At 66.1% G+C, this 55519-nt stretch carries 55 protein-coding genes, 3 tRNA genes and 1 pseudogene (1 of these 59 running past the window's edge); 33 read left to right on the plus strand and 26 right to left on the minus strand.

Annotation, left to right across the window (positions count from 1 at the left end):
• Nucleotides 1-349: the 3' portion of a TIGR03086 family metal-binding protein gene (locus ACZYZ7_RS15975; RefSeq protein ID WP_450072503.1), read on the plus strand. Its footprint begins 197 nt before the window's first position; only the last 349 of its 546 coding nucleotides appear in the window; its start codon lies beyond the left edge, outside the window; the stop codon is at nt 347-349.
• Here the strand turns inward: ACZYZ7_RS15975 and ACZYZ7_RS15980 are convergent.
• Both ACZYZ7_RS15980 and hisC read right to left on the minus strand, forming a co-directional pair.
• Entirely contained in the window at nt 346-807 is a 462-nt protein-coding gene (locus ACZYZ7_RS15980; RefSeq protein WP_450072504.1) for a DUF4334 domain-containing protein, read from the minus strand. The genes ACZYZ7_RS15975 and ACZYZ7_RS15980 overlap by 4 nt on opposite strands.
• A complete protein-coding gene (hisC, locus tag ACZYZ7_RS15985) occupies nt 804-1889 on the minus strand; it encodes a histidinol-phosphate transaminase (RefSeq protein WP_463741319.1) in 1086 nt (361 codons plus the stop codon). The genes ACZYZ7_RS15980 and hisC overlap by 4 nt, the downstream gene beginning before the upstream one ends.
• An 88-nt stretch (nt 1890-1977) precedes the next feature.
• On the opposite strand from hisC, the gene ACZYZ7_RS15990 reads away from it, so the two are divergent.
• Together ACZYZ7_RS15990 and ACZYZ7_RS15995 are read left to right on the plus strand one after the other, a co-directional pair.
• Nucleotides 1978-2069, plus strand: a tRNA-Ser gene (locus ACZYZ7_RS15990).
• A gap of 37 nt (nt 2070-2106) precedes the next feature.
• A tRNA-Arg gene (locus tag ACZYZ7_RS15995) sits at nt 2107-2179 on the plus strand.
• A 145-nt stretch (nt 2180-2324) separates the two neighbouring features.
• On the opposite strand, the gene ACZYZ7_RS16000 is transcribed toward ACZYZ7_RS15995, so the two are convergent.
• Both ACZYZ7_RS16000 and ACZYZ7_RS16005 read right to left on the minus strand, forming a co-directional pair.
• The gene (locus ACZYZ7_RS16000) at nt 2325-2738 is read right to left on the minus strand and encodes a hypothetical protein (RefSeq protein ID WP_450072506.1); all 414 of its coding nucleotides are present in this window, start codon (nt 2736-2738) and stop codon (nt 2325-2327) included.
• A gap of 101 nt (nt 2739-2839) precedes the next feature.
• Nucleotides 2840-3196 (minus strand): Fe-S protein, encoded by a 357-nt coding sequence (locus ACZYZ7_RS16005; protein WP_463741320.1) that lies wholly within the window; start codon nt 3194-3196, stop codon nt 2840-2842.
• Between the two features lie 93 nt (nt 3197-3289).
• Between ACZYZ7_RS16005 and ACZYZ7_RS16010 the strand changes: the two genes are divergently transcribed.
• Nucleotides 3290-3790, plus strand: a complete 501-nt coding sequence (locus ACZYZ7_RS16010; RefSeq protein ID WP_135459379.1) for a metallophosphoesterase family protein — start codon at nt 3290-3292, stop codon at nt 3788-3790.
• Between the two features lie 13 nt (nt 3791-3803).
• Here ACZYZ7_RS16010 and ACZYZ7_RS16015 read toward each other — a convergent pair whose 3' ends face one another.
• Nucleotides 3804-4142: a winged helix-turn-helix transcriptional regulator gene (locus tag ACZYZ7_RS16015; protein WP_450072508.1), complete on the minus strand. Its 339-nt coding sequence runs from the start codon at nt 4140-4142 to the stop codon at nt 3804-3806.
• 103 nt (nt 4143-4245) lie between these two features.
• Between ACZYZ7_RS16015 and ACZYZ7_RS16020 the strand changes: the two genes are divergently transcribed.
• From ACZYZ7_RS16020 to ACZYZ7_RS16035, 4 genes are all read left to right on the plus strand, one after another.
• Nucleotides 4246-5121, plus strand: a complete 876-nt coding sequence (locus tag ACZYZ7_RS16020) for an NAD(P)-dependent oxidoreductase (protein ID WP_450072509.1) — start codon at nt 4246-4248, stop codon at nt 5119-5121.
• Complete coding sequence (locus ACZYZ7_RS16025) at nt 5118-5990, plus strand: NAD(P)-dependent oxidoreductase (RefSeq protein WP_450072510.1); 873 nt, start codon at nt 5118-5120, stop codon at nt 5988-5990. The genes ACZYZ7_RS16020 and ACZYZ7_RS16025 overlap by 4 nt, the downstream gene beginning before the upstream one ends.
• Before the next feature lie 18 nt (nt 5991-6008).
• Nucleotides 6009-7886 carry an alkyl/aryl-sulfatase gene (locus ACZYZ7_RS16030; protein ID WP_450072511.1) on the plus strand — a complete coding sequence of 626 codons (1878 nt, stop codon included), beginning with the start codon at nt 6009-6011 and terminating at the stop codon, nt 7884-7886.
• Between the two features lie 145 nt (nt 7887-8031).
• Nucleotides 8032-8874, plus strand: a complete 843-nt coding sequence (locus tag ACZYZ7_RS16035) for a PaaX family transcriptional regulator C-terminal domain-containing protein (RefSeq protein ID WP_450072592.1) — start codon at nt 8032-8034, stop codon at nt 8872-8874.
• Here the strand turns inward: ACZYZ7_RS16035 and ACZYZ7_RS16040 are convergent.
• Together ACZYZ7_RS16040 and ACZYZ7_RS16045 are read right to left on the minus strand one after the other, a co-directional pair.
• Nucleotides 8828-9274: a hypothetical protein gene (locus ACZYZ7_RS16040; protein WP_450072512.1), complete on the minus strand. Its 447-nt coding sequence runs from the start codon at nt 9272-9274 to the stop codon at nt 8828-8830. The two genes, ACZYZ7_RS16035 and ACZYZ7_RS16040, sit on opposite strands and share 47 nt — an antisense overlap.
• 28 nt (nt 9275-9302) lie before the next feature.
• Entirely contained in the window at nt 9303-10883 is a 1581-nt protein-coding gene (locus tag ACZYZ7_RS16045) for a flavin-containing monooxygenase (RefSeq protein ID WP_450072513.1), read from the minus strand.
• 110 nt (nt 10884-10993) lie between these two features.
• Here ACZYZ7_RS16045 and ACZYZ7_RS16050 point away from each other — a divergent pair, with 110 nt between their 5' ends.
• The 3 genes from ACZYZ7_RS16050 (at nt 10994) to ACZYZ7_RS16060 (ending at nt 13564) form a co-directional block, all read left to right on the plus strand.
• Entirely contained in the window at nt 10994-12190 is a 1197-nt protein-coding gene (locus ACZYZ7_RS16050) for a saccharopine dehydrogenase family protein (protein ID WP_450072514.1), read from the plus strand.
• Between the two features lie 38 nt (nt 12191-12228).
• Nucleotides 12229-12993 (plus strand): alpha/beta fold hydrolase, encoded by a 765-nt coding sequence (locus tag ACZYZ7_RS16055; protein WP_450072515.1) that lies wholly within the window; start codon nt 12229-12231, stop codon nt 12991-12993.
• Nucleotides 12994-13357: 364 nt separating this feature from the next.
• Entirely contained in the window at nt 13358-13564 is a 207-nt protein-coding gene (locus ACZYZ7_RS16060; protein WP_450072516.1) for a hypothetical protein, read from the plus strand.
• Between the two features lie 399 nt (nt 13565-13963).
• Here the strand turns inward: ACZYZ7_RS16060 and ACZYZ7_RS16065 are convergent, their stop codons facing one another.
• Nucleotides 13964-14719, minus strand: coding sequence for an SDR family NAD(P)-dependent oxidoreductase (locus ACZYZ7_RS16065; protein WP_450072593.1), 756 nt, complete (start codon nt 14717-14719; stop codon nt 13964-13966).
• 48 nt (nt 14720-14767) lie between these two features.
• Between ACZYZ7_RS16065 and ACZYZ7_RS16070 the strand changes: the two genes are divergently transcribed.
• Together ACZYZ7_RS16070 and ACZYZ7_RS16075 are read left to right on the plus strand one after the other, a co-directional pair.
• Nucleotides 14768-15376, plus strand: coding sequence for a histidine phosphatase family protein (locus ACZYZ7_RS16070; protein ID WP_135459371.1), 609 nt, complete (start codon nt 14768-14770; stop codon nt 15374-15376).
• Between the two features lie 9 nt (nt 15377-15385).
• Nucleotides 15386-16408 (plus strand): phosphotransferase family protein, encoded by a 1023-nt coding sequence (locus ACZYZ7_RS16075; RefSeq protein WP_135459370.1) that lies wholly within the window; start codon nt 15386-15388, stop codon nt 16406-16408.
• A gap of 3 nt (nt 16409-16411) precedes the next feature.
• Here the strand turns inward: ACZYZ7_RS16075 and ACZYZ7_RS16080 are convergent, their stop codons facing one another.
• A complete protein-coding gene (locus tag ACZYZ7_RS16080; RefSeq protein WP_135459369.1) occupies nt 16412-16816 on the minus strand; it encodes a LapA family protein in 405 nt (134 codons plus the stop codon).
• Between the two features lie 155 nt (nt 16817-16971).
• On the opposite strand from ACZYZ7_RS16080, the gene ACZYZ7_RS16085 reads away from it, so the two are divergent.
• From ACZYZ7_RS16085 to ACZYZ7_RS16105, 5 genes are read left to right on the plus strand one after another with little or no spacing between them, the layout of a single operon-like run.
• Nucleotides 16972-17886: an ABC transporter substrate-binding protein gene (locus ACZYZ7_RS16085; protein WP_135460322.1), complete on the plus strand. Its 915-nt coding sequence runs from the start codon at nt 16972-16974 to the stop codon at nt 17884-17886.
• A complete protein-coding gene (locus tag ACZYZ7_RS16090) occupies nt 17883-18989 on the plus strand; it encodes an ABC transporter ATP-binding protein (protein WP_450072517.1) in 1107 nt (368 codons plus the stop codon). Before ACZYZ7_RS16085 ends, ACZYZ7_RS16090 begins: the two co-directional genes overlap by 4 nt.
• A 3-nt stretch (nt 18990-18992) precedes the next feature.
• Nucleotides 18993-19658, plus strand: a complete 666-nt coding sequence (locus tag ACZYZ7_RS16095) for an ABC transporter permease (protein WP_450072518.1) — start codon at nt 18993-18995, stop codon at nt 19656-19658.
• Nucleotides 19655-20449 (plus strand): ABC transporter permease, encoded by a 795-nt coding sequence (locus ACZYZ7_RS16100; RefSeq protein ID WP_450072519.1) that lies wholly within the window; start codon nt 19655-19657, stop codon nt 20447-20449. The genes ACZYZ7_RS16095 and ACZYZ7_RS16100 overlap by 4 nt, the downstream gene beginning before the upstream one ends.
• Entirely contained in the window at nt 20446-21033 is a 588-nt protein-coding gene (locus tag ACZYZ7_RS16105) for a putative glycolipid-binding domain-containing protein (RefSeq protein WP_135459365.1), read from the plus strand. Before ACZYZ7_RS16100 ends, ACZYZ7_RS16105 begins: the two co-directional genes overlap by 4 nt.
• Here ACZYZ7_RS16105 and ACZYZ7_RS16110 read toward each other — a convergent pair.
• Nucleotides 20996-21940 carry a prephenate dehydrogenase gene (locus tag ACZYZ7_RS16110; RefSeq protein WP_450072594.1) on the minus strand — a complete coding sequence of 315 codons (945 nt, stop codon included), beginning with the start codon at nt 21938-21940 and terminating at the stop codon, nt 20996-20998. The genes ACZYZ7_RS16105 and ACZYZ7_RS16110 overlap by 38 nt on opposite strands.
• 98 nt (nt 21941-22038) lie before the next feature.
• Here ACZYZ7_RS16110 and ACZYZ7_RS16115 point away from each other — a divergent pair, with 98 nt between their 5' ends.
• The 3 genes from ACZYZ7_RS16115 to ACZYZ7_RS16125 all read left to right on the plus strand — a co-directional run bounded on the left by ACZYZ7_RS16115 (nt 22039) and on the right by ACZYZ7_RS16125 (nt 23250).
• Nucleotides 22039-22545, plus strand: a complete 507-nt coding sequence (locus ACZYZ7_RS16115; protein ID WP_135459364.1) for a tRNA adenosine deaminase-associated protein — start codon at nt 22039-22041, stop codon at nt 22543-22545.
• Nucleotides 22542-22997, plus strand: coding sequence for a nucleoside deaminase (locus tag ACZYZ7_RS16120; protein ID WP_135459363.1), 456 nt, complete (start codon nt 22542-22544; stop codon nt 22995-22997). Before ACZYZ7_RS16115 ends, ACZYZ7_RS16120 begins: the two co-directional genes overlap by 4 nt.
• A 162-nt stretch (nt 22998-23159) precedes the next feature.
• Nucleotides 23160-23250, plus strand: a tRNA-Ser gene (locus tag ACZYZ7_RS16125).
• Nucleotides 23251-23454: 204 nt separating this feature from the next.
• On the opposite strand, the gene ACZYZ7_RS16130 is transcribed toward ACZYZ7_RS16125, so the two are convergent.
• From ACZYZ7_RS16130 to ACZYZ7_RS16150, 5 genes are all read right to left on the minus strand, one after another.
• Nucleotides 23455-24309, minus strand: a complete 855-nt coding sequence (locus tag ACZYZ7_RS16130) for an HAD family hydrolase (RefSeq protein WP_463741321.1) — start codon at nt 24307-24309, stop codon at nt 23455-23457.
• A complete protein-coding gene (locus ACZYZ7_RS16135; protein WP_463741322.1) occupies nt 24306-25979 on the minus strand; it encodes a metallophosphoesterase family protein in 1674 nt (557 codons plus the stop codon). The genes ACZYZ7_RS16130 and ACZYZ7_RS16135 overlap by 4 nt, the downstream gene beginning before the upstream one ends.
• A 616-nt stretch (nt 25980-26595) precedes the next feature.
• Nucleotides 26596-27129 carry a nitroreductase family deazaflavin-dependent oxidoreductase gene (locus ACZYZ7_RS16140; protein ID WP_463741323.1) on the minus strand — a complete coding sequence of 178 codons (534 nt, stop codon included), beginning with the start codon at nt 27127-27129 and terminating at the stop codon, nt 26596-26598.
• A 9-nt stretch (nt 27130-27138) separates the two neighbouring features.
• On the minus strand, nt 27139-28947 hold the full coding sequence (locus ACZYZ7_RS16145; protein WP_463741324.1) for a peroxidase family protein: 1809 nt from the start codon (nt 28945-28947) through the stop codon (nt 27139-27141).
• A complete protein-coding gene (locus tag ACZYZ7_RS16150; RefSeq protein ID WP_463741325.1) occupies nt 28883-29317 on the minus strand; it encodes a hypothetical protein in 435 nt (144 codons plus the stop codon). Before ACZYZ7_RS16150 ends, ACZYZ7_RS16145 begins: the two co-directional genes overlap by 65 nt.
• A 168-nt stretch (nt 29318-29485) precedes the next feature.
• On the opposite strand from ACZYZ7_RS16150, the gene ACZYZ7_RS16155 reads away from it, so the two are divergent.
• From ACZYZ7_RS16155 to ACZYZ7_RS16165, 3 genes are read left to right on the plus strand one after another with little or no spacing between them, the layout of a single operon-like run.
• The gene (locus tag ACZYZ7_RS16155) at nt 29486-31705 is read left to right on the plus strand and encodes a propanediol/glycerol family dehydratase large subunit (protein WP_463741422.1); all 2220 of its coding nucleotides are present in this window, start codon (nt 29486-29488) and stop codon (nt 31703-31705) included.
• Complete coding sequence (locus tag ACZYZ7_RS16160; protein ID WP_135459359.1) at nt 31702-32046, plus strand: diol dehydratase small subunit; 345 nt, start codon at nt 31702-31704, stop codon at nt 32044-32046. Before ACZYZ7_RS16155 ends, ACZYZ7_RS16160 begins: the two co-directional genes overlap by 4 nt.
• The gene (locus tag ACZYZ7_RS16165; protein WP_463741326.1) at nt 32043-33749 is read left to right on the plus strand and encodes a diol dehydratase reactivase ATPase-like domain-containing protein; all 1707 of its coding nucleotides are present in this window, start codon (nt 32043-32045) and stop codon (nt 33747-33749) included. Before ACZYZ7_RS16160 ends, ACZYZ7_RS16165 begins: the two co-directional genes overlap by 4 nt.
• Here the strand turns inward: ACZYZ7_RS16165 and ACZYZ7_RS16170 are convergent.
• The 3 genes from ACZYZ7_RS16170 to ACZYZ7_RS16180 form a co-directional block, all read right to left on the minus strand.
• On the minus strand, nt 33746-35512 hold the full coding sequence (locus ACZYZ7_RS16170; RefSeq protein WP_463741327.1) for a penicillin-binding transpeptidase domain-containing protein: 1767 nt from the start codon (nt 35510-35512) through the stop codon (nt 33746-33748). The genes ACZYZ7_RS16165 and ACZYZ7_RS16170 overlap by 4 nt on opposite strands.
• Before the next feature lie 23 nt (nt 35513-35535).
• A complete protein-coding gene (locus ACZYZ7_RS16175; RefSeq protein WP_450072524.1) occupies nt 35536-36870 on the minus strand; it encodes a PE-PPE domain-containing protein in 1335 nt (444 codons plus the stop codon).
• 106 nt (nt 36871-36976) lie between these two features.
• Complete coding sequence (locus ACZYZ7_RS16180; protein WP_450072525.1) at nt 36977-37471, minus strand: lipoprotein LpqH; 495 nt, start codon at nt 37469-37471, stop codon at nt 36977-36979.
• Between the two features lie 137 nt (nt 37472-37608).
• Here ACZYZ7_RS16180 and ACZYZ7_RS16185 point away from each other — a divergent pair, with 137 nt between their 5' ends.
• Nucleotides 37609-38532 (plus strand): haloalkane dehalogenase, encoded by a 924-nt coding sequence (locus tag ACZYZ7_RS16185; protein WP_450072526.1) that lies wholly within the window; start codon nt 37609-37611, stop codon nt 38530-38532.
• On the opposite strand, the gene ACZYZ7_RS16190 is transcribed toward ACZYZ7_RS16185, so the two are convergent.
• Nucleotides 38519-38968: a lipoprotein LpqH gene (locus ACZYZ7_RS16190; RefSeq protein ID WP_135459352.1), complete on the minus strand. Its 450-nt coding sequence runs from the start codon at nt 38966-38968 to the stop codon at nt 38519-38521. The two genes, ACZYZ7_RS16185 and ACZYZ7_RS16190, sit on opposite strands and share 14 nt — an antisense overlap.
• A gap of 66 nt (nt 38969-39034) precedes the next feature.
• On the opposite strand from ACZYZ7_RS16190, the gene tgt reads away from it, so the two are divergent.
• The 3 genes from tgt to ACZYZ7_RS16205 all read left to right on the plus strand — a co-directional run bounded on the left by tgt (nt 39035) and on the right by ACZYZ7_RS16205 (nt 42834).
• Nucleotides 39035-40279: a tRNA guanosine(34) transglycosylase Tgt gene (gene tgt, locus ACZYZ7_RS16195; RefSeq protein WP_450072527.1), complete on the plus strand. Its 1245-nt coding sequence runs from the start codon at nt 39035-39037 to the stop codon at nt 40277-40279.
• A 34-nt stretch (nt 40280-40313) separates the two neighbouring features.
• Nucleotides 40314-41546 carry a cytochrome P450 gene (locus ACZYZ7_RS16200; protein WP_450072528.1) on the plus strand — a complete coding sequence of 411 codons (1233 nt, stop codon included), beginning with the start codon at nt 40314-40316 and terminating at the stop codon, nt 41544-41546.
• A 76-nt stretch (nt 41547-41622) separates the two neighbouring features.
• Nucleotides 41623-42834: a saccharopine dehydrogenase family protein gene (locus ACZYZ7_RS16205; RefSeq protein ID WP_450072529.1), complete on the plus strand. Its 1212-nt coding sequence runs from the start codon at nt 41623-41625 to the stop codon at nt 42832-42834.
• On the opposite strand, the gene ACZYZ7_RS16210 is transcribed toward ACZYZ7_RS16205, so the two are convergent.
• From ACZYZ7_RS16210 to ACZYZ7_RS16235, 6 genes are all read right to left on the minus strand, one after another.
• A complete protein-coding gene (locus ACZYZ7_RS16210; protein WP_450072530.1) occupies nt 42802-43947 on the minus strand; it encodes an MFS transporter in 1146 nt (381 codons plus the stop codon). The two genes, ACZYZ7_RS16205 and ACZYZ7_RS16210, sit on opposite strands and share 33 nt — an antisense overlap.
• 123 nt (nt 43948-44070) lie before the next feature.
• A complete protein-coding gene (locus ACZYZ7_RS16215) occupies nt 44071-44835 on the minus strand; it encodes an amino acid ABC transporter ATP-binding protein (RefSeq protein ID WP_450072531.1) in 765 nt (254 codons plus the stop codon).
• Entirely contained in the window at nt 44832-46304 is a 1473-nt protein-coding gene (locus tag ACZYZ7_RS16220; RefSeq protein ID WP_450072532.1) for an ABC transporter permease subunit, read from the minus strand. The genes ACZYZ7_RS16215 and ACZYZ7_RS16220 overlap by 4 nt, the downstream gene beginning before the upstream one ends.
• 44 nt (nt 46305-46348) lie before the next feature.
• Entirely contained in the window at nt 46349-47230 is an 882-nt protein-coding gene (gene gluQRS, locus ACZYZ7_RS16225; protein ID WP_450072533.1) for a tRNA glutamyl-Q(34) synthetase GluQRS, read from the minus strand.
• 51 nt (nt 47231-47281) lie between these two features.
• Nucleotides 47282-48274 (minus strand): ATP-grasp domain-containing protein, encoded by a 993-nt coding sequence (locus tag ACZYZ7_RS16230; RefSeq protein WP_450072534.1) that lies wholly within the window; start codon nt 48272-48274, stop codon nt 47282-47284.
• A complete protein-coding gene (locus tag ACZYZ7_RS16235; RefSeq protein WP_450072535.1) occupies nt 48271-49443 on the minus strand; it encodes a flavohemoglobin expression-modulating QEGLA motif protein in 1173 nt (390 codons plus the stop codon). Before ACZYZ7_RS16235 ends, ACZYZ7_RS16230 begins: the two co-directional genes overlap by 4 nt.
• Nucleotides 49444-49513: 70 nt before the next feature.
• Between ACZYZ7_RS16235 and ACZYZ7_RS16240 the strand changes: the two genes are divergently transcribed.
• From ACZYZ7_RS16240 to ACZYZ7_RS16250, 3 genes and pseudogenes are all read left to right on the plus strand, one after another.
• Nucleotides 49514-50815, plus strand: coding sequence for a carboxylesterase family protein (locus tag ACZYZ7_RS16240; protein ID WP_450072536.1), 1302 nt, complete (start codon nt 49514-49516; stop codon nt 50813-50815).
• Between the two features lie 230 nt (nt 50816-51045).
• Nucleotides 51046-51189 (plus strand): annotated as a pseudogene (locus ACZYZ7_RS16245) (helix-turn-helix domain-containing protein); the annotation flags it as partial.
• Between the two features lie 52 nt (nt 51190-51241).
• Nucleotides 51242-52096: a hypothetical protein gene (locus ACZYZ7_RS16250; protein ID WP_135459343.1), complete on the plus strand. Its 855-nt coding sequence runs from the start codon at nt 51242-51244 to the stop codon at nt 52094-52096.
• Here ACZYZ7_RS16250 and ACZYZ7_RS16255 read toward each other — a convergent pair.
• Nucleotides 52093-53166: an ATP-dependent DNA ligase gene (locus tag ACZYZ7_RS16255; RefSeq protein ID WP_450072537.1), complete on the minus strand. Its 1074-nt coding sequence runs from the start codon at nt 53164-53166 to the stop codon at nt 52093-52095. The two genes, ACZYZ7_RS16250 and ACZYZ7_RS16255, sit on opposite strands and share 4 nt — an antisense overlap.
• Nucleotides 53167-53396: 230 nt before the next feature.
• On the opposite strand from ACZYZ7_RS16255, the gene ACZYZ7_RS16260 reads away from it, so the two are divergent.
• On the plus strand, nt 53397-54455 hold the full coding sequence (locus ACZYZ7_RS16260; RefSeq protein WP_450072538.1) for an ATP-dependent DNA ligase: 1059 nt from the start codon (nt 53397-53399) through the stop codon (nt 54453-54455).
• A 1-nt stretch (nt 54456) separates the two neighbouring features.
• Complete coding sequence (gene ligD / locus ACZYZ7_RS16265) at nt 54457-55500, plus strand: non-homologous end-joining DNA ligase (RefSeq protein ID WP_450072539.1); 1044 nt, start codon at nt 54457-54459, stop codon at nt 55498-55500.
• Nucleotides 55501-55519: the final 19 nt, after the last annotated feature.

The raw sequence follows: 55519 nt of genomic DNA on the forward strand, positions 1-55519 counted from the left end.
CTCGGTGGAGGGTCAGGTGCTCAGTGCGGCGCGGCCTGCCGTGGCGGCTTGGCGCCGACGCGGGGTCGACGGCACGGTGCCGTTCGGGCAGGGCGAGGCGCCGGCACAGATGATGGCCCGGATCCTGTCGCTGGAATTCCTCGTGCACGCCTGGGATTACGCCGTGGCCACGGGGCAGACGGTCGACGTGCCGGATGAGCAACCGGAGTGCGTCCTGGGGTGGGCGCGGGAGATCATCACGCCCGACGGACGTGTGCGCGCTGGTTTCGACGATCCGGTCGAGATCGGCGCGGGCGCACAGTCGCTGGACCGGTTGCTGGCCTTCACCGGCCGCCGGCCGGCGGGCTAGACGCGCTGCAGGTAGAAGTACAGGTAACGGCCGTCAACCACGGCGGCCTTGCCGTTCATGATGCCGACCACGGTGTTGTCGTCGACCACCTTGAAGTGGTCGTGCACGGGGCGGCCGTCGTAGACCATGGTCGCGGTCACCTCGCCGCGGAACTCCTCCAGCCACAGGCTGGCCTCGCCGTTCATGGCCTCGGTGTTGGAGAACTTGTTGCCCTCGGCGTCCAGGCACACCAGCGGCTGGGCCTCGGCCGCCGAGTGGAACGTCTTGCCGAACCAGTTGAGCTTGTTCATGAATCCGTTGGCCTTGTGCCCGGTCTGGAACTCGCCGCCCTTCCACTCGCCGAGCATGAAGTCGATGCTGGCGGGCCGCAGCAGCGCCCAGAACGCGTCTAGTTCGGCGTCGGGGATCTGCCCCTCGCGGCTGACGAATCCGTCGAACGTGCCGCGTGCACCGTTCACTTCGTCTCCCCTGTCCGGGTCCCGGTGCCGCCGGGCGCATTCCAGCGCGTGGCGAATTCCAGGAAGGCGTCGTTTTCGTGCGGGGCCCCGATGGTGACCCGCACGCCGTCCTCACCGTACGGGCGCACGATGATGCGGTTGTCGGCGGCCCTGGCGACGAAGTCGAGAGTGCGTTCGGCCAGCGGCAGCCAGACGAAGTTCGCCTGCGTGGGCGGGAGCTCGTATCCGGCCTCGCGCAGCGCCGCGCTGACGCGGATGCGCTCGGCGACGACGGCGTCGGTGCGGGCCAGCAGTTCGTCGGCGGCCTCCAGGCTGGCGATGGCCGCCGCCTGGGACACGCTCGTCGCGCTGAAGGGCACGTAGACCTTGCCCAGTGCGGTGATGATCTCCGGGTCGGCCACGGCGTACCCGACGCGCAGGCCGGCCAGCCCGTAGGCCTTCGAGAAGGTGCGCAGCACAACGACGTTGCGGTGGGCCCGGACCAGCCCGAGGCTGTCGGGCACCAACCCGTCGCGGATGTACTCCACGTAGGCCTCGTCGAGCACGATCAGGATTTCCGAGGGCACCGCCGCCACGAACCGGGCGAGTGCCTCGGGCTCGACCACGGTGGAAGTCGGGTTGTTCGGGTTGCAGACGAAGATCAACCGGGTGCGGTCGGTGATCGCGGCGAGCATGGCGTCGAGATCGTGAGTCTCGTCACGTAACGGGACCGGCACACCCGTCGCGCCGGCGGTGCGGATCTGCAGCGGATAGATCTCGAAACTGCGCCATCCGAACACGACTTCGTCGCCGACAGCGGATGTGATTTGTATCAACTGCTGGCACAGGCTCACCGAACCGCAGCCGACGGCGATGTTCTCCGGCGCGAAGTTGACGTGCTTCGCCAGGTGTTCGCGCAGGTCAAGGTACCCGTTGTCGGGGTAGCGGTTGATGTTCTCGCTGGCTTGCAGGATCGCCTCACGCACGCTGGGAAGCGGCGGGAACACGGTTTCATTGCTCGCGATCTTGATTGCGCCCGGAACTGTTTTCCCTGGTGCGTACGCGGGAAGGTCAGCCATTTCGGGGCGCAAACGGATACTCATTTGGCCAGGATAGGGGAGTGTGTGTACTGTCTGCCCTCGGCGGTTTCGGGCGACAGGACGGAGTCCGGTACCCTCACAGAAGTTCAAAGGAGGCGTGCCAGAGCGGCCGAATGGGACTCACTGCTAATGAGTTGTCCCCCTTACAGGGGACCGGAGGTTCAAATCCTCTCGCCTCCGCCAAGGTTGACTCGTCAACCGCACAACTGAATAACGCTAGGCGCCCGTAGCTCAACGGATAGAGCATCTGACTACGGATCAGAAGGTTAGGGGTTCGAATCCCTTCGGGCGCACTCTAGAAAAATCGAGGCGCGGTCAGCAGACCGCGCCTCGATTTTTTTCGGTTGGGTTGATGCATCGAGATCGACACCAGGGCTGTGATTCGTGCGAAACAACGACCCAGGCGTCGATCTCGGCGTCGACTAAGTCCCCGAGGGGTCAGTCGGAAGCGACGGCTGTCGCGATGTCGATGGCCATCTCGCGCAGTACGTCGTCGGTCACGAACTGACGCGCGGTCTGGCGGTCCAGCCGCAGCACGGAGACCAGGAGCTCGATATGGCCGGCCACCTGGACCCGGGCCATGTCCGGCGAGAGGTGCAGCCCGTGCAGATCGGTCAGGAACCCGCGCAGCGCGGTGACGCGATCGTTCATCCACGGTGACCGGTCGGCCACCGTGGATGTCGAGGTCTTCAGCTGTCCGATGTAGCGGCGTCGCCGCGGCTGCTCGAACACGCCGTGGTGGGTTTGACGCGCGGAAACCGCAGGGCGCGTCCTCGCCCGTACGTGCATGTCACCGTGCGGTGAATCGCATCCGGTGAATGCCGCCGTGCGCATGACCTTGGCGGTTGCCATCGCGTGTCTGTGACTCATCGTTCCCGTACCTGCCGACAAAAGTTGTTTGCCAGTTAACTTTACGGGAACGTCTCAGGTTCAGCTCAGATTCGGCCTGGGCCTCAGGTCCACAGCACCGCGATTGCCGACGCGAGCAGGGGCAGCACGCCCGCGGCGATGAACAGGCCCATGACCGGTTGGCCGCCTGTGCGGCGCTGGCGCGCGGTGCCGATGCCCAGCACCGCTCCGAGCGCCACCAGGATGATCAGCTTGGTGCCGATCTTGGGGTAGTTCAGCACGATGCCGGCCGGCCAGGGCGCGGCCAGGGCCACGCCGGTGATGAGCGACAGCGTCATGCCGTAGGTCATCACGGGGGTGATCAGAAAGCGTCGGGCCGCGGCCTCGGCGACCCAGGCGCCGACCATGACTGCGAAACCGATGAGATGCGCATAAACAACTACGTTGCGTAGTAGATCCATGGTCGGAGTGTAAGCGGCGCGACAGCGTCGGACGCCCGAACCCGCCGAAGTGCTTCCAGGGGCCGCCGGCATCCGTCACGTAGGCTCGGCTGGATGCGGCTGCTGCTTATCGCCGATACCCACGTACCCAAGCGCGCCAAGGACCTCCCGGCACAGGTGTGGGACGAGGTGGACCAGGCCGATGTCGTTGTCCACGCCGGTGATTGGGTCGATCCCGCACTGCTCGACGCGCTCAGTTCACGCGCGGCGCATCTCGTCGGCTGTTGGGGCAACAACGATGGCGCCGAATTGCGCCGGAGGTTGCCCGAGCGCGCCGACGTGACACTGGACGGTCTGCGGTTCACTGTCGTCCACGAGACCGGTGCGGCCACCGGGCGGGAGGCCCGGATGGCCCGGGACTACCCGGGAACCGACGTCCTGGTCTTCGGGCACAGCCACATCCCGTGGGATACCACCGCGAAAACCGGTCTGCGCCTGCTGAATCCGGGGTCGCCGACCGACCGTCGGCGTCAGCCGTACTGCACGTACATGACGGCGCGCATCGCCGCGGGGGTGCTGTCCGACGTCAGCCTGCACACGCTGGACCGGCCATGAACGCCCTCGACGGCTAGCCTGCTTCACCCTCGCATATCAGACCGATGTGCTTGGTAGCCCAATCGCCGAGCGGTTCAAGGGATTCGAGCAACTCCTTGCCCGCGGGGGTCATGGAGTACTCCACGCGCGGCGGTACCTCGTGATAGCTCTCCCGGTGCACCACGCCATGACGCTGGAGCTCCTTGAGGTGCTGGGTCAGCATCTTCTGGGACACCCCGGGCAGGCTGCGGTGCAGGGCGTTGAACCGCTTCGGTCCGCCTTGAAGCTCCCAGAGGATGAGCGGTTTCCACTTTCCGTCCACCACGGCGAACGCCGCATCGAGTCCGCAGGTGTACTTTCCCAGCTGGGTCATGACCGAATCCTTGCAGTTCAGGGCCAATAGTTTCAAAAAGGTAAGTATCCCATTTTTTAGTGGGTACTTGTCGGATAGTCAGTGTCTCTCCAACGATGGTGGCATGACAACCACACGCCATTCGGTCAGTTTTCTCGGTCTGGGCGCGATGGGCGCGGCGCTGGCCCGCACAGCCCTCAAAGCGGGGCACCCGACCGTCGTCTGGAACCGCACCGCCGCCCGGGCCGCAGCGCTGGTCGATGAGGGCGCCACCGCCGCGGTCGATGCGGCTGGGGCTCTCGGCGCGGACCTCATCGTGGTCTGCCTGTTCGACCAGGCGTCGGTGCACGAGGTTCTCGACCCGGTGGCCCACCTGCTGGCCGGGCGCCGGCTGGTGAACCTGACCACGACGTCACCGGAGGGGGCGCGCGAGTTGGCCCGGTGGGCTGCCGGCCACGGGGCCGCCTATCTCGATGGCGGCATCATGGCGACGCCGGAGATGATCGCGACGCCGCAGTCGGCCATCCTCTACAGCGGCTCGGCCGTGTTGTTCGAGGATCATCGGACATTCTTCGAAATCTGGGGTGGCGCCGAGTACTTCGGCGACGATGCCGGCATGGCGTCGTTGTACGACCTGGCACTTCTGTCGGCCATGTACGTGATGTTCGCCGGCTTCTTCCACGGCGCCGCGATGGTCGGCGCGGCCGGAGTGCCCGCGAAGGAGTTCGCTGCCCGCACCGCCGCGTGGCTGCCGGCGCTGATGCCCGCGATCGCTGAGTACGCGACGGTCATCGACGGAGGGGACTACTCCGTCCCCGGCCAGCAGAGCCTGTTCTTCTCCGACATCAGTGACATCGTCAACGCCAGCCGGGACCAGGGCATCAGCACCGAAGTCGTCGACGTGGTGCAGCGGCTGATCCACCGGCAGATCGATGCGGGCCACGGCGACGACGGCTTCGCGCGGGTCATCGAGGGCATCAGGAACGGAGAGGCCGCGTGAGCACGACCGTGAGCGTGCTCGGCCTGGGACCGATGGGACAGGCCCTGGCCGGGGCATTGGTGGCGGCGAAACTTCCTACCACCGTGTGGAATCGGACACCTGCCAAGGCCGACCCGCTGCGCGCCCGCGGTGCGGTGTGGGCCGGTTCGCCCGCGGAGGCGGTGGCGGCCGGCGAACTCATCCTGGTCAACGTCGTCGATCAGGCGGCCGCGGACGCAGTGTTGGACGCCGCGGGCGATGCGATCGCCGGTCGGGTGGTCGTGGGGTTGTCCTCGGACATTCCCGATTCGGCGCGCCGTACGGAGGAGCTGGTGACCGCGCGTGGCGGACGGTACCTCGACGGGGCCATCATGACTCCGACCGACACCATCGGAACCCCTGGCGCCAGCATTCTTTTCGCCGGCCCGAAGGGCCTGTTCGGCGAACACCGGGCCGTGTTCGATGTGCTCGCGACGGTCAGCTGGGTCGGCGAGGACATCGGCCGCGCCGCGGCCTTCGACATGGCACTGCTCGATGTGTTCTGGACCTCGGTGAGTGGTTTCGTGCACGCACTCGCGATGGCCGGTGCCCACGGCATCGCTGCGACCGAGCTGTTGCCGCATGCGAGCAACATCGCCGCGATCCTGCCGCCGATCTTCGGCGAGATCGCCGAACGTACCGAAGCCGACCGTCACGGCGACCCCAGTGCCTCGGTGTCCTCGGTGGCCGCCTCGGTCCGGCATCTGATTGCGGCCTCGGGTTCGGTGGGTCTGGACGCGGGCGCCCTGGAAGCATTCCGGGGTTATGTGGACGCCGCGGTCGCCGCCGGGCACGGTGCCGACGAGATCAGCCGGATCACCCCGGCAAGCGTGACCCTGCCGTCACCCTGAGGTGGCAGGCTCTTCGGTATGGAGCAGAAGCCACCTACCGCAGTCATCGAGGCAGCCAACCGCGCGCATCTGAATAACCTGCCGTTCGAGGACGCCAGGGATTTCGAGGACGCTGACCGGGGCTTCATCGCCGCGCTCGAACCGTGTGTGGTGAAGGCCGCCGATGGCAGGGGGGTGTGGGACAACGATGCCTATGACTTCCTGAGAGGTGATGCGCCGACGTCGGTGCATCCCAGCCTGTGGCGCCAGTCGCAACTGTGCGCCAAGCAAGGCCTCTACGAGGTGGTCGAGGGCATCTATCAGGTGCGCGGCCTGGACCTGTCGAACATCAGCTTCATCGAGGGCGATACCGGCGTCATCGTCATCGATCCGCTGATCTCCACCGAGACCGCGGCCGCCGCGCTGGCGCTGTACCGGGCGCACCGGGGAGATCGTGAGGTGGTCGCGGTCATCTACACCCACAGCCACGCCGACCATTTCGGCGGCGTGCTGGGGGTGACCAACCAGGCCGACGTCGACGCGGGCAAGGTCGTCATCATCGCGCCGGAACACTTCACCGAGCACGCCGTGCAGGAGAACGTCTATGCCGGCACCGCGATGGCGCGCCGGGCCGGTTACATGTACGGCGCGGCGCTGGACCGTAGCCCGCAGGGCCAGGTCGGCTGTGGGCTGGGGCAGGTCGGCTCGACGGGCGAGGTGGCGCTGATCGTGCCGACCCTCGACATTCGCGAAACCGGGGAGACCCACACCATCGACGGTGTCGAGATCGAGTTTCAGATGGCGCCGGGTACCGAGGCGCCCGCCGAGATGCACTTCTACTTCCCGAAACTCCGGGCGCTGTGCATGGCCGAGAACGCCACCCACAATCTGCACAACCTGCTGACCCTGCGTGGTGCGTTGGTACGTGATCCGCACGGTTGGGCGGGTTATCTGACCGAGGCCATCGACACGTTCTCCGACCGCGCCGACGTGGTGTTCGCCTCGCACCACTGGCCCACCTGGGGTCGCGAACGGATTGTCGAATTCCTTTCGCTGCAACGGGATCTGTACGCCTACCTGCACGACCAGACGTTGCGTCAGCTCAACCAGGGTTACACCGGGGTCGAGATCGCGGAGGCCTTCCAGCTGCCGCCGGCCCTGGAGAAGGCCTGGCATGCCCACGGCTACTACGGTTCGGTGAGCCACAACGTCAAGGCGGTCTACCAGCGCTACATGGGCTGGTTCGACGGCAACCCGGCCCGGTTGTGGCCGCACCCGCCCGAGGCGCTCGGCCCCCGCTACGTCGAGGCCATGGGCGGTGCCGACCGCGTGGTCGAGCTGGCTCAGAAAGCCTTCGAGGACGGTGATTTCCGCTGGGCGGCAACGCTTCTCGACCACGTGATCTTCACCGATGAAAACCACGCGCGAGCCCGCGCACTCTACGCCGACGTGCTCGAGCAGCTGGCCTACGGCGCGGAGAACGCCACGTGGCGCAATTTCTTCCTGAGCGGTGCCACCGAACTGCGGGAGGGAAACTTCGGAACCCCGACCACCTCGGCGTCGCCCTCGCTGCTCGGGCAGCTCACCCCTGAGCAGATCTTCGACACCTTCGCGATCAACGTGAACGGTCCGCGGGCCTGGGATCTCGACCTGGCCATCGACGTGACGTTCCTCGATGTGGCGGTCAACTACCGGCTCACCGTGCGCAACGGGGTGCTGGTCTACCGCGAGGCCGATGCCGACGAGGCGAGTGCGCAGGCCACCGTGAAGCTTGCGAACAAGCTGCGGCTGCTGGCCTTCGCCGCGGGCGATACGACCTCACCTGGGTTGGAGGTCGCCGGTGACGCCGAGGCCCTGCCGTCGCTGTTGGCGGCGCTGGATCGGCCTGATCCGAACTTCGACATCGTGACGCCGTGACGCCATGACGCACAGATGGGTAACTATCGCGCAAAAACGATAGTGTTGGATCCTGGCCATTATTGCTACGCGTACAGAGAGGTGCCCCTTGGACGAGGCGTCCGATCATGTGGTCGAGGTGCCGACCCGCGTGCTTGTGGAGAGCATGGTGTGCGAGGACGGCACCATCGACGCCGGTGAACTCTATGCGGTGGCAAATGCTCTCGGGATGACCGATCAGCAAGTGCGCCTTTGTATTCGGCGGCTGGTATCGGACGGGCAATTCACGCAGTACGGCCGGGGTCGTCGCGCGGAATTGCGTGCGACAGCGAATGCGGACACCAATATCGTGCCCGACGCAGACTTCGTGCGCCTGATGTTCGCGCAGGACCGAGGCGAGGCTCCGTGGGACGGGATCTGGCACATTGTGGCATTCGCGATACCGGAGACGATGCGTCAGTCTCGAGATGCAATGCGGGACGGCATCATTTACCTCGGCGGCGCGCCGATCCAGGGAGGGTTGTACGTCGCAGCCAACTCGTGGGAGTCCCACATCGCCGATCTGGCGTCGAAACTCGGTGTCTCCGACCACTTCACCTGCTTCACGACGACGAACCTGAGGACGGGCGGTACCGATGATCCCAGGGAGATCGCCGCCCGCATGTGGCCGCTGGACACCATCGCGGAGGGGCATCTCCGCCTCGCCTCGGTCGCGCGCACCCGCCTCGCGCGGTTGCGCGGCGCCGAACGCCTGGACGAAGCGGAATTACTCACCATTGCAATCGAACTCGCGGCCGAGTTCACACGGGCCATGAAGCCCGATCCGCTGCTACCACCGGAACTGCTGCCGAGTCCGTGGCCCGGCACGGAAGCGCGGACCCTTGTCGCCGAATGCTGGTCGATCCTGCGGACCCTCGAACCGCAGACCGCCAGGCCCCGTCTGTTCCGTGCCTATGCCGATGTCATCTCCGATGCCCTCTCCGGATCTCACTTCGAACGAGAGCAATGAGCGACACGGTCGCCAGGACAGCGGTCACCACCGTGAACCCGAACCAGAACCGCACCCAGTTGGAGGGGATCGGGATGAGTAGAACGGGGCTGACCACGTACATCATCGCGACGACCCGCAGGCGCTTCTCGTCTGCGAGCTGGTCTTCGAAGCGGGATGCCCGCGCCAGAGCCTGGGAGCCGTAGGCGGCCAGCCCTCCGCTGACAACCTTGCACCACGTGTGCAGGTTCACCCCGAACACGGTGAGCAGCAGCACCAGCCCCAGCAGCTGCGTCCAGTCCGGAACGCGGTCGGCATCGAACTGCGTGAATGGCAGCGTCACCGCCGCGAATAGGATGGCGCCGGACGCCTCGATGGCGACCAGCCGGCGAGCCGGGCGGATCTGCAAGATATCGACCACGATCCGTGACCAACCCCGCGCCACGGATTCAGACGAGGGTCGAGACAGAGGGTCTTTCATCCACCGTCACCTCGTAGGCCTCCGGGTCGAACGTCGCGGTTCGGTCCCGGTACTCCCATGTCTGCCCGGGCCAGATCGTCGTGATGCGACCGGTTGCGTCCTTGTACCAACTGGAGCAACCGCCGCTCGCCCACACCGACGGGGCCAGCCGCCGCTGGAGTTCGTCGTTGTACCGCTGCTGGACGGACGCCGTGACCTCCACCGCTCGCACGCGGAGATCGCGCATGAACGTCAGGCAACTCAATAGGTAGCCGATCTGCGATTCGATCATGTAGATCAGACTGTTGTGTCCCAGGCCGGTGTTGGGCCCCGCCATCAAGAACAGGTTGGGGAACCCGGCGACGGTGGTCCCGAGGTAGGCGTTGGGGCTTCCGCCCCACACTTCATCGAGGGACCGTCCGTCGGCGCCGACCACGACGCGAGTGTGGGATCCATCGGTCACGCGGAATCCGGTGCTGAAGACAAGGACGTCGATGTCGTGGTCCATCTCGTCGCCGCTCGATGATGTGGTCCGCACCGAACGGGCACCGATGCTGTCCAATCGGTCGGTCACGACCGACACGTTCGGCTGGGTCAGCGCGGGATAGTAGTTGTCGGAGAGCAGCACCCGCTTGCATCCGAGGTCGTAGTCGGGGGTGAGCTTCGCGCGGAGCACGGGATCCTGGACTTGACGTTTGAGGTGTGACTCTGCCGACTGCTGTCCCACCTTGCGCAGCAACGAATTCCCCATCAGCGCCGGCACCGACACCTCGCGCGAAAGGTACTCCAGACTGCGCGAGATGCGCTGGAGCACCGGAAACCGGCGGAACAGCGACTTCCGCCAGTTCGGGACCGTCCAGTCATGGCGCGGTGTGATCCACGACGGGGTTCGCTGAAAGACCGTCAGATGAGCGGCATTTCGCTGAATCTCGGGAACGAACTGCACGGCGCTCGCTCCGGTGCCGATGACTCCGACTCGAAGTCCGGACAGGTCCAGCGAGTGGTCCCACCGTGCCGAGTGGAACGATTCCCCCTCGAACTGCTCCATTCCCGGTATCCGGGGTATCGCCGGTTCCGAGAGCGGACCCTGCGCCATGACCAGGATGTCGGCAGTGAGCGGTCCCCTACTGGTCCCGACCTGCCACAGCTGCCCGTCGGTGTCCCATCGCGCGCTGGTGAGTTCGCATCCCAACCGGAGCCGGGGTCGGACCCCGAATCGGTCCGCGCATCGACGGAGGTACTCCGCGATCTCGGATTGCGGGGCAAACCTCTTGCCCCAGTCGGGATTCGGCGCGAAGGAGAAGGAGTACAGGTCGGAGGGAACATCGCAGGCGCAGCCGGGGTAGGTGTTGTCGCGCCAGGTACCCCCCACCTCCGATTCGCGCTCGATGACCAGGACGTCCTTGAAGCCCTCTTGCAGAAGCCGAATGGCCGCGCCTATACCGGCGAAGCCGGCACCCACGACCAGTACTTGAGTGTGCTTGTCCGCGAGGGCGTCCTGGTGCCCTCCGGAGGAAGGCGCGTCGACGGCGCGCTGCGCCTCGATGGTTCGGCGATGTGTTTCGGTCATTGACTGTTCCGTTCTCCGGCGAAGTCGCTCGGTCTCCGCATGGCGATAGTTCATGATAGGTTCGATCGTATAGTAAACGACCGATATGAAATCGTTCGAAAGGCTGGAGGATGAAGGTAGTCGCTTTGGGTGGCCCGGGCGCAATGGGTGTGGTCGCCACGCGGATGGCGGTCGGGATAGCCGGAGTATCGGAGGTGGTGATCGCCGATCGTGATCACGCGGCCGCCGAACGCCTGGCACGCGAACTCACCAGTTCCGGTGTCCCGGTGTCGGCGCGCCGCGTCGACGTGACAGACGAGGACAGCCTGCGCAGCGCCCTCGAGTCCGCGGACGTAGTGCTCAACACGGTGGGCCCGTATTTCCGATTCGGTCTTGCGGTGCTGCGGGCCGCGATCGAGACGCGGACGCACTATCTCGACATCTGCGACGACTGGGAGCCGACGTTGCCGATGCTCGAGCTCGACGAGTCGGCTCGTCAGGCGGGGGTATGCGCGATCGTCGGGATGGGAGCCAGCCCCGGCGTCAGCAACCTGCTCGCCGCCATGGCGGCGCGGGAACTCGATCGCGTCGACGACGTCTACACGGCCTGGCCCGTCAAGGGGGACGACGACAGGGACAACGATCTGCTGGTGGGGCAGGACGGTCGGCCCACTGCCGCTGCCGTGCACTGGATGCAGCAGATCAGCGGGACCGTGGCGACCGTTCGAGCGGGCCAGGTCGTGCAGGAACCGCCACTGCGTCCGGTCGCGTTGTCGCTGCCCGGCGGACGGGCCGGGACCGCGTACACGGTCGGCCATCCAGAGCCGTTGACCCTGCGGCGCACGCTGGGTGTCACGGGCGATTCGGCGAACCTGATGATCATCTCGCCGGGCGTCGTGGCCTACCTCGACGTGCTGCGGACCGATATCGACAAGGGAGTACTCACCAACGAATCCGCGGCGGTGGATCTCGCCGGCCCGTCATGGCGTCGAGGAATTCGTTCCATGGCGCGGTCGGCCAAATTCAAGTCGCCCGGCAACCTGCCGCACTTCTTCGCCGCCGCGATCGGGACGAAGGATGGCGAAGCCCGCACCGTCCTGGCGCGCCTGACCGACGAATCGGCGGGCATGGCGTCGTTGACCTCGGACATGGCGCGCGCGACCGGAACCCCGTTGGCACTCGGCCTGTCCCAGGTGGTCGACGGAACCATCACACGTCCGGGTGTCCACGCGCCGGATGCAGTCGTCGACCTCGACCGGTTCTTCGTCGACCTGGCCGACAGCGTCGGGGACGGTCCGGGAATCGACGCCGTCATCATCGAAAAGTAGGTGACCGCAACGTGTACCGACGACCTGCGGGAAGTTTTGTGGTCGGGGGAACCGGTGAGCCGCTCGTGCTGCTGCACGGTGCGACGATGTCGGCACGGGTGTGGGATCGGCTCCTGCCGGAACTCACCCGGCATCACACGGTGATCGCTCCGACGCTGCCCGGGCACAGCGGAACCCCGGCCACGGGCGCCACCATGACACTGGACGACCTCGTCGATTGGGTCGAATCGGTGATGGACGGGAACGCCGTCTCGGCCGCGCACCTCGCAGGCAACTCCCTGGGTGGGCTGGTGGCGATGGAGTTGGCCCGTCGCGGGCGCGCCAGTTCGGTCGTCGCGATTTCGCCCGCGGGCGGGTGGACGCCAGAAGGGGGCGCGGCGGTGGCGGCCGCGGTCGCCACCGGCCGACGCTTGGCCGAACGACTGCGGCCGGTTGTCCCGACTGCGATGCGGGTTCCCCTGCTCCGGCAGATCGCTTTCGGTGACATCGCCCGGCGCGGCGCTCATCTGAGCCCCGAGGACGCTGCCGCGTCCGTTCTGGACACCGCGGACTCAACGCTGTTCGAGCACTTCCGTGACGTCGCGGTCGCACAACCGTACCCGCGGGGCATGGCGCCGGTACTGATCGTCTGGCCCACCGAAGACCGGGTCATTCCGCTCCGACCGCACGGACTCGGTTGGCGGCAGCTGGTTCCGGACGCCACGTGGAGGTTCGTCGGTGACGTGGGGCACGTACCGATGCTGGACGACCCGGGCCTGATCGCCCGCATCGTTCTGCATTGGACGTCGGCGGTGCTTGAATGATGCCATGCAGACAGGGATCTCACGGGTTTGATTGATCACTTCGTCCACGCCGTGTGCTGCAAACTTCTCAATTTTGTTGGCGGTCCGCGCGGGAAAACCCCACTGTCCCTTGACTCCAACGATCAGCACTGATCACTCCTATAGCTGACACAAACGCCGCAACACTCTCCTTGTAGAGGTTGCGGCGATTGTTGTATGTCCGGAGTTGCGGAGCCGGCAGCGTCCGCCTCGCTACGGCCCGCTGCCATTAGGTCCCGATCGCGGCGCCGGCCCGGCTGGAGGATGCGTCTGCAGCGCAGAACCTGGAACCGGCGTGTTCTGGAGAGCGCCCATACACAGCCCCAAACGCCCTGGCAGGCAGGGGATGTTGGCCGACCCTCCGAAACTGTTGCTCGGGCTATTCTCCGACCAGCAGACCCCGGTGATCGGATCCAAGGTGCAAGGGGCCGAGGCCGCTGTCGGTGCCGCCGTCAAGGCCGCGGAGGCCAACATCGTGCTGCAGAGAGTCGCCAGCAAGACCGCGGGGATCCTGGTTCGGACCTTCCTGTCGTTTACCGCCGCTACGGGGTGATCTTGGTCTGCTCGGCGTTGTCCTCCGGAAGGCGTGTCGGCGGCATGCTGCGGCGCGGTGGTTCGACATGTTGCGGTCATTGTCTGTTCCGTTCTCGGGCGAGGTCCCATGTTCTCCATGTGGCAATAGTTCATAACATAATCGATCGTAGCAGAAACGACCGTATGAAATACGTTCGTATAGTGCGACGGCGGAAGTGCAAGCTCTGGGCCCATGACCTCGGCGGGGTACCCGACCGGTAGTAATATGTCGACGCTGGTCGCCGGGCTGGGGAAGGGTCGGGTCGAGGTGGTCGCCTCGTTGAACCGCCTTGCGTGAGTGAGGTTCCCCCGAAAAAGTCGACTTAGTTGGGTTGCTTTCGGAGTGGCGACTGACAACTCACGGTGAGGTCATCACGCCTCAGGGCAGGCCGCCATCCACCCGCAGGATCGAACCGGTTGTGAAGCTGGACGCATCCGACATCAGAAACAGTGCGGCGCCGACGATCTCGGGCGGATTGCCGGCCCGCCCAAGGGCCAGGTGGCTGAAGGGCTCACCGGCCATGTCCCAGGCCTTGCTGATGTCGGTGAGAAACGGCCCGGCCATCAGGGTGTTGACCCGCACGGTCGGACCGAACGCCTTGGCCAGCCCTTCGGTCATGGCGTTCAGCCCGGCCTTGGCCGCGGCGTAGGGAAGCATGTACTGGTCGGGGCGCAGCGACCCGGACGAGCTGACGTTGACGATGGCGCCTCCGCCGTCGGCCGCCATACGTTCCCCGAGCAGCGCCGAGAGTCGGAACGGCCCTTTGAGATTCAGGTTGAACACCGAGTCGAAGAGTTTCTCGGTGACCGAACCGAGCGACTCGTACAACGGTGACATGCCGGCGTTGTTGACCAGCACGTCGACCATGCCGAACCGCTCGTAGGCGGCCTCAACCAGACCGTCGAGTTGATCCCACCGGCCCACGTGCACCTGATAAGGCAGGGCGGCGCGACCGGTGGCCGCGGTGATCTCCTCGGCCGCGGCCACACAGGAATCCATGTTGCGGCTGGCGATCACCACGTCGGCCCCGCAGCGCGCGGCTCCCATCGCGATCTCCCGGCCCAGCCCGCGGCTGCCGCCGGTGACCAGCACCACGCGATCGGTGAGGTCGAACAGTTCGTCGGCATAGCCCATGTCGCAGCCCTCTCCGGCCGTCCTGCACCGCGGCCCTATGGTGGCACGGTGCAACTGCTTCTCGTCCGTCATGCTCTACCGCTCCGCAGTGAGCCCGGTCAAGGGTCCGATCCCGATCTGTCCGAGGAAGGCATCGCGCAGGCGGAGCGCCTGCCCGCCGCCTTGTCCCGGTTCCCCGTCAGCCGGCTCGTCAGCAGCCCGCAGCGGCGCGCGATCCAGACCGCGGGACCGCTCGCCGCCGAGCTGGGGCTGCAGGTCGAGGTCGACGAACGGCTCGCCGAGTACGACCGCGACATGTCGCACTACGTGCCGATCGAGGAGATCGCGAAGGAGAACCCCGAGGAGCTGGCCCGCCTGGTGAGCGGGCACCTGCCCAGCAGCGTGGACGAGAACGCCTTCATGGCGCGCATCAATGCCGCCGTCGAGGACCTGGTGGCCGCCGGTGACCATGACGGCACCGTCGCGGTGTTCAGCCACGGCGGCGTGATCAACGTGCTGCTCCACGAGATCCTGGGCACCGAGCGGCTGCTGTCCTTCCACGTCGACTACGCCTCGGTCACCCGGCTGCTGTCGTCCCGCTCGGGCAAGCTGGCCGTCGCCTCGGTGAACGGCACCGAGCACGTATGGGACCTGCTGCCGCGAAACGTGCGGTGGTAAACAGTGACCGTGACGAATCTGGAGGGCCTCGACCTCGCCGCGCTGGACCGGCACCTGCGTTCCGAGGGCATTGCCCGCAGCGGTGAGCTCCGCGCCGAACTCATCGCCGGTGGCCGCTCCAACCTCACCTTCCGGGTGTCCGACGACGCCTCGGCGTGGGTGCTGCGGCGTCCGCCGCTGCACGGTCTGACCCCGTCCGCGCACGACATGGCGCGCGAGTACAAGGTGGTGGCGGCGCTGGCCGGCACCCCGGTCCCGGTCGCCCGCGCGGTGACGATGAGCAACGACGACTCGGTGCTCGGCGCGCCGTTCCAGATGGTCGAGAACGTCGACGGCCAGGTGGTCCGCAGCGCCGACGAGCTTGCCGCCCTGGGAGACGAGCAGGTGATCAGCAGCAGCGTCGACGCCCTGATCCGGGTGCTGGCGGACCTGCACGCGGTTGACCCCGACGCCGTCGGTCTCGGCGACTTCGGCAAGCCCGCCGGCTATCTGGAACGCCAGGTGCGCCGCTGGGGTTCGCAGTGGGACCTGGTCCGTCTGCCCGACGATCCCCGGGATGACGACGTCAAGCGCCTTCATCAGGCCCTGGCGGATTCGGTTCCGGCGCAGAGCCGCAACTCGATCGTGCACGGCGACTACCGCATCGACAACACCATTCTGGACGCGCAGGACCCGACGAAGGTCCTCGCAGTGCTGGACTGGGAGCTCTCCACCCTGGGTGACCCGCTGAGCGACGCCGCGCTGATGTGCGTGTACCGCGACCCGATGTTCAACCTGATCCTGAGCATGGAAGCGGCGTGGAGTTCACCGCAGATGCCGTCGGCCGACGATCTGGCCAACCGCTATTCGGTGCAGTCCGGCCAGGAGCTGGCGCACTGGGACTTCTACATGGCGCTGGCCTATTTCAAGGCGGCGATCATCGCCGCCGGTATCGACTTCCGCGCCCGCCAGGGTTCCGAAGCGCCGGGGAGTTCAAGCGTCGGCGCGGCGGTGGCCCCGGCGATCGCTTCGGGACTGCGCGCCCTGGGTTGAGCGTCAGCTGCGCTGGGCGGCCTTGAAGTTCTTCTTGGCAGCGCGGCGCAACTGGAAGATCCGTGCCGACCCGGCGGCGACGGTCAGCAGACCACCGGCCACCGCGGCACCCAGGATGGCCACGCCCGTCGGCAACGACCAATGCCAGCTCAGGAAGGTGAGCGGGACCGCGGCTGTGTTCTGCGCGATGAAGATCAGCAGCACGATCAGCACCAGGAAACCCAGGATCAATGCTGACCACAGCGCCCCGGCGCGGGTCAGTTTGGGCTCGGTGGCCTTACCCGACTTGCCTGTCTTGGCGGCGGGCTTGCCGGCATCGGGGACTTTGCCTGGGTCGGGAGACGGTGGCACCGGCACATTCGGCGTCGGCTCAGGCAAATCGGGCGATGCAGACGGATCGCTGGTCATACTGACATCTTTGCCCGTCAAAGCCTCAATGCAAACCACCATGAGGTAAAGCGCGGCGGCATGTCGGGTGTGCCGTTAGGGTCGTCAGAGGCTGATCGTCCAGCCGCCGTCGCCGAAAGGATGCGCCTGTGCAGCGCAAAACCCTGGCAATCGCGATGACCCTGCTCGCCCTGATCGTGCCGCTGGCGGTGGCGTGCGGAAGCTCCAATCCGCTGGGCGGCGGACCTATCTCGGGTGATCTGAAATCGATCACGGTCGGATCCGCTGACTTCCCGGAGTCCAAGATCATCGCCGAGATCTATGCCCAGGCTCTGGAGGCCAATGACTTTCAGATCCGCAGGCAGTTCGGAATCGGCAGCCGCGAGACGTATGTGCCTGCGGTGCAGGATCACTCGATCGACCTGATTCCCGAGTACACCGGAAATCTCCTGCAGTACTTCGATGCTGAAGCGACAGCCACGACCTCCGACCAGGTGTTGATCGCGCTGCTGAAGGCCGTGCCCGGTGACCTGTCGATCCTGTATCCGTCCCCGGCCGAGGACAAGGACACCCTCGCCGTCACCGCCGAGACCGCCCAGCGCTGGAACCTGAAGACCGTCGCGGACCTGGCCGCGCATTCGGCCGAGGTGAAAGTCGGTGCACCATCGGAGTTTCAGACCCGCCAGACGGGGCTGGTCGGCCTGAAGTCCCGGTACGGGCTGGACATCGCGCCGGTCAACTTCGTCGCGATCAGTGACGGTGGCGGGCCGGCCACCGTGCAGGCGCTGAACAGTGGCGCCGTCACGGCCGCGAACATCTTCAGCACCTCACCGGCGATCGAGCAGTACCACCTGGTGCCGCTGGAGGATCCCGAGAATGTATTCCTGGCCGCCAATGTCGTTCCCTTGGTGGCCTCGCAGAAGATGTCCGATGAACTCAAGACCGTGCTCGACGCGGTATCGGCCAAGCTCACCACCGAAGCCCTGATCGAGTTGAACACCGCGGTGGAGGGCAATGCCGGCGTTGATCCCGACGAGGCGGCCGAAAAATGGATCAAGGAAAACGGATTCGACAAGCCGGTGACCAAATGATCACCTTCGAGAACGTCACCAAGCAGTACCCCGACGGCACGGTCGCCGTCGACAACCTCAATCTGAAAGTGCCGCAAGGCACGCTGACAGTGTTCGTCGGCCCGTCGGGCTGCGGCAAGACCACGTCGATGCGAATGATCAACCGAATGATCGACCCCACCTCGGGCACCCTCACGGTCAACGGGGAAGACATCAGCACGGTCGACCCGGTCAAGCTGCGGCTCGGCATCGGCTACGTCATCCAGAGTGCCGGGCTGATGCCGCATCTGCGGGTGGTCGACAACGTCGCGACGGTGCCGGTGCTGCGGGGTGAATCCCGGCGCAGCGCCCGCAAGGCCGCGATCGGCGTGATGGAACGGGTCGGGCTCGACCCGAAACTGGCCGACCGCTACCCGGCGCAGCTGTCCGGCGGGCAGCAGCAGCGCGTCGGGGTGGCCCGCGCACTGGCCGCGGACCCGCCGATCCTGTTGATGGACGAGCCGTTCAGTGCGGTAGACCCGGTGGTCCGCGAGGATCTGCAGGCCGAAATCCTGCGATTGCAAAGCGAATTGCGCAAGACCATCGTCTTCGTCACGCACGACATCGACGAGGCGGTCAAGCTCGGGGACAAGGTTGCGGTGTTCGGCCGCGGCGGAGCCCTACTGCAGTACGCCGATCCCGCGTTCGTCCTGTCGAATCCGGCCAACGAACTCGTGTCGGGATTCGTCGGTGCCGACCGCGGTTACCGCGGGCTGCAGTTCTTCCACGCCAGCGGGCTGCCACTGCACGAGATCAAGCACGTCGACGAGGACGGCATCGATGCGCTGAACCTGAGCCCGGGAGAGTGGCGGCTTGTCATCAAATGCGGCACACCGTTCGCGTGGATCAACGCCGAGGGTGTCGAGGTGCACCGCAAGGGCAATGAGCTCTACGACAGCACCATCGGTGGTGGGTCCTTCTTCCCGCCGGACGGCAATCTGCGGCAGGCGCTGGACTCCGCACTGTCCTCACCGAGCGGGCTCGGTGTGGCGGTCGACGAGGACGGCAAGCTCGTCGGGGGTGTGCGCGCCGACGACGTGCTCGAGGCACTCAAGGAGCAGCGCCGCGTCCCGGAGCTGGGGTAGCCCATGCGATACCTGCTCAACCATCTCGACGACCTGTGGGTGCTGACCGTCGTGCACCTGCGGTTGTCGTTGGTGCCGATCGTGCTGGGCCTGCTGATCGCCGTCCCGCTGGGAGCAGCGGTTCAGCGCACCACCGCACTGCGGCGGATGACCACGCTGACCGCGAGCGTCATCTTCACCATCCCGTCGCTGGCGCTGTTCGTGGTGCTACCGCTGATCATCCCGACCCGCATCCTGGATGAGGCCAATGTCATTGTGGCGCTGACGCTTTACACCACCGCCCTGTTGGTGCGGGCGGTGCCCGAAGCGCTCGACGCGGTGCCCGAGCAGGTGCGTGACGCGGCGACGGCGATCGGGTACCGGCCGCTGGTACGGATGCTCAAGGTGGAACTTCCGCTCGCCATCCCGGTGTTGATCGCGGGACTGCGGGTCGTCGCCGTCACCAATATCTCGATGGTGTCGGTGGGCTCGGTGATCGGTATCGGCGGCTTGGGTACCTGGTTCACCGAGGGCTACCAGTCGAACAAGAGTGACCAGATCATCGCCGGGATCATCGCGATCTTCGTGCTGGCCGTCGTCATCGACAGCCTGATCATGCTGATGGGCAAGGTCATCACGCCGTGGACTCGGGTAGCCCGCAAGCCCCGGCGCATCAAGGCGGCCGCATGAACTTCCTACAGCAGGCACTGGACTTCATCTTCACCGCCGCCAACTGGGGCGGGCCCGCCGGCCTGGCCGCCCGCATCGTCGAACACCTGCAGTACACCGTGGTCGCGGTGCTGGCCTCGGCGGTGATCGCGATCCCGATCGGCCTGCTCATCGGGCACACCGGGCGCGGCACCTTCCTCGTCGTCACCGGCGTCAACGCCCTGCGCGCCCTGCCCACGCTCGGCGTGCTGCTGCTCGGGGTGCTGTTGTGGGGGCTGGGTCTGGTGCCGCCGACGGTCGCGTTGATGCTGTTGGGCATCCCGCCGCTGCTGGCCGGGACCTATGCCGGCATCGCGAACGTGGATCCTGCCGTAGTGGATGCGGCGCGGTCGATGGGCATGACCGAGCGCCGGGTGCTGTTCGGGGTCGAGGTGCCCAACGCGCTGCCGTTGATCGTGGGCGGCCTGCGCACCGCGACGCTTCAGATCGTGGCGACGGCGACGGTCGCCGCGTACGCGAGCCTCGGGGGTCTGGGCCGGTATCTGATCGACGGCATCAAGGTGCGGCAGTTCCACATCGCGCTGGTGGGTGCGCTCATGGTCACGGCGCTGGCCTTGATTCTCGATGCCGCGTTGGCCTTCGCGGTGTGGTTGTCGGTGCCCGGTAGTGGCCGGTTGGGGTTCGGCAATATCGGTGGGCGACGCCTACCCCAGCCGTTGCTCGGTGACGAGATCGCACTCGAGTCGCGTCCGGCCGGGAGTTCCGGACTCGGCTACAAAGGCCGCGTGTCGTCGCATACGGTAGACGGGTGAGTGACCAGAAGGACCGTGCCTGGCCAGCAGTGTTGACGTGGCGGGCGCACGATGTATCCCGGATGGAGTCCGTTCGGGTTCAGCTGTCGGGCAAGCGAATCAAGGCCTACGGCCGGATTGTGGCCGCCGCCACCGCGTCGCACCCGGCTTTCTCGGCCTCCTATGACCTGGTCACCGACGAGACCGGGGCCACCAAGCGGTTGTCGCTCAGCGTCACGCTGGCCGAGCGGGAACGCCAGCTCTCCATCGCGCGCGACGAGGAGAACATGTGGCTGGTGCAGGACCACACCCAGACCAAGCGCTCGGACTTCGGCGGCGCGCTCGATGTCGACGTCGTCTTCAGCCCGTTCTTCAACGCGCTGCCGATCCGGCGGACCGGCCTGCATGAGCGGGCTGAGTCGATGACCCTGCCGGTGGTCTACGTGCGGTTGCCGGACTTCTCGGTGGAGACCGCCAGCATCAGCTACAGCAGCTCCGGTCCCGGAGCCCCGGTGAAGCTGCACTCGCCGGTCGCCGACACCACCATCACGGTGGATCCCGACGGCTTCATCCTTGATTACCCAGGACTGGCAGAGCGGATCTGATCACCCCGCCGGCTCGTCCGGCGGCCGCGAGCTCGGCCCGCCAGTTGTCCGTGCCCACCACGGTGGTCATGATCTCGGGGCGGCTGAAGCTGTCGTAACGCATCCGAGCGGCATGGCCGGTCTCGACCAGGTCGGCCACCGAACCCGTGGCTGCCAGCGTTTCCTTGGCGCGGGTCAGCAGTTCGATGCCGTGCTCGAGGGCGGGTAGCAGCTGGTCTGCGTTGGCCTCACACATGGCCCGCACCAGGTCCGGTGCGGTGGCCGCTACCCGGGTGCCGTCCCGGAACGACCCGGCCGCCAGGGCGAAGGCCAACGGGATCTCGCCGGCGGTCAGGGCCAGGGTTTCGGCGAACAGGTGTGGCAGGTGGGAGATGGCGGCCGCGGCGGCGTCGTGCTCATCGGAGCGGGCCGGTACCACGACGGCGTGGCAGTCCAGTGCCAGCTGGGTGACCAGGGACCAGACCCGAGCGTCGACGTGATCGTCCACGCTGACCACCCACGGGGCCCCGGTGAACAGTGCGGCGTCCCCGGCCGACCAGCCCGAGTGGGCGGTGCCTGCCATCGGATGACCGCCGACGAAGTTCGGCAACAAGCCGGCCCGCCGCACTTCGTCGAGCACCGCGCCCTTCACGCTGGTCACGTCGGTCAGCGGGCACAGCGGCGCGGTCTGCCGGATGTGGTCGAGCATCTGCGGCATGGCCGGCATCGGTACCGCAAGCACGATCAGCGCGTTGCGGTCAGCGGCCCGGCCCAGGGCCTCGTCGAGGTTCTCGGTGGCGTCGAACCCGTCGAACTTTGCCGCGGCGACGGTCTCCATCGACCGGTTGTAGCCGAAGACCTCGCGGCCGGTCCCGGCGGCGGCACGCATCAGCGATCCACCGATCAGGCCGAGGCCCACCACGCACACCGGTGTGTTCGTCACGCATCAAGATTGGCATACGGGCTGTGCCGGGGCCGAAGGTGATCCCTGTCAAAATTGCTGGTCGGCGACTACCGTAGGCGGGCATGGGAGCACAGCGTGCGCCGGCAGACCTGCCCGATGGCTTCGGAGTGGCCGTTGTCCGGGAGGACGGCAAGTGGCGGTGCGCCCCTATGCGTTCGTCCTCGTTGAAGAGCCTGACCGCGGCCGAGACCGAGCTGTGTGAGCTGCGCAGTGCCGGGGCGGTCTTCGGGCTGCTCGACGTGGATGACGAATTCTTTGTGATCGTGCGGCCGGCACCTGCGGGAACGCGGTTGCTGTTGTCGGATGCGACGGCTGCGCTGGACTACGACATCGCCGCCGAGGCGCTGGAAAGCCTGGATGCGGACCTCGAACAAGAGGATCTCGAGGACTCGGATCCGTTCGAGGAGGGCGACCTGTCGGTGCTGTCCGACATCGGTCTGCACGAGGACGTGCTCGGCGTGATCCTGTCCGAGACCGACCTGTACGCCGACGAGCAGATCGGCCGGATCGCCCGCGAGATGGGTTTCGCCGATGAGCTGTCGGCGGTGCTCGACCGGCTCGGTCGGTGAGTGCCTCTGACGACGCCCTGATCCGCGCGGCGCTGGAGGCTGCCCGGACGGCCGGTCCTCGCGATGTGCCGATCGGCGCGGTGGTGTTCGCCGCCGACGGCACCGAGCTGGCCCGCGCCGCCAATGTCCGTGAGGCCACCGGGGACCCTGCCGGGCATGCCGAGATCGTGGCGATGCGCGAGGCCGCCCGGGTGCTCGGCGATGGCTGGCGGCTGGAAGGCGCGACGCTGGCGGTGACCGTCGAGCCGTGCACGATGTGCGCGGGTGCTCTGGTGCTGGCCCGGGTGGCGCGGGTGGTGTTCGGCGCGTGGGAACCCAAGACCGGGGCGGTCGGCTCGCTGTGGGACGTGGTGCGCGACCGCAGGCTCAACCACCGTCCCGAGGTGGTCGGCGGAGTCCTGGCCGACGAGTGCGCGGCCCTGCTGGAGGAGTTCTTCGCGGCCCAGCGGTGAGTGGGTGTCGGTGGCGCCCCGAACTCGCGCCGAGTGTGGATTGGTTGCGAGTTTTCGGCCGATTCTTCGCAACAGATCCACTCTCGCCGGTTGAGAGCGCGTATCAGCACCCGTGCCGGCCACGATTAGGGCTTGCGGCGCTCGCCCGGTAAGCTGCCACACGGTGGCGTGTCCGAGCGGCCTAAGGAGCACGCCTCGAAAGCGTGTGACGGGTAACCCCCGTCCGAGGGTTCAAATCCCTCCGCCACCGCCATGAGATCGATGTTCAAACCCAGCGAAAGCTGGGTTTGAACATTTTCATCGCCACCCACTGCCGCCGGGTTGTGCGAACCAGCCGCCGAATGTCGGAAGACCTTAATACGACAACAGATGCACAGGTGCGCTGGGCATTTCTATGGTGAAGTAAGACCCTTTAACTGTGAACGGTTGCCAACTCAACCGGGCCTCGACTGGTCAGCTAAGCAGTTGGCTCAAAATCGACCATGTCGAGTAGGTCGGAAAACTTATCCAGGGTCAAGTCGGGCTCCCTATCGAGCTCAGCATTATCGCGAAGTTCTTTTTCTCGTTCCAAGTCGGCATCGGTCCAATGCGTTACACGAACAAGCCGTGTCCAAAGGCCGGGGTCGACTGCGACGCCGTAACGAGCCCAAGCTGAAAGCACGCTTGCAGAATTCGCCATGGACACGTCTCGAATTAGGCTGTCGCCCAAGTATAGAGTTGAGCGATAATCAACACTAAGCTGCTCACAGATGTCGCGCAGCGCTTTGGGGTTCGGTTTGCGGTCTTCGGCGGGTAATAGAGTTACGAAGTCGTCTTCCTCGTTTCGCTTTAGATCCGAAGATCCCAACCGCTGGTCGGGCGCGTATAGTCTCTTGATAAGTGGCCGTATGCCTAGCTTGCGGATCCTGTCGGCTCCGTTAACAGCGCGAGCGTCAGTATAAGCGACAATGGGAATGCCCATGTCGGTGATTACTGCAAGGGTTTCATGCACCGTGGGATAGAGTTGGAGATGGGCCTTCCTGGCCTTGTTGAAAGCGTGGAAGGCCGGATCAAGCTGTTGCTTTATTTCTTCTTCGCTGAGGCCGGCGAAGAGTTCCTGAATGCAATGGGCCTCCCGTAGCGCGAAGGGATGTTCGGAACTGCCATGGTGCTGATGGACTGAGCGTATGTCATCAAGAAGCACATCTCTTCGAATGGGCCACCTCGTAACCGCAGCATCAATCATCGCATAAAACGCAGGTACAAATGATCCGACCCAATCGTAGAGGGTGTTGTCGAGGTCGGTGATTAGGAGCGATATTTTGTGCTTCACGATTCAATCACCGGCGACCAGTCGCTCAACATCAATCTCCGTTCCTCACTATCGATGTCCAACGTTGCTTTCCATCTCTGTATGGCTGAAAATTCGCCCTTTCGTAGTGAGCGCCAAATTTGGAGTTCTAGTTCGGCGGGTGTGAAATGGAGGAGATTGAAATAGTTGCTTTCGCCATCGGTCTCCTCTGAGCCGGCGCTTCCGCCGCCGATAATTGAAAGCTCACCCAATTTGTATTTCAGATTTGTCTGCTCTGGAAGTTCGTATACTGAAGATCTCCAGATAAATGCACGATGCTTGTGCCCGTGAAGGGCCAACTGCACACCGTATTTCACTGCCATTCGCTGTATCCGGACAGCATCTACTGCGATGCCGTAGCCCCTCGAGTAGTCTCCGGCATCCTCTAGATCCTCCGTCAGAGTGAGATGATGATGGACCGCGAGCATTCGTAGGGCAAGCGTTTTCTCATTGGTCGTCCACCCGAGGTCGGCCGCGACCTCACCGAAGCTTGCTTCTTGAATCCGGCCCATCCCTGCCAGGAAGTTCTTTCCTGTGCTGAGTGAAGACGAGTTCAGGCCGCAAACTTCCAGCGAAAGGCCCGAAGGTAACAGAAAGCGTCTCCCCATAGATAGGTGCAAATTCGGATCGTGGCCAAAGAGCTGCTGGTAGAACTCCGCGTAATTGCGTTTCGCGTCCTCTGGTGCGTTTTGGACTTTGGCTCCGTAGTTGTACGTTTCGTCGGTACTCCATGTAATATCGTGGTTTCCGGGAATGACAACAAGGTGATCTCGCCCTAAGTCGAATAGGCCAAGTAAGCGCGTGAGAGATTTCCGAGCTTCTTGGTACTCGTCTGAACTGCCCATGAAGGTCAGGTCGCCGGTGACGACGATCAGGCCGACAGTTCGACCTTTTAGTGCTCGATTTATTGCTTCTACCAGCGTTGTTCGCGTGGTATCGCCGACCTCACCCTCTAGTCGCCACACGTGCTGCGCCCGATGTGATCCCAAGGCAAAATGTGGATCAGTAATGTGAAGGACGACATCGGAGTTGCACCTCACCGGCTCCGCTGAAATAGCTGCTGACAGTGCCGGAACGCCGAGAATTAGCGCTTCGTCGGAATCGGTGGAGACGGCTGGGCACACTTTCCAGATGGTCGTGTCCATGCCTGTCAGCTCTTCTGCTGAAAGAATTCGTTTGCCGACAAATTTTCGTAGTGTTACTGGAGTGTAGTTCGGTAATGAAGGAGCTTCCGCATAGGAATACCTAGAGAAGAATTGAATGGGTTCACCGATATCGGTTAGCTTCATCCATGCCCGACTAAAGGGGCTTTGCCGATAGTAATTCGGGATCAGTTCGCGTTCGCCGTTCGGTACGTCTACAAGTTGGGAGGAACCTAGTTCGTCATGTGGTTCCACGATGCCTGTGACTGTTGCGAACCTCACCTTACCGGTGCCGGAATCAAACAATCCTATGCGCTGTGATTCATTGCTCTTGATCGACGCGCCCAACTCGCTCCAAAGCCCGTGCCGACTATCTTCGGCCGGCCGCTTCCACCATCCCCACCAGCACGCACCGAATTTATCGATGATCTTCCGGTGTTCCTCAACAGTGGGGGCGACAAGGTCCCTGAACCGGAACAGGAATTCGATATTTGTGACTTCGTCGACCACAGGTACCTCCATAGACTTGCGTGTGCAGACCATCAAATTAGTAGATCGTTGTCTCGAGCCGTACCGTCTAGTGCGCCGCGGCTGCGTGGGTCGCGAACCAGGAGTGATCGGATGGCTTCAACTCGCCGGCATCCTCTTGGATTGCACTGCGCGCGCGATCTTGCCCACCTCCAAGGCATCATGATGCACATATTGCCTCCGCGCACCGACATTTGTTTGGGTTCTGCTCGCGGGCGGCCTTCGAATCCATCGATCGGAACGCGGGTTGTGGTGTCTGACGAGTCGGCGTCTGGACGCGACCTCAGGTTGCCAGGCAGCGGGCAACCGAAATTCCGTGCCGCGTTCCTAGCAGCCGTGGCACGGAAGCGCTGGCGCGCCACATATAGGAGGTCCAGCCTGACCTACGAAAGCCATCCACTCACCTCCGCCATAAACCCGCTTCCTGTCTAGGGAGGTAGCGGGTTTTTGCCGAGCGCTGCGGCACCGCGGTTCCCGGGAAACCCGTGGCCAACCGCTTGCTGGGCGCATGCCGAACGTGCAGTCTTCGGTGACCACCCCAGACAACGCCGCTGCACGCTCGTCACAGCGCCTGGCACGGCACATCAACGGCAAGCCGTCAGTCGGGAGACAACCGCAGCACCGGGATGGTCCTGATTCCGTCGGTGCGCCTTTTGTACACGCCCCAGCCTTTGTTGAGCCGGTCGGTGGCCAGGGTGTACAGCCGGTCGCGGTCTGACCCGCTGACCGCGCGGGCGACGAACCGCCCACCGCGCGGCCCGATGTGCAGCTCGCATTCCGGATGGGCGAGCAGGTTGTGATACCAGCCCGGGTGGCGGTCACGCCCATAGTTGGAGGCGATCAACACCACGTCATCGCGATCGGTGAAGTAGGCCAGTGGGGTTTCGAACTTCTTGCCGCTGCGTGCGCCGGTCGAGGTCAGTACGAGCACGGGGACGCCCTGGCTCAACCGCATCCGCCCACGGCTCGCGTTCAGCACCGGGGCCTCCAGCGGCACGACGAACCGCCGCCACACCGCCGCGGCCCGCTCGGTGGTGAACAGCTTGCCCCCGATCAACCAGAAGAACTCCCGCTTCCACCGCGGTCGGGTCTCCAGGTTGACCCGGGGGATTCCGTTGAGCGAGCCGGACATGGTGCAGCCCTACTCGATCCGCGTCCACGGCGCGAAGGCGTTGCGTTGCCCGCGCAGCGAGGGCTCGAGCTCGGGATAGTGACGCAGCAGCACCGAGGTCATGTCGTTGCGGTCGATCCAGTCCATACCTTCGGGGGTGTAGACGCGCGGCGTGAAGTCCACGGTGAAGAAGCGGTCGCTCTTCAGGCGTCGGGTCGCCATCAATACGAAGATGCGGAATGCGGTGTCGCTGAATCCGAATCCCTCGGGCAGCTTCTCGCCGAACATGCCGACCGTGGTGTCGACCTTCTCGATGTCGCCCCCGTAGATCTCGGCCATCGTGGCGGCCGTCTCGGCGTCGCCGCCGCTGATCTGATCGAAACTCGTCACCGGATTCAGCCGTAGTGCGCGGCGGAAGTCGTTGTAGCGCGGGACCCCACGTTCGCGGGAACGCAGGATGTCGGTGGCGATCATGTCGAGCGTGTGCTCGTCGGTGCGCTGGAAGTCCCGCATGAGGGTCGGGCTGTTATGCAGGGTGACCGCGCCGGGATGAGCGACGCCCAGGGAGTACAGGCTTTCGGCCACACCCATGCTCTTGAGAACCCCCCGGGAGTTCGCACCGCCGTGGATGTCACCGAAGGTGAGCATGCGCGGCTCGACTCCGGTTGTGAGGCTGAGGAATTCGTAGTCGTCGGGAACCAACGGATGCATCCGGTATACCGTGACGAAGTCCTCGGTGATCGAATACGGCGCGGTGTGGTGGTCGGTCGTCGAGCCCGGGATGCCGCTGAGCACATCGCTGGAACTCAGTCGGCCGAACAGCTCCTTGACATGCTCTCCGGCCAAACCGAACCAGTTGGCCCGCATGCCGATCTGCAGGGTCGGATGGCCCAGGATCGCCGGGGTCCATTCGATGGTGTGGATCTTGGCGATCAGTGCGGCATTGATCAGCCGCGCCTTGTTGAACAGCTGATCGTCGGACCAGTGCGAGTACGACGCCTTCAGACGGTCGCAGATCGCGTTGTGCTCGCGCATGAAGATCGTGCCCATGAGCTCCATGCCCAGCCACCACCCGTCCGCGCCGCCGGCAGCGCCGATCAGGGCCGGGTCGATGTCGATGAACCCGTCGGCGTCGATGCGCACCTTGCCGTCCCGATGGGTGCGGACGGCGTCCTGGAACTGTTGGTTGCTGCCGTAGATCTGCGAGGCATCCCACCAGTGGGTCTCGGTGTTCAGGAAAGTCGTGCAGGTCGTGTCGTTCCGCTCCGCCGTGGGGTCGGCGGTCGTGGCGGGGATCTTGATGGTGTCCTCGGGCCAGTCGTCACCGTCGGGTCGGGGAATCTCCAGCATCCGATTGGCGTCGGTGCCGTGGCTGAACCAGTCCCGGGTCTCGAACTGCAGCCAGGCCGCGGCCAGCACGTTGAGCGTGGTGGCCGGCCGGAATTCGCGGCGTTGCAACAGTTTTGTGCTGATCAGTCGGGGATTGGGATCCATCAGCTGCGGCAGCGTCTCGGCGCGACCGTCGGCCGGCGGCACATTGCGTCCGAATCGGGTGTTGGCCATGCCCATCGACGGGGCGGCAATGTCGTTGTAGGAGCCGTTGGCCGTCCGGACGGTCAGGTATTCGGTCGGGGCCAGCGTCGGTGCCTCCGGTGGCCGGCCCTGATAGGTGTCGAACAGGTTGTGTTCGCGCAACGCGTCTCGGATCCCGACCAAAACCGAGATCCCCAGTATCGGCGGCAGCTTGTCCCAGCCGATCCGGCGGTCGATCAGCTCAGTGGTCTTGAGGAACAGCCTGGTGGGCAGTGACGGCTTCGGGGGTGGCGTCCAAGGTGACATCGGGGCGTCCTTTCCATACGACGATGGCGAGAGCGGTGTTGATTGCGGAGATGACGGTGGCCGTCACGCCGTGACGGCGCGGCAGATCGCCGCGGGCTGTGGTGACGGCGGCCGACAGTGTGTCGGTGGCATGGATCAGGACGGCGAGGTTCTCGGCCCGACGCAGTTCGCTGCCTCGCAGTAGGAGCAGATCCAGCCCGATCAGCACGGTCCTGATGCCGAACATCCGGAACGGATAGCTCGCCGAACGGTCGCGGGTGGTGTCGACTCCCAGTCGGGTGAGCAGTCTTTCGGGCGCCACAAGGGCGGTCGCGCCATTGATGATCCGGATCACCGCGAGCGCGGTGCGTGCTGCTGTCGGGCTCAGCATGTCTAGATCTTGGGTGTTCGCCGGCGCCGGGGCATGAGTAGTCGGCTACTTGTTTTGCGATGTCTTCGTCGAGGGTCTGACACCAAAAGGCGTAATGGGTAGACCAAATAGCGTTCGTCACGCAAAATGGTCGGCGTGGCGGATGACGGCGGTGCCTACCTCGGCAGGATGCGGATCCTCGATGCGAAACCGGTGAACCTCGACGGGTTCAGTGTGGCCAACCCGGAGCTGGGCCTGGTCGCGATGCGCAGCCCGCATGATCCGGAACCGTCGCTGGTGCTGCGTGACGGCCAGGTCATCGAGATGGACGGCAAAGCCGCCGCCGACTTCGACGTGATCGACGAGTTCATCGCCCGATACGGCCTCGACCTCGACGCCGCGCCCGAGGCCATGGCCATGTCCGACGCCGAACTGGCCCGCAAGACCGTCGACCTCAACGTGCCGCGCGCCGAGGTGGTCCGGCTGATCGGCGGCACCACGCCGGCCAAACTCGCGAGGGTCATCGCCGTACTGACGCCGGTCGAGATCCAGATGGCGATGGCCAAGATGCGGGCCCGGCGCACCCCGAGCAATCAGGCCCACGTCACCAACCAGCTCGACGATCCGATGCTGATCGCCGCCGACGCGGCCAGCGCGGTGGCCTACGGGTTCCGCGAGGTGGAGACCACGGTGCCGGTGCTCGGGGATGCGTCCTCGAATGCCGTTGCGCTGCTGATCGGTTCACAGGTCGGGACTCCGGGCGCGATGGCGCAGTGTGCGATCGAGGAGGCGCTGGAACTGCGCCTCGGTATGCGCGGGCTGACCAGCTACGCCGAGACCATTTCCATCTACGGCACCGAGCAGGTGTTCGTCGACGGCGATGACACGCCGTTCTCGAAGGCGATCCTGACGAGTGCCTACGCGTCGCGCGGGCTCAAGATGAGGGTCACCAGCGGCGGCGGTGCCGAGGTGCTGATGGGTGCGGCCGAGAAATGCTCGATCCTGTACCTGGAATCGCGGTGCGTGTCGCTGGCCCGGGCGCTGGGTTCCCAGGGTGTGCAGAACGGCGGCATCGACGGGGTCGGTGTGGTGGCCTCGGTGCCCGAGGGCATGAAGGAGCTGCTCGCCGAGAACCTGATGGTGATGATGCGGGATCTGGAGTCGTGCGCGGGCAATGACAACCTGATCTCCGAGTCCGACATCCGCCGCAGCGCCCACACCCTGCCGGTGCTGCTGGCCGGTGCGGACTTCATCTTCTCCGGGTTCGGCTCGATCCCGCGCTACGACAACGCGTTCGCGCTATCCAACTTCAACTCCGACGACATGGACGATTTCCTGGTCTTGCAACGGGATTGGGGTGCCGACGGCGGCCTGCGCACGGTATCGCCCGAGCACCTGGCCGCAGTCCGTCGAAGGGCGGCGACGGCCGTGCAGGCGGTGTACCGCGATCTGGGTCTGGCGGATTTCGACGACAGCCACGTCGAGGAGGTGGTGATCGCCAACGGGTCACGCGATCTGCCGCCCGGCGATCCGAAGGCCGTCGCGGAAGCGGCCAACGCCATCGAGGCCAGGCAGCTCACGGTATTCGACGTGGTCGCCTCCCTGAAGCGCACCGGTTACGACGAGGAGGCCGAGGCCGTCATGCGGCTCACGTCCGAGCGTCTGCGTGGTGACCAGTTGCAGACCTCGGCGATCTTCGACGAGCAGTTCCGGGTGCTGTCCAAGATCACCGACCCGAACGACTACACCGGTCCCGGAACGGGTTACACGCCGACCGATGAGCGCCGGGCCGAGATCGACAACATCCGTCAGCAGCGCAACGGCGCCGAGCTCACCGCCGACCAGGCCGCGCATGCCGGCCACATCACCGTCACCGACCTCGAACCGGCCCGGCAGGGCAGCGATCCCCGCGAGGTGGTCATCGGGTTGTCCCCGGCGTTGGGCCGCAGTGTGTGGCTGAGTCTGTGCGGCCTGCCGATCGGCGAGGTGATCCGCCAACTCTCCGCCGGGCTGGAGGAGGAGGGCTGCGTGCCGCGGTTCGTCCGGGTGCGCTCCACCATCGACGTCGGCCTGATCGGCCTGACCGCGGCCAAGCTGTCCGGGTCGGGCATCGGAATCGGATTGCAGGGCAAGGGCACTGCGCTCATTCATCGGCGGGATCTGGCGCCGCTGGCCAACCTGGAGCTGTTCAGCGTGGCCCCGCTGTTGACCGCGCGGAACTATCGCGAGCTGGGCCGCAACGCCGCCCGTCATGCCAAGGGCATGGCGCCGGTGCCGATCCTGACCGGCGGCACCGACGAGTCGATATCGGCGCGCTACCACGCCCGCGCGGTGGCCCTGGTGGCATTGGAACGTGAGGCCAGTGAACCGGGCCAGGCGCCCGTTACGGTGGAGGTGACGCGGGCATGAGTGAGGAGTCCGCCCAGAAGTTTTCAGTCGCAGCAGCCGTCGACGGCAAATTGGACCTGTCGGATCTGCGGATGGACCCGGCCACGCTCGCGCACCAGGCTGTCGTCGCCGAGGAGAACGGCAACCCGCAGCTCGCCGAGAACTTCCTGCGTGCAGCCGAATTGGCCACCATCGACGATGAAGAGGTGATGGGCCTGTACGAGGCGCTGCGCCCGCACCGCTCCACGGCCGCCGAACTCGACGCGTTGCAGGCGTCACTGGAGACCCGCGGCGCGGCGCGCTGTGCCGAGCTGGTGCGGCAGGCCGCCGTGGTGTACGCCAGGCGGGGTCTGTTGCGGTGACGTCGGTTCCCCGCGTCGTGGCCGGCATCGACGTCGGCAACCACACCACCGAGATCGTCCTGGCCCGAATCATCGACGGCACCGTCGAGCCGATCACCCACGGCCAGGCGCCGACCCGGGGCCGCAAGGGATCCCGGGACTCGTTGGAGGGAGCGGCGGCGCTGCTGCACCGCATCGAGGTCGACGCTTCGGTTCGGGCCGATGAGTTGGCGCTCTCGGCGATCCGGCCGGTCGACACCGAAACCGCCCCGCTGGCCCCGGCGCCGTCGCCGCGCTCACCGGTGCGCAGCTTGCGCAAGCCCGATGCCAGCACCCCGGCCGGTACGGGGTACGCCGTCGGCCGGCACGTGCCGCTGCGGGAACTGGTTTCTGAACCGCAGGCCGGTCCGGTGATCGTCTCGGTTGACGGCGACGCCGATTTCGAGGTCGCCGCGGCTGCGATCACCGCCGCGGTGTCCCGGGGCTGGACCATCGAGGGTGTACTGGCCGCCCAGGACGATGCGGTGTTGATCCGCAACCGGATTCCGCTCGACCTGCCGGTGGTCGACGAGGTGATGCTCGACGGGTTGGCCTCCGGCGTGCTCGTCGCGGTGGAGGTTGTGGCCGAGGGGCGCGCCTACCGCGCCCTGGCAGATCCGATCGCGCTGTGTGCGGCTTTGGAACTCGGCCACGAGCAGATCCACGACGTCGCCGAGTTCACCAGGGAACTTTCGGATTCCCCGGCCATCGCCGTGACGGCGCGCACCGAGGCGCCGGAACCGCCTGCGGTGGACGACGATTACGTCGAGTTTCGGATCGATGGGCGAGTTGTGCGCTATTCGCCTGCGCAGGCCCACGCGATCCTGCGTCGCGAACTGCCCGGCAGTGTGGTGCGGATCCGGTTGCGCTCCATCCCGACCGCCGACCATGAGATCGCCCTCGACGACGCCTTTTTCACCGACCTCGCCGCCCTCGACAGCGGAACGTGGCTGCGCCGTGGCGTGGCGGATGCCCGCGGCACGGTGGTCGCCCTGCTGGCGGCCGATCATGTCGAGGATGCCGCGACGACACTTGCCGCGCTGACCGGGCGTCCGGCCCACACGATCGCAGGAGAGCCGGAGGCCGCCGCGCGGGGGGCACGCACCACACCGGGGCTGCCGCCGGATTCGGTGGTGTGCGATATCGGCGGCGGCACCATCGATCTGATCGGCCCGGATCGCACGGTCACGGCGGCGGGGGCGGGGGAGACCATCACCGTCGCGGTGGCGCGCATGCTGAACATCCCGCGGGCACTGGCCGAGCGGGTCAAGCGCACCCCGGCGATCCGGGTCGAGGGGCCCCATGTCGCGCACGAGGAGGACGGCCGACGCCTGTTCCTCGACGCACCGGCCCCGGCCGACGCGATCGGCCGGCTGTGCACCCGCGGCACCGCCGGGTTGGTGCCGTTCTCCACCAAGCTGGCGGCCGAGGAATGGCGCAGTCTACGGCTGGCGATCAAGCAGGAGACCGTGGCGGCCAACATCGCCCGCTGCCTGGCCGCATTCGAGAAACCCCCGACTGCGTTGGTGTTGGCCGGAGGTGGAGCACTCGATGACGAACTGCTGCGCACGGTCGGCGAATCCCTGCGCAGCCTGGGAGTTGTGGTGGGGCGGGCCAACATCGACGGGGTGCACGGCCCGCGGTTTGCGGTCGCCTCGGGCCTCGTCCACCTGTCGGCCGGCTAGCCGGTAGCCCGCAGGAAGTCTCCGGAGATCTTCACCGCCGGCGTCGACGAGTCACCGCCCACCACCAGGGTGGCGAACGCGATGTCACCGGCGATACCGGCGAACCATCCGTGCGAGTGCGTGTTGTCGCCGAACTCGGCGGTGCCGGTCTTGCCGCCGAGATCGGGGATGTCGCTCAATTGGCTTGCGGTGCCCTCGGTCACGGTCTTGCGCATCATGTCCCGCAGTGCCCCGGTGACGGCGGCCGGCAGCGACTCCGAGGGGGTATCGGCGGTCACCTTGTCGCCGTCGACCAGGGTGGGCAGGATGGTCGAGCCGTGCGCCAGGCTGGCCTCGGCGACCGCGAGGCCGAACGGGCTGACCGTCACGGTTCCCTGGCCGATACCGTTCTCGACCCGCTGGGCGGCGGTGTCCGCGTTGGGAACCCGACCGGTCACCGTGGTGAGCCCCGGGATGGTGAAGTCCACCCCGATGCCGAAGGCTCGGGCGGTCTTGGTCAGTGCGTCAGGGGGCAGCTTGTCCGACAGGGCGGCCATGCTGGTGTTGCACGAATGCGAGAACGCCGACGCCAACGGCACCGTCCCCAGGTCGAAGTCGTCGTCGTTGGGGATGGTGCGGTTCTCGATCGTCAACCGGCCGGGGCAGGCCACCGGGGTGTCCGGGGTCGCCAGGTTGGCTTCCAGGGCGGCAGCGGTGGTGATGGTCTTGAACGTCGAGCCCGGCGGATAGAGACCCGAAAAGGCAATGGCGCCTTGCGGGTCTGCGGCGGTGTTCTGCGCGGCGGCCAGGATGCCGCCCGTCGAGCCGGAGATCGCGACCACCACGGCGGGCCGGGCCTCCTGGGCGACCGCGTGTTGAGCAAGCAGTTGCAGCCGCAGGTCCAGCGTGGTGCGCATCGGGTCGGTCGGCGCCGGTGGTTGCGCGGTCAGCCGCTGAGCGGCTGCGCCCTTCCCGTCGACCAGATAGACCGACCACCCGGCGGCTTTGGTGATCCGGTCGTGCCACAGCTGCGCCAGCCCGCCGATGGCGGGTGAGGACAACTGGCGGTCGGCTGTCAGCAGCTCACCCTGCTCGGCCACCGTCACACCCGGAACCTGGGTCAGTTGGTCGCGCACCGCTGAGAGGTCGTCTTCGCGCAACTTCATCACCGTCACCCGGTCATCGGAGTTCGACGCGAACTGTGCGCCGATGGATTCGGCGGTGGTGGTGGCATCGAAGGGGGCCAGCAGCGCGGCCAGTGGGGCGGCCGAATCCAGGTGGGCGCGGTCCAGGGAGATCACACCCACGGTCTGCCACGTCATCAACGGCTGACCGGTCCGGTCGAGCACTGGGGTTTGCAGGTCGCTGTCGGTGCTGTATTGAAACCTCAAGCCGTCCCGCAGATCTCGGTGCAACAGCGTCGGCGTCCAGGAGATGCGCCAGTCGTCACCGGTCTTGGTGGCGGTACCCGTGGTGTCGTAGGCAAAATCGTGGCCTTCGCCCCAAGACCACTGATACTTCAGTGTCGCGCCGGACTCGGTGCCGTCCTCGGGTTCGGCGCTGACCTTGACCGCGGCGGCATCGCCCATGCCGTCGAACATCGACTTGATTGCCGGCTCGGCGGATGCGGGGTCGGTGGTCTGTGCGGCTGCTCCGCCGGCGTCTTTACGCTGCAGGGCATCGGCGAAGGCGGCGAAGCGGTCAGCCGGGTCGGGAGAGGAGGAACATCCCACGATCGGGAGAAACAGGCACAGCAGCAAGAGCAAGGCGCGCCGTTGAGTCATGCTCCCAGCATGACATCAGCGAGTCAGGCGGCCTTGTCGGTGCCTGACTCGTGGTCCGACCCGGCCTTGGGCTTGGCCTCCTGTTTCGGCTTTGGCTTCGGCTTGAACGAATCCCTGACGTTCGTCGTCACGTCCGACACCGCGTTGCCCACGTCGTCGCGCCGCTGTACGGGGGTGCGTTTGACCGGCTTCCTGGGGACATAGGCCCCGTCCTTGGTCTCGACTTTCGGCTCAACGACCTTGGGGATGTCCTTCTTCTCCGCGTTGCGTTCGGTGGGTCCCGACGTCGTCGAAGGCGATGTGGTAGAAGGCAATCCGTTCCTGAAGTTGTCCGCGCCCTGCTGCAAGGCGTCGGGCAGCTGGTTGATGGTCTCGGCAATCCGCTTGGGTGGGGTGATCAACGAGAAGCGGGTCGGCGTGTCGGCATTCTGGTAGTGACGGTCGGTGTAGCCCATATCGACGCCGAGCTTGAGTGTCGGCTCGATCGCGCCGAGCACCGGCTCGGTGAATGCTGTGGTGTTCAGCGCGGTGGATACGTCCCGGATGGGCTGCAGCAAGGGCAGATGCTCGGTCTTGACCAGGATGTAGGTGTCGGTGGCCCCGCCGGGCTTCTGGACGGTCTTGACCAACAGCCCGTCCGCGTCGTTCAGACCGGTGGCATCCGGGGTCGGATCACCGTGCAGATAGAAGAACCCCGCGGCGGCATTGGCCAGTGACAGCGGGTTGGCATAGGCCGGGAAGTCACCGATCGGGTCGTACTCGATGGTGACGAAGGTTTGGCTGTAGGGGGTGGACGCTGCCGCGCCGGTGCTGGTGAACCCGAGGAGTCCGAGCGGCCCCAGATCCGGGAAGCGGGCATAGATTCCGCCGTTGGGAACCGTCGGTGCCGCGATGTAGACGAATTCAATGTTCCCGCCGGGATCCACCGTTCCGGCATTCAGTTCGCGCTTGTAATTCTCGGCGACGAGGGACCCCTCGGAGTAGCCGACGATGTAGACCGTCCCGTTGGGGCCGACCTGGGTGCGGGCGACGCCCACTTGCTGGATCAGCGGCGCGCGCCCGTCAGCCACACCCGAATCGATCGGCAGCGAGGCCGAATATTCGACGGCCTTGTATTGGTCGTCATCGACGCTGACGAACTTGTTGTTGTACGGAACGTACTCGCCGAGAAACTTGTCCTGGATCCGCGCACTCTTGGTGTCGCTTGCCCCGCCCACCCCTACGACAGCGTTGTTGCCCGGCAGGGTGGCCGCGAGCGCGTCGGCGACCTGTCCGAACGTGAGGACTGCCGCCAAGCCGGCGGTGGCACCGGCCACCACGGCAGCGGATGAACGCGCGCGCTTACGGTGAGTGGCCACGGTGCTCCTCAGATCGTGCGGGTGGAAACGACTGAGAACGGAGCGTGGGCCCGGGGTCAGTCCGGGCCCACACTATGCCAGATGTTTGCTAGTTATGACGAAACTGCTAGGGGCAGGACACTTCGAGCTCAAAAGGCTTGGTAACCATGCCCGTTCCACCGGCGCCGGTCGCTTCGCCCTTGATCGTGTAGGTGTTGCCATCCTTGGTGGCTTCTGCGCTGCCGCCGGGAACGCCGGGGGTGTAGCCGAGGCTGACGCCGTCGATATTGCCCAACGCCACGGCGGTCACCGATGGCTTGTCGCCCTCGCTGAGCGTGGCGGTGACTCCGGACATGCCTTGTCCGACGGACAGGCTGACATTGCCTGCGACCGTGGCACACACGACTGTGCCCTCCAGCTTCTGCTCTTTGCCGTCGATGGAGACGCGGGCGGTGCCCGTGCCCGTTGTCGCCGTGGCACCGCCGGCCTCGACCGACGCGGTCGCCGACGCGGTCGCTTTCGTGTCGCTGGAAGTGTCTTTCTTGTCGCTCGACGAACAGCCAGACAGGCCTGCGACGACGATCGCGGCGCCGCCTACAGCCACCAGGAACTCACGCTTCACCACTGCTCTCCTCACGGTTGCGCAGCCCGTCATGAGTGGCGGGCTGTCAGGCAGAAGTATGGAGTTTGTGCAGGTCGTGGGCGTGGGTTTGAGCGAATTGTTCGCCATGGGGACGGGGCGGTCGTAAGTTCAGCGTCATGCAGACGTTGCGCACACCGGAAGACCGTTTCTGCGATCTGCCTGAATTTGCTTACCTGCCAGAGTATTCCGATGTCGATGACGCGGATGGCGGTCATCTGCGGGTGGCCTGGGTCCAGGACGGCCCACCCGATGCCGATCCGGTCCTGTTGTTGCATGGGGAACCATCGTGGTCGTTTCTCTACCGTCGGATGATTCCGGTACTGGCCGGGGCGGGGCATCGGGTCGTCTGCCCAGACCTGGTCGGCTTCGGCCGCTCGGACAAACCCACCCGCATCGAGGACCACAGTTACGCGCGCCATGTCGAGTGGATGCGGGCGCTGGTCTTCGACGTGCTGGACCTGCGGCGGGTGACCCTGGTCTGTCAGGACTGGGGTGGCCTGATCGGGCTGCGGTTGGCTGCTGAACACCCCGACCGGTTCTCCAACATCGTTGTCGCCAACACCGGGCTGCCCACCGGCGACATCCCGATGCCCGAAATCTGGTGGCAGTTCCGCACCGCGATCCAGAACTTGCCCACGATCGACGTCGGGCGGTTCGTGGCGGCAGGCTGTCGGCGCCCGGTCAGCGATGAGGTCCGTGCGCCCTACGACGCGCCGTTCCCCGACGACTCCTACTGCGCGGGCCCGCGGGCGATGCCCGGCCTGGTGCCCACCTCGCCCGACGATCCGGCCTCGGCCGCCAACCGGTCGGCATGGAAGGTGTTGTCGGCCAGCCAGACTCCGATGCTGGTGGCGTTCAGTGATGGTGATCCGATCACCGGCGGCATGGCGCCCATCTTCAAGCGGGAGATGCGCGGCGCGCAGGGGATCGACCATCCGGTGATCCGCGATGCTGGTCATTTCCTGCAGGAGGATGCCGGCGAGGAACTCGCTGAGGCGATCGTCGAGTTCCTGGCCGGCCGTTCACCTACGGGCAGGTGACCGCGATGTCGAACGGCATGTCCACCGGCGAGCTCGGTTCGTTGGGATCGATGCCCATGCCGGTGCCTGTGATGGTGTAGCCCTTGCCGTCGCGCGCCGCCACCACCGGGGCACCCGACAGGCCGGAGAGATAGGTCAGCGACGAACCCTCGCCGTTCACGTCACCGATGTTCACCGACTGCACCACCGGGGCCTCACCGTCGGTCAGCGCGATGGAGGCCGGCATCTTGCCCTCGATGCTGATCGTGGTCAGGCCGTCCTTGGTCTCGCAGCTGACACTGGTGACCGGGCCTGCGTCGTTGGGACCGAAGGTGACCCGGCCCTGGCCGGACTTACCTGAAGAACCCGACTCCTGCGACGAACATCCGGCGACGGCAGCCAGACACACAGCAAATCCGGTGGCAATGACAATGGGGCGGCGCATGACCAAATTCACGTCCGCAGTATGGTCGCGTCCGCCCCCGTGACGGAAATCGGACGAGCATCCGGTTGAATACCTGGTGTGGACCAGCCGTATTTCACCGTGGAGGCCGAGTTGCCCGGCCGACTCGGTCGGGTCGGGACCATTCACACTCCGCACGGCGATATCCAGACTCCGGCGTTCATCGCGGTCGGCACTGCGGCCACCGTGAAATCGGTTCTTCCCGAGACCATGAAACAGCTTGGTGCTCAAGCGGTCCTGGCCAATGCCTATCACCTGTACCTGCAGCCGGGCCCGGACGTCGTGGCCGAGGCCGGCGGGCTGGGGGCGTTCATGAACTGGCCCGGCCCGACCTTCACCGACAGCGGCGGCTTCCAGGTGATGTCGCTGGGTGTCGGGTTCAAGAAGGTCCTGGCCATGGACACCGAGCGGCTGCAGAAAGACGACATCATCGCCAAGGGCAAAGAACGGCTGGCCGTCGTGGACGACGACGGCGTCACGTTCCGCTCGCATCTGGACGGCTCGAAACACCGGTTCACCCCGGAGGTGTCGATCGGCATCCAGAACAAGCTCGGCGCCGACATCATCTTCGCGTTCGACGAGCTCACCACCCTGGTCAACACCCGCGCCTACCAGGAAAGCTCGGTACAGCGCACCCATGAGTGGGCGGTGCGGTGTCTGGTCGAGCATCACCGGCTGCAGGGGCTGTCGCCGGAGCGGCCGCGGCAGGCGCTGTTCGGCGTGGTGCAGGGCGCCCAGTACGAGGATCTGCGCAGGCAGGCCGCGAGCGGGCTGGCCTCGATCGGGCAGGAGGCCGGGCCCGCCGAGGGGCTGAGCTTTGACGGCTACGGCATCGGCGGCGCGCTGGAGAAGCAGAATCTGGCGACCATCGTCGGCTGGGTCAGCAGTGAGCTGCCCGCGGACAAGCCGCGCCACCTGCTCGGGATCAGCGAGCCCGATGACCTGTTCGATGCGGTGGCCGCCGGAGCCGACACCTTCGACTGCGTATCGCCGTCGCGGGTGGCGCGCAATGCGGCGGTGTACTCGGCGACGGGGCGGTTCAACATCACCGGGGCCCGGTACAAGCGGGACTTCACCCCGATCGACGCCGAATGCGATTGCTACACCTGCGCCAACTATTCACGCGCCTACATCCGGCATCTGTTCAAGGCCAAGGAGATGCTGTCGGCGACGCTGTGCACGATCCACAACGAGCGGTTCGTGATCCGGCTGGTCGACCAGATCCGGGCGTCGATCGTGGCCGGTGAGTTCGATGAGCTGCGGGCGCACGTGCTGGGGCGGTACTACGGGGTGCCCATTAGTTGAACTGCGGCTTCTTCTACGCGTGCACAATAAGTAGATGGTGACCGTCACCGACGATCAAGCCCCGCAGGCCCTGCTGATGCAGCTGCTCGACCCGGCCTGCCGGGCCGATCCTTACCCGACGTACAACCGGATCCGTGAGCTCGGACCCCTGCACCTACCCGAGTCCAACCTCACGGTGTTTACGTCGTTCGCCGACTGTGACGAGGTGCTGCGACACCCGGCGTCGCGCAGCGACCGGACCAACTCCACCATCGCCCAGCGGCAGCTCGAGTCCCAGCCTGGGCCGCGTCCCAGCGGCGCGACGAATTTCCTGTTCCTCGACCCTCCCGATCACACTCGACTGCGCAAGCTGGTCAGCAAGGCCTTCGTGCCGAAGGTGGTCAAGGCCCTCGAACCCGACATCACCGACCTGGTGAACGGCCTGCTCGACGGCGTCGAGAGGCGGGGGAGTTTTGACGCCATCGACGACCTGGCCTACCCGCTGCCGGTGGCGGTGATCTGCCGCCTGCTCGGCGTGCCCGTCGAGGACGAGCCGAAATTCAGTCACGCCTCGGGATTGCTGGCCGCCTCGCTGGACCCGTTCCTGGCCCTGACCGGTCATACCTCGGATCTGTTCGATGAGCAGATGAAGGCCGGGATATGGCTGGGCGACTATCTGCGCGAGCTCATCGATGCCCGCCGCAGTGTTCCCGGTGAGGACCTGATGTCCGGGCTGATCGCGGTCGAGGAATCGGGGGACCAGCTCACCGAGGACGAGATCGTCGCGACGTGCAATCTGCTGCTCGTCGCCGGACACGAGACGACGGTCAACCTGATCGCCAACGCGACGCTGGCGATGCTGCGCCATCCGGCCCAGTGGGCCGCGCTCGGGGCGGACGCCTCGCGGGTGGCCGCGATCATCGAAGAGACCATGCGGTACGACCCGCCGGTGCAACTGGTGGGCCGAATTGCCGGTGATGACATGACAATTGGTGACATCACGATCCCGGCCGGCGACACCATGCTGCTGTTGCTGGCCGCCGCGCACCGTGACCCGGCGGCCAGTGAGCGGCCCGGCGAGTTCGATCCGGACCGCGAGAACATCCGGCACATTGGGTTCGGCAAGGGCCCGCATTTCTGCCTGGGCGCACCGCTGGCCCGGTTGGAGGCGTCGGTGGCGCTGTCGGCGGTCACCGCGCGGTTCCCGCAGGCCCGCCTGGCTGCCGACCCGGTGTACAAGGCGAACCTGACCTTGCGAGGGATGTCGACGTTATCCGTGGAGATTTAGACGATCTGCCACGGATTCATCGAAGAAATCGTCCAACACTGACGAAAACCGCAATCTGTAGGTACGGTTCTTCGGCATGCGGATCCTCTTGGTCGGTGCCGGCGGCGTGGGTGCCGCGTTCTGTGCGATCGCGGCCCGGCGCGGCTTCTTCGAGCAGATAGTGGTGTGCGATTACGACGAGGCCCGGGCCGCCACGGCGGTCGACGAGGTCGGCGACCCGCGGTTCAGCGCCGCCCAGGTGGACGCGAGCTCGGCCGAGGCCGTCGCCGCACTGGTCCGGCAACACAACATCACCCACGTGATGAACGCCGTCGATCCCCGGTTCGTGATGCCGATCTTCAACGGTGCCCTGGCCGGTGGCGCCGACTACCTCGACATGGCGATGAGCCTGTCGCATCGTCATCCCGACAGGCCCTACGAGCTCACCGGGGTCAAGCTCGGTGACGAACAGTTCGCGGTTGCCGACGACTGGCAGGCCGCGGGCAGGCTGGCCCTGGTCGGCATCGGTGTGGAACCCGGGCTCTCCGATGTCTTCGCGCGCTACGCCGCCGATCATTTGTTCTCCGAGATCGACGAGCTCGGCACCCGCGACGGGTCCAACCTCACCGTCGACGGTTACGACTTCGCGCCGTCGTTCTCGATCTGGACCACGATCGAGGAATGCCTGAACCCGCCGGTGATCTGGGAGGCCGACCGCGGCTGGTTCGTCACCGAACCATTCAGTGAGCCAGAGGTTTTCGACTTTCCCGAAGGCATCGGCGCGGTCGAATGCGTCAACGTCGAGCACGAGGAAGTGCTGTTGATGCCACGATGGGTGGACTGCAAGCGCGCCACGTTCAAGTACGGCCTCGGCACCGAGTTCATCGATGTGCTCAAGGCTCTGCACAAGGTGGGGCTCGACCGCACCGACAATGTCACGGTCGGCCCCGTCCAGGTCAGTCCCCGCGACGTGGTCGCGGCCTGCCTGCCCAACCCGGCGACGCTCGGCCCGCAGATGCACGGCAAGACCTGTGCGGGGCTGTGGGTGACGGGCACCGGGAAGGACGGTAACCCGCGCTCGACGTACCTGTACCACGTCGTCGACAACCAATGGTCGATGGCCGAGTACGGGCATCAGTGCGTGGTGTGGCAGACCGCGATCAATCCCGTTGTGGCGCTGGAACTCCTGGCCAACGGAACCTGGAGCGGCGCCGGCGTGCTGGGCCCGGAGGCGTTCGACGCGGTGCCGTTCCTGGATCTGTTGAAGGACTACGGCTCACCGTGGGGCCTCAAGGAGCTCGCGCCGTAGCCCGGTGGCGGTCAGCAGTATCGCGAGCACGATCGCCGCAGCGGTGACGGCCGCGGTCACCGGCCAGCCCAGCCACCCGACGGCGGCGGCGCCGAATGCGGTACCCAGGCTGCCGCCCACGAAGTACACCACCATGTAAGCGCTGTTGAACCGTGCCGGCGCGGCCGGGTCGATGGCCAGAACCGTGCTCTGATTGGCCACTTGAGCGGCGAACAGCCCGGCATCGAACACGGCCAGGCAGACGAGGGTGGCCACCGGGTTCGACAGGCACCCGCCGAGGGCGATCGCGCCGAAGGCGGCGATGAGCAACCCGACCATCATGACTCGTCGTGCGCCCACACGGTCGGTCCACACCCCGGCGATGCGCGTGGCGACAATGCCCAATAGACCGGCGAGGGCGTACAGGCCGATCCGCTCGGCTGAGTATGAGTACGGCGGCTGAGCCAGCGCGACGGCCAGGCCGGCCCACACCGCGCAGAATGCGAAAAACCAGAGCGCGCCGCGTACCGCGGCGATGCGCAACGTCGGGAATCGCAGGTACAGGCCCGGCAGGCTGCGAAGCGTCGCCAGGTAGCCGCTCGTGGCGGAACCGGCGGTGGCGGGCAGGGTCCGCAATGTGACGAGTGCGGCGACGACGCACGCGAGTGCGAACACGACCAAGCCGCCCCGCCATCCCAACACGTCGGTCAGCCACCCACCGGCGATGCGGCCGCCGATGATCCCGGCCGAGATGCCCGCTGTCACAATGCCCAGCGCGGTGGCCCGACGGCCGTCCGGGACGAAGCGCGCGGTGATCGAACTCAACTGCGCACCGACGGTGGAGCAGGCACCGATCACCCCGACCGTGAGCCCAAGGATCCACACGGCACCGGCTGCGGCGTTGGCGGCCAACGCCGCGGCCAAGGCGCCGAACTGCGCTGCGAGTATGTATTTCGGCGGAAACCGGTCGACGAGCGGCACCAGCATCGCGAGCCCCAACAAGTAGCCGACCGGACCGCACGCCAGGGCGATCCCGACCTGGGCGACCGAGATGTCAAGGCTGTCAGCGACATCGGATATCGCCGGTTGCAGTGGGTAGATGGCGGCGGTGCCGAGCGCTGCGGCAATCGTCATGAACCACACGGTGGTTCGGTGTATTTCGGCCTGCGGTGTCATGTCGGTGACGGTATGAGCACGCGCGCCGGGGTGCTGGCGGAAATCGGACCACGCGGTGTGGGAGAGTGGCCGAACAGGCCGCTAGAGCGGGTTCAGGATCCGCTGCAGGAACTGGCGGGTGCGCTCTTCTTTCGGGTCGCCGATCACAGCGGCGGGCGGACCCTGCTCCAGGATCACCCCGCGATCGGTGAACAGCACCTGATCGGAAACCTGTCTGGCGAACTGGATTTCGTGCGTCACGATCACCAGCGTCCAGCCTTCGACGGCCAGGTCGCGGATCACCGCGAGCACCTCGCCGACCAGTTCCGGATCGAGCGCCGATGTCGGCTCGTCGAACAGCACCACTTTGGGTTTCAGCGCCAGTGCCCGAGCGATTCCGACGCGCTGCTGCTGGCCGCCCGAGAGCTGATACGGATACTTGTCCTGCTGGTCGGCCAGGCCCACCTGCCCCAGTAGCTCGGTGGCCTCGGCCACCACCTCGTCACGCGGGCGCTTCTGCACCACCAGCGGGCCCTCGGTGACGTTCTGCAGCACCGTCTTGTGCGGGAACAGGTTGTGGGACTGGAACACAAAGCCGCTCTGCGCCCGGTAGCCGCGCAGCTGTTCCTTGGGAACCGGCTTGGCGAAGTCGATTTCGGTGTCACCGACCCGGATCACCCCGGAGTCGGCCACATCGAGGGCGTTCAGCGTGCGCAACAGCGTGGTCTTGCCGGAACCCGACGGGCCGATCACGGTGGTCGCGGTGCCCCGCGGCACCCTGAACGACACGCCCTTGAGCACCTGGAAGTCGCCGAACGCCTTGTGCACATCGGTGGCGACGATCCGGTCGTCGCGTTCTGTGGTCATCGCGCAATGTGCCTTTCCAGTCGGCGTTCCAGGCGACTCTGGCCGAACGACAGCACCAGGCAGATCACCCAGTAGTAGATCGCGGCCGTGCCGTAGAGGGCGAAGAACTCGAATGTCGGCGCCGCGATGATCTGGGCTTGGCGCAGCAGTTCGGTCACCAGGATGGTCGAAGCCAGCGACGTGTCTTTGACCAGGGAGATCAAGGTGTTCGACAGCGGCGGTACCGCCACCCGGGCGGCCTGCGGCAGGATGATGCGCCGCAGCGTGCCGGTGTAGTTCAGCCCGATCGTCTCGGCCGCCTCCCACTGTCCCTTCGGGATGCTCTGGATCGCCGAGCGGATGATCTCGGCGGCGTAGCCGCCGACGTTGAGGCTGAACGCGATCACCGCGGCCGGGAACGGATCGATCTTCACCCCGAACTCGGGCAGCGCGAAGAACACGATGAACAGCTGCACCAGGAGCGGTGTCCCGCGGATGATCGAGATGTAGAACCGGGCGATGTTGCTCAGCACCCGGTTCGACGACAACCGGGCCAGCGCGACTGCCAGGGCGATCACCAGGCCGATGATGAAGCTGACGATTGTGAGCGGGATCGTCATGGTGATCGCGGCCTTGGCCAGCGGGCCGAGGCTGTCCAGGATCAGCTCCCACGTCGACTTCGGCTGCTTGAGCTCCTGGGATCCCGTGGGTGTGCCGGAGGCGTCGGCCTTGAGGTACTTCTGTGAGATCGCGGCCAACGTACCGTCGGCGCGCAGCTCGTCCAGGGCCTTGTCGAGGTCGGGCAACAGCCCACTGTTCTTTCGGGCGGCGAAGCCCTGTTCGCTCTTCGCCCCGACGTTCCCGGCGATCTTGACCGACTTGTCGCCGGTCTCGGCGAGGTAGGCGTAGACGGCGATGCTGTCGTTGACCACGACGTCGACCCGGCCCTGGTTGAGGAGCTTGATGGCCTGGGTGAATCCTTCGACCGCTTCCACCCGGGCCCCGGCCTTGCGGGCGATCTCCGACCAGTTGCTGGTCGCGTTCTCGGCGGCGACCTTGCCTTTCAGATCGGTGAGGGTCTTGATCGAATCGTCGTCGGCGCGGGTGACGATGACTCCCTCGCCCACCGAATACGGTTCGGACAGGTCATATTTCGCCTTGCGCTCATCATTGATGGTGACCTCGTTGGCGACCACGTCGAAGCGGTTGGCCTCGAGCGCGGCGAAGATCGAGTCCCATGGTGTCTCGACGAATTCGACTCTGACTCCGAGTTTGTCGGCGACTGCGCGGGCGACGTCGACGTCGTATCCGACGAGTTGGCCGGAGGCGGGGTCGTGATAGCTGAACGGTGCGTACACCCCCTCGGTGCCGACCCGCAGCACGCCGGCCTGCAACGGTCCGCCGGCCTCTGGTGCCTTCGGTCCACACGCGGCGATCAGTGTCGCGAAGATCAGCAGGAGTCCCAGCAGTGGAATTCGTCGGGAGCGCACCGCCGGACGCTAACAGGGGTGCGGGAGGTTCTGCAGGTTTCTGCTCAGCCCGGCTGATATATCCACGGATGCCGCGGCAGAGCGGCCGGGTCGAATCGGTCGAGCATGCCGTCGAGGCCCAGGGCCGGCCAGCCCAGCGATGCGCTGATCTGCTCCAATGCCCGCTCGATCCCGATCTCGGCCAGGGTGACCGCGCCGTCGCGTTTGGCCAGCCGGGCGCCGTCCTCGTTGAGCACCAGCGGCACGTGCGCATACGTCGGCTCGGGGTAGTCCAGCAGCCGGGCCAGGTACGCCTGGCGCGGGGACGAGCTCAACAGGTCGTCGCCCCGCACGACCTGGTCGACGCCGCTCGCCGCGTCATCGACCACCACGGCCAGGTTGTAGGCGGGCACGCCGTCACCGCGGCGTACCACGAAGTCGTCGATGATCCCGGTGTAGCTGCCGTGCAGCAGGTCGGTGACGGTGCCGACGAACGTGTCGGTGCGTAGCCGTAGCGCAGGTGGGCGATCGGTTTCGGCGCGGCGCTGTGCGCGTTCGGTGTCGGTCAGGTCCCGGCAGGTGCCCGGGTACGCGCCTTCCGGGGCATGTGGTGCGCGCGGCGCCTGGGCGATATCCCTTCGGCTGCAATAGCATTCGTACAGCAGTCCGCCCGCCCGCAACTGCTCGATCACGGCGTCGTAGCGGTCCTGGTGACCCGTCTGCCATTCCACCGGCTCATCCCACGTCAGCCCGATCGCGGCCAGGTCGGCCACTTGCCGCGTACCGATCTCGGCGAACGTGCGGTCATCGAGGTCCTCGACCCGCAGCAGGAACCGCCGCCCGGTGGACCGGGCGAACAACCAGGCCAGCATCGCGGTGCGCAGGTTGCCGATGTGCAGGTCGGCCGACGGGCTCGGCGCGAACCGCCCGGCGGGGGTGAGGCTCACGCCCGCAATCTAGCTAATCGCGCTCCCAGGGCCGATGTCGCCCTTCGCCACTCACGCACTACTCCGACGCTCCAGCGCTTCGATCACGACCGGGCAGATGTCGACTCCGTACAGATGCTCCATCGCCTGCAGACCGCCCGGACTCTCGGCGTTGATCTCGATGACTTTGTCGCCGATCATGTCGATGCCGACGAAGAACATCCCATCTTGCGCGAGTTTGTCGCGCATCGCCTCGATCACCGCGCGCTGCTTCTCGGTGACCTCTTCGGGTTGAACTGTGCCGCCCTTGCAGATGTTGGCTCGCGGGTCGTTCCCCTCCGGCACCCGCCGGAAAGCGGCGGGATGTCCGTCGACCTCGATGAGCTCTCCGTCGAGCAGGAAGATCCGCATGTCGCCGTCCTCGGCGCCCTCGACGTATCCCTGGGCGTAGATGTAGCCGTCTTCCAGCACCGACTCCATCATCTGGTTCAAGTTGGGCTCGTCGTCGCTGACGATCATGAACACGTTGCGTCCCTGCGCGCCGCACAGCGGTTTGATGATGGAGCGTCCCACGGATGAGATGAAGGTCCGGACGTCGTCCACGTTTTGCGTCACCAGGGATCGCTGGCGGATCTGCGCCGGAAACTCGTCGAGGTATACCTTCAACGCCGCACGCATGAGCACCGCGGGGTCATTGACCACGGTGACGCCGTGCGCCACGAGCAGCTGACCGAACATGGAACCCAAGCTGCTGGCCCACGGCCGATCCTGCCGATCCTCGACCGAGTCGTTCCTCAGAAACACGGCGTCGAGCTCGTTCATGCGTATGCGCTCGGCCGAACTCTCCTTCATGCGATCGACGAACGCGGTCAGCGTGTCCTCACCCCGGGCGATGCCGGGACGTGCGTGCGCCCCGATCTGACCGTCGGGCTCGCCGATACTGACGTCGCCCAGCCCGACGTACCAGACCTCGTGGCCCATCAGGGCGGCCGCCTTCGCGAGGCGGGTGGTCGCGTATTCGTCGACCTCGGTCTCCGCGCGATTGACCAGGAATGCAATCCTCATGCGGCCACATCCATTTCGAGTAGGTCCGCGGGGCTCATGCCGCCGCGCATGCGTTCGAGCCGCACTTGCGCCCCGGGCGCGGACAGCCAGCGTGGGCGCGCCCGCGGCGGTTCCAGAACCCCTTGCTGAATCAACTCCTCCACGAGCGGCGCATGGTCGAGCGAGAGCTTGCCGGCGAGAAGGGGCTCGATGCTGCGTCCTTCGGCGAAGTACCCGAGGACTCGTTCGATACCGCGCAGATAGATGATGTCCTTCGTCGAACCTCCGCCGAATGTTGCGCGGCTCGTCACCGACCACGCGGTGCGGGGTGCGAAGCCATGGGCGTCGGTCAGGTGATTGAAGATCTCGACGAACTCCGCGTGAGCCAGCATCATCGATGCGGCAACGACCCTCGCGGCGAGCACGCGCATGCGTCGGGGATCGAGCCCCCCTACGACGTACTCGGCCAGCACCGCCAGGCCTTCCTGCGTCTCCTCGTACAGTGGGAGCCCGACGGCCAGGAGACCCAAGGGCTGCGCCTCGCCGTTGCGATAGGTGAGCACGTGGGTCCCGACCTCGTGCTGGATCAGTGGCTCTACGCGGTTCGCGCGGAAGGAGGCAGTGGCAGGAATATAGAGCCTCCCGAACGACACCATCAGATCGGCGACGTCGTCCCGCACTTCGACCGCTACGGGAAACTGCGGATAGGCCGACTCCAGTTCCGCGCGTGCCGTCTCCGCGAATGCCGTGGCGGTGACGCTGGTCGACGTGATCGGTGGCGGATCGATGAGCTCGAGCAATGAGCGAGCCGTCGTGCACAGCGAGTCGTCCGGTTCTCCGTAGAGCTGCAGCGCGCCGTACCTGAACCGCGACGTGCCGCGGTCCTCGAGCAAGGTGATCCGCCGGGCAATCTCGTCGCGTTTTCCACGGAAGAGAGAGTTGAGTGCCGGGTTCTCCACTCGCTCGATCTCGACGTCGTAGAGGTCGCGCTTGACCAGATCCGGGTCGAAGTCCAGCGGTCTCGACTGCAGGGCGGGTAATGACTCGAACCCCGAGCGGGCGAAACCCCGCCATGCCTCGGCTCCATTGATCGGAGTGACGTTGAGCATGAGGTTGAGCTCGCGATCGATCTCCGTCAGACGTGCATCGACGTCCAGGGCTTCCTGCGAAAGGGGCGAAGTTCGACCCACTTGCTATCGATACCCAATTGGCGACGTGGTCAATCCGGTGTTCGAAGCTGTTCCCGCTAACGTTCAGGAAATGGCAGAGCGGAGAATCGCCGGCGGCACGATCCAGGTTGAACACCAAGACGGGCTGGTGCGCGCGCGGGGCGTGCGCTACGGCACCGTCAGGCGATTCGCGGTCGCCGAGCCGCCCGCGGCCTGGTCGGGGGTTCGGGACGCGACGCAATCAGGTCCGGCCTGCCCGCAACGGCCGTCGCGTTTGAGCTGGGTCGCGGGCGACGCACTCGCGGGCCTGACGACGAACGAGAACTGCCTCGTGCTGACCGTCACCGCCCCGGCCGACGCGCACCGGCTGCCGGTCATGGTGTGGTTTCACGGCGGTGCGTACGTCGCGGGCAGCGGGGAGTCGGCCAAGTACGACCCCGGTGCCCTGGCCCGTGCCGGCAACGTGGTCGTGGTCAACGTGAGCTACCGGCTCGGCATCTTCGGTTATCTGGCGCCACCCGGGACCGGTGAGGACAACCTGGGACTGCGCGATCAGATCCTGGCGCTGCGCTGGGTGCAAGACAACATCGCGGCGTTCGGTGGTGACGCGACCAATGTCACCGCGTTCGGTCAATCGGCCGGCGCGCATTCGGTCCTGTCGCTCATGTTGTGTGAGGACGCGATCGGTCTCTTCCACCGCGCGATCCTGCAGAGCGCCCCGCTGGAGTTGGACGACGGGCGTGACGATATGGCCCATGCCATGGGCTCGGCGATGGCCACCTCCCTCGCCGGTGCCGATCCGGTCGAGGCGAGCATCGAACAACTGCTCGCCGCGGAAGGCGCCGCGGTCGCCGCCGCGCAGGGTTACGGCCTGCTTGGTGGACTTGCGTTCGCACCACGGCTCGGTCGGGGGCCGCTGCCGGCACCCGCCGATGTACCCGCCGCCATCGCCGCCGCCGCGGGCCGCATCGAGCTGCTGATCGGCTACACCAAGGACGACGCCGCACCGTTCGTGGCGATGGACCCTCGGGTGGCCAGGCTCAACCGGGTACCGGTCCTCGGGCGTCTCGCCGTGCGGGCGGGGTCGGCGGTGATCACGAAACAGGCGTTCTCCAGCCCCGCTGAGCGACTGGCCGAGGCCTGGCGGACGCACGGCGGCCGGGTGGGCACCTATCGATTCGACTGGACACCGGTCAACGCCCCGTTGGGCGCCTGCCATTGCATGGAGTTGCCGTTCCTGTTCGGCTCACCGCAGACCTGGGCGGACGCCCCGATGCTCGGCCCACAGCGGACAATCGACAGTCAGCTGTCTACCGAGATGCGCACTCGCTGGACGCAATTCGCTCATCATGGCGTCGAATCACTGCCCGCGCCGTCGTTGCGGTTCGGCTGAGCCGGAACAGACAGCCCTTGGTAGGGTTCCGGCAAAATTCGGACGCGGTGGTGTGACGGCGATTATGGGCGCAGTCCCGTCCCTGCGTGGCCGCGTCAGCGAATGCGCGGCACTTCGAACCCTGGTCCGGTCGGCTGCCTACCGGGCGGCGGACACGGCCGACCGCCGGGAAGTGCACCGTACGTTGGCGGTTGCCACCGACCCCGAGCTCGATCCTGTCCGCCGATCCGGCCCGTGACGGGCTGACCAACCAGGAGATCGGTGCGCAGTTGTTCATCAGCACCCACACTGTCGAATGGCACTTGCGCAACGTCTTCGTCAAGCTCGGTGTCCGGTCACGCAGGCAGCTGCGATCCGTGTCCTGGACCGGTTGAACCACGGGTTTTCAAGGGTCCGAAGCATCATCGGAGCAGCCAGGCTCATCGGATGGCGACGATCCTGCTGCAAACCACGATCACAGCGAATCCCGACGATTGGGACGTCAGCCGTTTCTCGCTGCTGGCCGCCGAGTTACGGGCGGACGGGCACGATGTGCTTGCCCGTAATCGGGCCGATGGCGTTGCGCAGGATCCGGTGCTCCGCAATCTCGACGAGCTAGGGTTCGACCAGCTGTGGCTGCTGGCCGTCGACGTCGGCAACGGACTCACGCCTGACGAATGTGCGGCGATCGGCCGGTTCCGCGGGCTCGGCGGCGGGGTGCTCACCGCGCGCGATCATCAGGACCTGGGCAGCTGCCTGCGGGGGCTGGGGTCGTTGGGGCAGGTCAACGAATTCCACGACGACAGCGTGGACCCGGTGTCCCGCTGCGACGACCAGGACAATCCGGACATCTCGTGGCCCAACTATCACTCGGGCTCCAACGGTGACTATCAGCCGGTGCTGGCCGAGGAGCCGGGGCACCAGCTGCTGCGCACGGCCCGGACCGCCAGCGGCCGCATCGAGTGGTTCCCGGCTCACCCCCATGAGGGTTCGGTCTCGGCCCGGGTGCCGTGCGCCACGGTGGTGGCCCGGGGACGCAGCGCCGCGACCGGCAGGCGGTTCAATCTCGCGGTCGCGCTCGACGGTGAGCGCACGCCCGACGGCAGACCGATGGGCCGGGCTGTGGCGGAGTCGACCTTCCACCATTTCGCCGATTACAACTGGGACCTGGACCGCGGGGCACCGTCGTTCGTCACCGATCGGCCCGGTTGGCAGATCAGGTCCGATCCATCGCTTCTCGGGGTGTTCAAGGATTACGTCCGCAATCTCGCCACCTGGCTGCAGCCACCGGATCACCACTAGTCGGGAAGTAGGCCCGGGACGATGTCGTTGAGCCGGAAGGTGACTGGCTGGTCAAGTTGGGCGTAGGTGCACGACCGCGGGTCCCGGTCGGGCCGCCAGCGGTTGAACTGGGCGGTGTGCCGGAACCGTCTGCCTTCCATGTGGTCGTAGCGGACCTCGACCACACGTGCGGGTCGTAGCGGCACGAAGGACAGGTCCTTGCCGGCGTTCCAGCGCGAGCCGCCGCCGTATCGCCGCGCGAGATCCGGGTCGGCGGCCACCTGAGCGGCCCAGTTCCACGGGTGGTTCTCGAAACCGGTGACCAGGGGCTGCAATTCGGTGAACAGGGCGCGGCGTCGCTCCATCGGGAAGGCGCCGATGACGCCGACGGATGCCAGCTCACCGTCATCGGTGTACAGCCCGAGCAGCAGCGATCCGACCGCATCCGGGCCCGACTTGTGGAGCCGATAGCCGGCGACCACACAGTCGGCGGTCCGCTGGTGCTTGATCTTCACCATGACCCGTTTGTCCGGCTGGTAGGTGAGCGTGAGCGGCTTGGCGATCAGCCCGTCGAGCCCGGCTCCCTCGAATTCGTCGAACCAGCGCCGCGCGGTCGGCAGATCGGTGGTGGCCGGGGTGACATGGAAGGACGGACCCGAACCCAGCGCGTCGACAAGGGCGGCTCGGCGTTGCATGAACGGGCGCCCGGTGAGGTCGTCGTTACCCAGGGCGAGCAGGTCGAAGGCGATGAAGCAGGCCGGTGTCTGTGCGGCCAGCAGGCGCACTCGGGATGCCGCCGGGTGCAGACGCAGTTGCAGGGCCTCGAAATCCAGGCCACGGTCGGTGGGCAGGACGATCTCGCCGTCGACGACACACCGCGGTGGCAGTTCGGCTTTGGCTGCCTCGACCAGTTCGGGGAAGTATCTGGTCATCGGCCGCTCGTTGCGGCTGCCCAGCTCGACTTCGTCACCGTCGCGGAACACCAGCGCGCGGAACCCGTCCCATTTGGGTTCGTAGGACGCATCCGGGGGAATCACCGTTGCCGGCTTGGCCAGCATCGGCGAGACGGGCGGCATCACGGGTAGCAGCATGGATCCGGATCTGGGTGTGAACTTTTCAGTTTGCGGCTATTCAGTATGCGCTACGCAGTCCGGCCAAGTCGCGAGGCAAGAGCGGGAGTACCGGGTTTCAGGCGGCCCCTTCGGGTATGCGTCAAGCAGAGCGTGACTGGTCCCAACCGCCGCCGGACTGTTCCGCAGATCCGTGCGATGAGTTGGCGGCGGCGCGGCGGTCTAGATCCATGACACCCCGATGAACCAGGATGGAGCCCGTGGACCTACCCGTAGTGCCGCCGATCGAACCGATGCTCGCCAAAGCCCAGGTAAAGGTGCCCGATGAGGCCGGGGTGTGGTCCTACGAACCGAAATGGGACGGGTTCCGCGCGCTGGCCTTCCGTGACGGCGACGAGGTGGTGCTGCAGTCCCGCAGCGGGAAGGAACTCGGGCGCTACTTCCCCGAACTGCTCGACGCGCTGCGTGACGAACTCGCCGACCGCTGTGTCCTCGACGGCGAGGTGGTGGTGCCCCGCGAGATCGACGGCCGGGTACGCCTGGACTGGGAGTCGTTGTCGCAGCGCATCCACCCGGCGGAGTCGAGGGTGCGGATGCTCGCCGAACAGACCCCCGCGCACTTCATCGGATTCGACGCCCTGGCCACCGGTGACCGGGCCTTGCTCGAGGAGCCCTTCCGGGTGCGCCGCGAGGTGCTGATGGACGCCGTCAACGCCAAGCAGTGGTGCCATGTCACGCGGACCACCACCGATCCCGAACTCGGTGCTCAGTGGTTGCAGACCTTCGAGGGGGCCGGGCTCGACGGGGTGATCGCCAAGAAGCTCGACGGGCCCTACCTGCCGGGCAAGCGGGAGATGGTGAAGGTCAAGCACCACCGCGACGCCGACTGTGTGGCGATCGGTTACCGCATCCACAAGAGCGGCGAGGGCGTCGGCTCGATCCTGCTCGGTCTCTACCGCGCCGACGGTGAGCTGCAGATGGTTGGTGGCGCAGCCTCGTTCAGTGTGAAGGACCGGGTCAAGCTGCTGGCCGACCTGGAGCCGCTGCGGGAGGGCGATGAAGTCCGCGAGGGCGACCCGAGCCGCTGGAACTCGGCCGCCGACAAGCGCTGGATTCCGGTGCGCCCCGAGCGCGTGTGCGAGGTGGCCTATGACCAGATGGAAGGCAACACCGTTCACGGGCAACGCTTCCGGCACGCGGTGAAGTTCCTGCGCTGGCGCCCGGACCGGGAACCGGCGAGCTGCACGTTCGACCAGCTCGACGTGCCGCTGAACTACGACCTGTACGACGTCCTAGAGGGAGACAGCTGAGATGGCAACGCCGGCAACCGAACTCGATGTCGACGGGATCAAGGTCCGGTTCACCAACCCGGACAAGGTGTATTACCCGAAGCTCGGATCCGCCGGGACCAAGGGCAAGCTGATGGAGTACTACCTGCACGTCGCCGACCGGATGGTGGCGCTGTTGAAGGACCGGCCGACGCATCTGCAACGGTTTCCTGACGGCATCGAGGGTGAGGAGATCTATCAGAAGCGGGTCCCGCAGAAGCATCCCGACTACCTGGAGACCTGCGTCGTCACCTTCCCGTCCGGCCGAACCGCCGATGCCCTCAAGGTGACTCACCCCGCCGCGATCGCGTGGGCCGCGCAGATGGGCACGATCACTTTGCACCCCTGGCAGGTTCGGTGCCCGGACACCGAGCACCCCGACGAGCTGCGCATCGACCTGGATCCGCAGCCGGGCACCGGGTTCGCCGAGGCCGCCGGCGTGGCCTGCGATGTGCTCAAGCCGCTGCTCGACGAACTGGGCCTGGTCGGCTATCCGAAAACATCAGGCGGCCGCGGCGTCCACATCTTCCTGCCGATCTTGACCGACTGGGACTTCATCGCGGTGCGCCGGGCCGGGATCGCCCTGGCCCGTGAGGTGGAACGCCGGGCCCCCGATGCGGTGACCACCTCGTGGTGGAAGGAGGAGCGGGGCGAGCGGCTGTTCATCGACTACAACCAGAACGCCCGCGACCGCACGTTCGCCTCGGCCTATTCGGCCCGCAAGACCCCGATCGCCACGGTCTCGATGCCGTTGTCGTGGGATGAGCTGCGCGACGCCGACCCCGACGACTACACGATCACCACCGCAGTGGATTTCCTTGCCGGACGGGCTGATCCGTGGGCCGGCATCGACGACAAGAAGCAGTCGCTGCAGCCCCTGCTGGACCTGGTGGCCGCCGATGAGGAACGTGGCCTGGGGGATCTGCCGTACCCGCCGAACTATCCCAAGATGCCGGGTGAGCCGCCGCGGGTGCAGCCGAGCAAGAAAGTCGCGGCCAACTGGGATGATAGTGGTAATCGCAAGTAGTGACCGACTAGCACAATGC

The organism is Mycobacterium sp. IDUB_17 (assembly GCF_055419465.1).

Coding starts and splice junctions, on each gene's coding strand:
- ACZYZ7_RS16155 (WP_463741422.1), top strand. CDS start 29,486: ATGCGGATCCTCGATGCGAAACCGGTGAACCTCGACGGGTTCAGTGTG.
- ACZYZ7_RS16065 (WP_450072593.1), bottom strand. CDS start 14,719: ATGGGCTATGCCGACGAACTGTTCGACCTCACCGATCGCGTGGTGCTG.
- ACZYZ7_RS16030 (WP_450072511.1), top strand. CDS start 6,009: ATGGAGCAGAAGCCACCTACCGCAGTCATCGAGGCAGCCAACCGCGCG.
- ACZYZ7_RS16250 (WP_135459343.1), top strand. CDS start 51,242: ATGGCGACGATCCTGCTGCAAACCACGATCACAGCGAATCCCGACGAT.
- ACZYZ7_RS16205 (WP_450072529.1), top strand. CDS start 41,623: ATGCGGATCCTCTTGGTCGGTGCCGGCGGCGTGGGTGCCGCGTTCTGT.
- ACZYZ7_RS16160 (WP_135459359.1), top strand. CDS start 31,702: ATGAGTGAGGAGTCCGCCCAGAAGTTTTCAGTCGCAGCAGCCGTCGAC.
- ligD (WP_450072539.1), top strand. CDS start 54,457: ATGGCAACGCCGGCAACCGAACTCGATGTCGACGGGATCAAGGTCCGG.
- ACZYZ7_RS16260 (WP_450072538.1), top strand. CDS start 53,397: ATGGAGCCCGTGGACCTACCCGTAGTGCCGCCGATCGAACCGATGCTC.
- ACZYZ7_RS16015 (WP_450072508.1), bottom strand. CDS start 4,142: ATGACCCAGCTGGGAAAGTACACCTGCGGACTCGATGCGGCGTTCGCC.
- ACZYZ7_RS16035 (WP_450072592.1), top strand. CDS start 8,032: ATGGTGTGCGAGGACGGCACCATCGACGCCGGTGAACTCTATGCGGTG.
- ACZYZ7_RS16095 (WP_450072518.1), top strand. CDS start 18,993: ATGCGATACCTGCTCAACCATCTCGACGACCTGTGGGTGCTGACCGTC.
- ACZYZ7_RS16140 (WP_463741323.1), bottom strand. CDS start 27,129: ATGTCCGGCTCGCTCAACGGAATCCCCCGGGTCAACCTGGAGACCCGA.
- ACZYZ7_RS16045 (WP_450072513.1), bottom strand. CDS start 10,883: ATGACCGAAACACATCGCCGAACCATCGAGGCGCAGCGCGCCGTCGAC.
- ACZYZ7_RS16200 (WP_450072528.1), top strand. CDS start 40,314: ATGGTGACCGTCACCGACGATCAAGCCCCGCAGGCCCTGCTGATGCAG.
- ACZYZ7_RS16060 (WP_450072516.1), top strand. CDS start 13,358: ATGTTGGCCGACCCTCCGAAACTGTTGCTCGGGCTATTCTCCGACCAG.
- ACZYZ7_RS16050 (WP_450072514.1), top strand. CDS start 10,994: ATGAAGGTAGTCGCTTTGGGTGGCCCGGGCGCAATGGGTGTGGTCGCC.
- ACZYZ7_RS16080 (WP_135459369.1), bottom strand. CDS start 16,816: ATGACCAGCGATCCGTCTGCATCGCCCGATTTGCCTGAGCCGACGCCG.
- ACZYZ7_RS16020 (WP_450072509.1), top strand. CDS start 4,246: ATGACAACCACACGCCATTCGGTCAGTTTTCTCGGTCTGGGCGCGATG.
- ACZYZ7_RS16170 (WP_463741327.1), bottom strand. CDS start 35,512: ATGACTCAACGGCGCGCCTTGCTCTTGCTGCTGTGCCTGTTTCTCCCG.
- ACZYZ7_RS16005 (WP_463741320.1), bottom strand. CDS start 3,196: ATGGATCTACTACGCAACGTAGTTGTTTATGCGCATCTCATCGGTTTC.
- ACZYZ7_RS16215 (WP_450072531.1), bottom strand. CDS start 44,835: ATGACCACAGAACGCGACGACCGGATCGTCGCCACCGATGTGCACAAG.
- ACZYZ7_RS16100 (WP_450072519.1), top strand. CDS start 19,655: ATGAACTTCCTACAGCAGGCACTGGACTTCATCTTCACCGCCGCCAAC.
- ACZYZ7_RS16240 (WP_450072536.1), top strand. CDS start 49,514: ATGGCAGAGCGGAGAATCGCCGGCGGCACGATCCAGGTTGAACACCAA.
- ACZYZ7_RS16145 (WP_463741324.1), bottom strand. CDS start 28,947: ATGTCACCTTGGACGCCACCCCCGAAGCCGTCACTGCCCACCAGGCTG.
- hisC (WP_463741319.1), bottom strand. CDS start 1,889: ATGAGTATCCGTTTGCGCCCCGAAATGGCTGACCTTCCCGCGTACGCA.
- ACZYZ7_RS16210 (WP_450072530.1), bottom strand. CDS start 43,947: ATGACGATTGCCGCAGCGCTCGGCACCGCCGCCATCTACCCACTGCAA.
- ACZYZ7_RS16000 (WP_450072506.1), bottom strand. CDS start 2,738: ATGGCAACCGCCAAGGTCATGCGCACGGCGGCATTCACCGGATGCGAT.
- ACZYZ7_RS16255 (WP_450072537.1), bottom strand. CDS start 53,166: ATGCTGCTACCCGTGATGCCGCCCGTCTCGCCGATGCTGGCCAAGCCG.
- ACZYZ7_RS16115 (WP_135459364.1), top strand. CDS start 22,039: ATGGGAGCACAGCGTGCGCCGGCAGACCTGCCCGATGGCTTCGGAGTG.
- ACZYZ7_RS16230 (WP_450072534.1), bottom strand. CDS start 48,274: ATGAGGATTGCATTCCTGGTCAATCGCGCGGAGACCGAGGTCGACGAA.
- ACZYZ7_RS16150 (WP_463741325.1), bottom strand. CDS start 29,317: ATGCTGAGCCCGACAGCAGCACGCACCGCGCTCGCGGTGATCCGGATC.
- ACZYZ7_RS16090 (WP_450072517.1), top strand. CDS start 17,883: ATGATCACCTTCGAGAACGTCACCAAGCAGTACCCCGACGGCACGGTC.
- ACZYZ7_RS16010 (WP_135459379.1), top strand. CDS start 3,290: ATGCGGCTGCTGCTTATCGCCGATACCCACGTACCCAAGCGCGCCAAG.
- ACZYZ7_RS16085 (WP_135460322.1), top strand. CDS start 16,972: ATGACCCTGCTCGCCCTGATCGTGCCGCTGGCGGTGGCGTGCGGAAGC.
- ACZYZ7_RS16185 (WP_450072526.1), top strand. CDS start 37,609: ATGCAGACGTTGCGCACACCGGAAGACCGTTTCTGCGATCTGCCTGAA.